The sequence below is a fragment of the Curtobacterium flaccumfaciens genome, from assembly GCF_013359815.1.
Taxonomy (GTDB): Bacteria; Actinomycetota; Actinomycetes; order Actinomycetales; family Microbacteriaceae; genus Curtobacterium; species Curtobacterium flaccumfaciens.
Genome location: NZ_JABMCF010000028.1, coordinates 55,433 through 113,103, shown reverse-complemented (window position 1 = coordinate 113,103; position 57,671 = coordinate 55,433). Strand labels below are relative to the sequence as shown.

General features: G+C 71.6%; 49 protein-coding genes and 3 tRNA genes (1 of these 52 cut by a window edge). 18 read left to right on the top strand and 34 right to left on the bottom strand.

The window, feature by feature from the left end:
- Nucleotides 1–1,034 carry the 5' portion of a phosphotransferase enzyme family protein gene (locus HP445_RS01540; protein ID WP_071405569.1) on the bottom strand. 211 nt of this gene lie to the left of the window's left edge, so the window shows 1,034 of its 1,245 coding nt (coding positions 1–1,034); the start codon lies at nt 1,032–1,034; its stop codon lies beyond the left edge, outside the window.
- Between the two features lie 80 nt (nt 1,035–1,114).
- Here HP445_RS01540 and HP445_RS01535 point away from each other — a divergent pair, with 80 nt between their 5' ends.
- Nucleotides 1,115–2,209 carry an FUSC family protein gene (locus tag HP445_RS01535; protein ID WP_128781316.1) on the top strand — a complete coding sequence of 365 codons (1,095 nt, stop codon included), beginning with the start codon at nt 1,115–1,117 and terminating at the stop codon, nt 2,207–2,209.
- Nucleotides 2,210–2,268: 59 nt separating this feature from the next.
- Here HP445_RS01535 and HP445_RS01530 read toward each other — a convergent pair whose 3' ends face one another.
- A complete protein-coding gene (locus tag HP445_RS01530; RefSeq protein WP_027464726.1) occupies nt 2,269–2,607 on the bottom strand; it encodes a hypothetical protein in 339 nt (112 codons plus the stop codon).
- A gap of 171 nt (nt 2,608–2,778) precedes the next feature.
- On the opposite strand from HP445_RS01530, the gene HP445_RS01525 reads away from it, so the two are divergent.
- On the top strand, nt 2,779–3,456 hold the full coding sequence (locus HP445_RS01525; RefSeq protein ID WP_017885962.1) for a response regulator transcription factor: 678 nt from the start codon (nt 2,779–2,781) through the stop codon (nt 3,454–3,456).
- Nucleotides 3,453–4,964: a sensor histidine kinase gene (locus tag HP445_RS01520; RefSeq protein WP_084741168.1), complete on the top strand. Its 1,512-nt coding sequence runs from the start codon at nt 3,453–3,455 to the stop codon at nt 4,962–4,964. The genes HP445_RS01525 and HP445_RS01520 overlap by 4 nt, the downstream gene beginning before the upstream one ends.
- A 63-nt stretch (nt 4,965–5,027) precedes the next feature.
- Here the strand turns inward: HP445_RS01520 and HP445_RS01515 are convergent, their stop codons facing one another.
- From HP445_RS01515 to rplU, 15 genes are all read right to left on the bottom strand, one after another.
- Complete coding sequence (locus HP445_RS01515; protein ID WP_128781315.1) at nt 5,028–8,438, bottom strand: error-prone DNA polymerase; 3,411 nt, start codon at nt 8,436–8,438, stop codon at nt 5,028–5,030.
- Nucleotides 8,439–8,472: 34 nt separating this feature from the next.
- Nucleotides 8,473–10,101, bottom strand: a complete 1,629-nt coding sequence (locus tag HP445_RS01510) for a DNA polymerase Y family protein (RefSeq protein WP_084741164.1) — start codon at nt 10,099–10,101, stop codon at nt 8,473–8,475.
- Complete coding sequence (locus tag HP445_RS01505; protein ID WP_175330763.1) at nt 10,098–10,967, bottom strand: hypothetical protein; 870 nt, start codon at nt 10,965–10,967, stop codon at nt 10,098–10,100. The genes HP445_RS01510 and HP445_RS01505 overlap by 4 nt, the downstream gene beginning before the upstream one ends.
- A gap of 46 nt (nt 10,968–11,013) precedes the next feature.
- The gene (locus tag HP445_RS01500; RefSeq protein WP_128781314.1) at nt 11,014–12,531 is read right to left on the bottom strand and encodes an anthranilate synthase component I family protein; all 1,518 of its coding nucleotides are present in this window, start codon (nt 12,529–12,531) and stop codon (nt 11,014–11,016) included.
- Nucleotides 12,510–13,433: an aldose 1-epimerase family protein gene (locus HP445_RS01495; RefSeq protein WP_128781313.1), complete on the bottom strand. Its 924-nt coding sequence runs from the start codon at nt 13,431–13,433 to the stop codon at nt 12,510–12,512. Before HP445_RS01495 ends, HP445_RS01500 begins: the two co-directional genes overlap by 22 nt.
- A gap of 79 nt (nt 13,434–13,512) precedes the next feature.
- A tRNA-Ala gene (locus HP445_RS01490) sits at nt 13,513–13,585 on the bottom strand.
- A gap of 108 nt (nt 13,586–13,693) precedes the next feature.
- Nucleotides 13,694–14,068, bottom strand: coding sequence for a ribosome silencing factor (gene rsfS / locus HP445_RS01485; RefSeq protein WP_027464721.1), 375 nt, complete (start codon nt 14,066–14,068; stop codon nt 13,694–13,696).
- Nucleotides 14,069–14,200: 132 nt separating this feature from the next.
- Entirely contained in the window at nt 14,201–15,715 is a 1,515-nt protein-coding gene (locus HP445_RS01480) for a hypothetical protein (RefSeq protein ID WP_128781312.1), read from the bottom strand.
- Nucleotides 15,712–16,311: a nicotinate-nucleotide adenylyltransferase gene (gene nadD / locus HP445_RS01475; RefSeq protein WP_027464719.1), complete on the bottom strand. Its 600-nt coding sequence runs from the start codon at nt 16,309–16,311 to the stop codon at nt 15,712–15,714. Before nadD ends, HP445_RS01480 begins: the two co-directional genes overlap by 4 nt.
- 11 nt (nt 16,312–16,322) lie before the next feature.
- Nucleotides 16,323–16,523 carry a hypothetical protein gene (locus HP445_RS01470; RefSeq protein ID WP_035807661.1) on the bottom strand — a complete coding sequence of 67 codons (201 nt, stop codon included), beginning with the start codon at nt 16,521–16,523 and terminating at the stop codon, nt 16,323–16,325.
- A 40-nt stretch (nt 16,524–16,563) separates the two neighbouring features.
- A complete protein-coding gene (locus HP445_RS01465; RefSeq protein ID WP_128781311.1) occupies nt 16,564–17,829 on the bottom strand; it encodes a glutamate-5-semialdehyde dehydrogenase in 1,266 nt (421 codons plus the stop codon).
- 413 nt (nt 17,830–18,242) lie between these two features.
- A complete protein-coding gene (gene proB / locus HP445_RS01460; protein WP_217499638.1) occupies nt 18,243–19,061 on the bottom strand; it encodes a glutamate 5-kinase in 819 nt (272 codons plus the stop codon).
- A 7-nt stretch (nt 19,062–19,068) separates the two neighbouring features.
- A complete protein-coding gene (obgE, locus tag HP445_RS01455; RefSeq protein WP_111054875.1) occupies nt 19,069–20,646 on the bottom strand; it encodes a GTPase ObgE in 1,578 nt (525 codons plus the stop codon).
- A gap of 104 nt (nt 20,647–20,750) precedes the next feature.
- Entirely contained in the window at nt 20,751–21,002 is a 252-nt protein-coding gene (gene rpmA / locus HP445_RS01450; protein ID WP_017885976.1) for a 50S ribosomal protein L27, read from the bottom strand.
- Between the two features lie 12 nt (nt 21,003–21,014).
- Nucleotides 21,015–21,323, bottom strand: a complete 309-nt coding sequence (gene rplU / locus HP445_RS01445; protein WP_027464715.1) for a 50S ribosomal protein L21 — start codon at nt 21,321–21,323, stop codon at nt 21,015–21,017.
- Nucleotides 21,324–21,502: 179 nt separating this feature from the next.
- On the opposite strand from rplU, the gene HP445_RS01440 reads away from it, so the two are divergent.
- A complete protein-coding gene (locus HP445_RS01440; protein ID WP_128781310.1) occupies nt 21,503–21,775 on the top strand; it encodes a DUF4031 domain-containing protein in 273 nt (90 codons plus the stop codon).
- Nucleotides 21,776–21,991: 216 nt separating this feature from the next.
- Here the strand turns inward: HP445_RS01440 and HP445_RS01435 are convergent, their stop codons facing one another.
- Together HP445_RS01435 and HP445_RS01430 are read right to left on the bottom strand one after the other, a co-directional pair.
- Nucleotides 21,992–22,933, bottom strand: coding sequence for a hypothetical protein (locus tag HP445_RS01435; RefSeq protein ID WP_128781309.1), 942 nt, complete (start codon nt 22,931–22,933; stop codon nt 21,992–21,994).
- Between the two features lies 1 nt (nt 22,934).
- The gene (locus tag HP445_RS01430) at nt 22,935–25,997 is read right to left on the bottom strand and encodes an Rne/Rng family ribonuclease (protein ID WP_128781308.1); all 3,063 of its coding nucleotides are present in this window, start codon (nt 25,995–25,997) and stop codon (nt 22,935–22,937) included.
- A gap of 347 nt (nt 25,998–26,344) precedes the next feature.
- Between HP445_RS01430 and HP445_RS01425 the strand changes: the two genes are divergently transcribed.
- Both HP445_RS01425 and HP445_RS01420 read left to right on the top strand, forming a co-directional pair.
- Nucleotides 26,345–26,947, top strand: coding sequence for a vitamin K epoxide reductase family protein (locus tag HP445_RS01425; RefSeq protein WP_164941242.1), 603 nt, complete (start codon nt 26,345–26,347; stop codon nt 26,945–26,947).
- 31 nt (nt 26,948–26,978) lie between these two features.
- A complete protein-coding gene (locus HP445_RS01420) occupies nt 26,979–27,842 on the top strand; it encodes a DsbA family protein (protein WP_128781307.1) in 864 nt (287 codons plus the stop codon).
- Nucleotides 27,843–27,908: 66 nt separating this feature from the next.
- Here HP445_RS01420 and HP445_RS01415 read toward each other — a convergent pair whose 3' ends face one another.
- From HP445_RS01415 to ileS, 5 genes are read right to left on the bottom strand one after another with little or no spacing between them, the layout of a single operon-like run.
- Nucleotides 27,909–28,757 carry a DsbA family protein gene (locus HP445_RS01415; protein WP_128781306.1) on the bottom strand — a complete coding sequence of 283 codons (849 nt, stop codon included), beginning with the start codon at nt 28,755–28,757 and terminating at the stop codon, nt 27,909–27,911.
- Between the two features lie 14 nt (nt 28,758–28,771).
- Nucleotides 28,772–29,191: a nucleoside-diphosphate kinase gene (gene ndk, locus HP445_RS01410; RefSeq protein ID WP_017885984.1), complete on the bottom strand. Its 420-nt coding sequence runs from the start codon at nt 29,189–29,191 to the stop codon at nt 28,772–28,774.
- Between the two features lie 35 nt (nt 29,192–29,226).
- The gene (locus HP445_RS01405; RefSeq protein WP_128781305.1) at nt 29,227–29,643 is read right to left on the bottom strand and encodes a DUF4233 domain-containing protein; all 417 of its coding nucleotides are present in this window, start codon (nt 29,641–29,643) and stop codon (nt 29,227–29,229) included.
- Nucleotides 29,640–31,133, bottom strand: a complete 1,494-nt coding sequence (locus HP445_RS01400) for a bifunctional folylpolyglutamate synthase/dihydrofolate synthase (protein WP_175330762.1) — start codon at nt 31,131–31,133, stop codon at nt 29,640–29,642. Before HP445_RS01400 ends, HP445_RS01405 begins: the two co-directional genes overlap by 4 nt.
- On the bottom strand, nt 31,130–34,387 hold the full coding sequence (ileS, locus tag HP445_RS01395; protein WP_128781304.1) for an isoleucine--tRNA ligase: 3,258 nt from the start codon (nt 34,385–34,387) through the stop codon (nt 31,130–31,132). The genes HP445_RS01400 and ileS overlap by 4 nt, the downstream gene beginning before the upstream one ends.
- 244 nt (nt 34,388–34,631) lie before the next feature.
- Here ileS and HP445_RS01390 point away from each other — a divergent pair, with 244 nt between their 5' ends.
- Entirely contained in the window at nt 34,632–35,654 is a 1,023-nt protein-coding gene (locus HP445_RS01390; protein WP_128781303.1) for a cation diffusion facilitator family transporter, read from the top strand.
- 359 nt (nt 35,655–36,013) lie between these two features.
- On the opposite strand, the gene HP445_RS01385 is transcribed toward HP445_RS01390, so the two are convergent.
- Nucleotides 36,014–36,613, bottom strand: coding sequence for an acyl-CoA-like ligand-binding transcription factor (locus HP445_RS01385; RefSeq protein WP_111047651.1), 600 nt, complete (start codon nt 36,611–36,613; stop codon nt 36,014–36,016).
- Nucleotides 36,614–36,645: 32 nt separating this feature from the next.
- Between HP445_RS01385 and HP445_RS01380 the strand changes: the two genes are divergently transcribed.
- From HP445_RS01380 to HP445_RS01365, 4 genes are read left to right on the top strand one after another with little or no spacing between them, the layout of a single operon-like run.
- A complete protein-coding gene (locus tag HP445_RS01380; protein ID WP_128781302.1) occupies nt 36,646–38,265 on the top strand; it encodes an ABC transporter substrate-binding protein in 1,620 nt (539 codons plus the stop codon).
- 5 nt (nt 38,266–38,270) lie between these two features.
- On the top strand, nt 38,271–39,266 hold the full coding sequence (locus HP445_RS01375; protein ID WP_128781301.1) for an ABC transporter permease: 996 nt from the start codon (nt 38,271–38,273) through the stop codon (nt 39,264–39,266).
- On the top strand, nt 39,263–40,162 hold the full coding sequence (locus tag HP445_RS01370) for an ABC transporter permease (protein WP_128781300.1): 900 nt from the start codon (nt 39,263–39,265) through the stop codon (nt 40,160–40,162). Before HP445_RS01375 ends, HP445_RS01370 begins: the two co-directional genes overlap by 4 nt.
- Nucleotides 40,159–41,832 (top strand): ABC transporter ATP-binding protein, encoded by a 1,674-nt coding sequence (locus HP445_RS01365; RefSeq protein WP_128781299.1) that lies wholly within the window; start codon nt 40,159–40,161, stop codon nt 41,830–41,832. Before HP445_RS01370 ends, HP445_RS01365 begins: the two co-directional genes overlap by 4 nt.
- A 148-nt stretch (nt 41,833–41,980) precedes the next feature.
- Here the strand turns inward: HP445_RS01365 and proP are convergent, their stop codons facing one another.
- A complete protein-coding gene (proP, locus tag HP445_RS01360; protein ID WP_241660462.1) occupies nt 41,981–43,546 on the bottom strand; it encodes a glycine betaine/L-proline transporter ProP in 1,566 nt (521 codons plus the stop codon).
- A 288-nt stretch (nt 43,547–43,834) separates the two neighbouring features.
- Between proP and valS the strand changes: the two genes are divergently transcribed.
- Both valS and HP445_RS01350 read left to right on the top strand, forming a co-directional pair.
- Nucleotides 43,835–46,429 carry a valine--tRNA ligase gene (gene valS, locus HP445_RS01355; protein ID WP_164941241.1) on the top strand — a complete coding sequence of 865 codons (2,595 nt, stop codon included), beginning with the start codon at nt 43,835–43,837 and terminating at the stop codon, nt 46,427–46,429.
- 65 nt (nt 46,430–46,494) lie between these two features.
- The gene (locus HP445_RS01350) at nt 46,495–46,746 is read left to right on the top strand and encodes a hypothetical protein (protein WP_027464702.1); all 252 of its coding nucleotides are present in this window, start codon (nt 46,495–46,497) and stop codon (nt 46,744–46,746) included.
- A 142-nt stretch (nt 46,747–46,888) separates the two neighbouring features.
- Here the strand turns inward: HP445_RS01350 and HP445_RS01345 are convergent, their stop codons facing one another.
- The gene (locus tag HP445_RS01345) at nt 46,889–47,728 is read right to left on the bottom strand and encodes an alpha/beta fold hydrolase (protein ID WP_071405546.1); all 840 of its coding nucleotides are present in this window, start codon (nt 47,726–47,728) and stop codon (nt 46,889–46,891) included.
- 122 nt (nt 47,729–47,850) lie between these two features.
- Here HP445_RS01345 and HP445_RS01340 point away from each other — a divergent pair, with 122 nt between their 5' ends.
- Entirely contained in the window at nt 47,851–48,432 is a 582-nt protein-coding gene (locus HP445_RS01340) for a TetR/AcrR family transcriptional regulator (RefSeq protein ID WP_128781298.1), read from the top strand.
- A gap of 287 nt (nt 48,433–48,719) precedes the next feature.
- The gene (locus HP445_RS01335; RefSeq protein ID WP_128781297.1) at nt 48,720–50,744 is read left to right on the top strand and encodes a M3 family metallopeptidase; all 2,025 of its coding nucleotides are present in this window, start codon (nt 48,720–48,722) and stop codon (nt 50,742–50,744) included.
- Between the two features lie 114 nt (nt 50,745–50,858).
- On the opposite strand, the gene clpX is transcribed toward HP445_RS01335, so the two are convergent.
- Nucleotides 50,859–52,139, bottom strand: coding sequence for an ATP-dependent Clp protease ATP-binding subunit ClpX (gene clpX / locus HP445_RS01330; protein ID WP_017886000.1), 1,281 nt, complete (start codon nt 52,137–52,139; stop codon nt 50,859–50,861).
- A 236-nt stretch (nt 52,140–52,375) separates the two neighbouring features.
- On the opposite strand from clpX, the gene HP445_RS01325 reads away from it, so the two are divergent.
- Entirely contained in the window at nt 52,376–53,104 is a 729-nt protein-coding gene (locus HP445_RS01325; protein WP_164941240.1) for a YcnI family copper-binding membrane protein, read from the top strand.
- A gap of 50 nt (nt 53,105–53,154) precedes the next feature.
- Nucleotides 53,155–53,763 (top strand): copper resistance CopC family protein, encoded by a 609-nt coding sequence (locus tag HP445_RS01320; protein WP_164941239.1) that lies wholly within the window; start codon nt 53,155–53,157, stop codon nt 53,761–53,763.
- A gap of 63 nt (nt 53,764–53,826) precedes the next feature.
- On the opposite strand, the gene HP445_RS01315 is transcribed toward HP445_RS01320, so the two are convergent.
- The 5 genes from HP445_RS01315 to HP445_RS01295 form a co-directional block, all read right to left on the bottom strand.
- Complete coding sequence (locus HP445_RS01315) at nt 53,827–54,486, bottom strand: ATP-dependent Clp protease proteolytic subunit (protein ID WP_027464696.1); 660 nt, start codon at nt 54,484–54,486, stop codon at nt 53,827–53,829.
- 26 nt (nt 54,487–54,512) lie between these two features.
- Nucleotides 54,513–55,142, bottom strand: coding sequence for an ATP-dependent Clp protease proteolytic subunit (locus HP445_RS01310; RefSeq protein WP_071405541.1), 630 nt, complete (start codon nt 55,140–55,142; stop codon nt 54,513–54,515).
- 167 nt (nt 55,143–55,309) lie between these two features.
- Nucleotides 55,310–56,617: a trigger factor gene (gene tig, locus HP445_RS01305; protein ID WP_027464695.1), complete on the bottom strand. Its 1,308-nt coding sequence runs from the start codon at nt 56,615–56,617 to the stop codon at nt 55,310–55,312.
- Between the two features lie 53 nt (nt 56,618–56,670).
- A tRNA-Pro gene (locus tag HP445_RS01300) sits at nt 56,671–56,747 on the bottom strand.
- Nucleotides 56,748–56,841: 94 nt separating this feature from the next.
- Nucleotides 56,842–57,117 carry a hypothetical protein gene (locus tag HP445_RS01295; RefSeq protein WP_128781294.1) on the bottom strand — a complete coding sequence of 92 codons (276 nt, stop codon included), beginning with the start codon at nt 57,115–57,117 and terminating at the stop codon, nt 56,842–56,844.
- Nucleotides 57,118–57,171: 54 nt separating this feature from the next.
- Here HP445_RS01295 and HP445_RS01290 point away from each other — a divergent pair.
- A tRNA-Gly gene (locus HP445_RS01290) sits at nt 57,172–57,245 on the top strand.
- 23 nt (nt 57,246–57,268) lie between these two features.
- Here the strand turns inward: HP445_RS01290 and HP445_RS01285 are convergent.
- Nucleotides 57,269–57,559 (bottom strand): DUF1905 domain-containing protein, encoded by a 291-nt coding sequence (locus HP445_RS01285; protein WP_128781293.1) that lies wholly within the window; start codon nt 57,557–57,559, stop codon nt 57,269–57,271.
- Nucleotides 57,560–57,671 lie beyond the last annotated feature (112 nt).

Here is a 57,671-nt window from a genome sequence, read left to right as displayed (position 1 = left end):
ACCCAGTCGCGGGCGATCGCGTCGGCGAGGCGCTCGGCGGCGGCGCCGCGCTCGGCGTCGCCTCGGGACCGGTGCCAGAGCCCGGTGACCACAAGGTGGGCGACGACGGCGCCGACGTCACGGACCGGGAAGCCCCAGCCCGCGGTGTCGATGTCGAGCAGGCCGGAGATGCGCCACGGCTCGTCCTCGTCGACGAACACCTGCTCCAGGTGCAGGTCGCCGTGCACGACCTGCTTGGTCGAGCTCGACCAGCCGATGGAGCGGCGGCCGATGGCGTCGTACAGGCGGTCGATCTCCTCGGCGTCACGCGGCAGCGCGGCGATGAGCGTGCGACGGTGCCAGTCGGCGTGGTCCATCGCGTCGGCGCGCGCCTGCTGGGTCATCGGGACGGTGGCGACCCGACCGCTCAGCGCGGCGAGCGACGCCACGAAGCGGGGGTCGTCGGCGATGTCGAGGATGCGGCTGCCGGCGGGCACGCCGCGGATGCGCTCGAGCACGAGCAGGCCGTCGCCACGGCTGGACAGCACACGCGGCACCGGCAGACCGGCCGCGACGAACTGCTCGTGCGACTGCACGATCGGCGCGACCCGGTGCGGACGGACGATCTTCAGGAACAGGGTGCGCTCGGGGGCGTCCACGCGCACGACCGCGCGCTTGCCCGGGCGGTACGCCGCCACGGTGAGCACCGGGTCGGTGACGGGCATGCCGAGCGTGGTCAGCAGCTCGGCGACGGCATCGCGGTAGGTGACCTGCGGCAGCACCGGTAGGCCGGGGTCGTTCGGGTACGCCCACACCGACACCGGGTCGCCCGTCGCCGGGTCGGTGACGATCGCGCTGTTCTGGTCGTGGGTGCCGCCGGTGTCGACGTAGGTCAGGACCGTGGCGCGCTGGCCGTTGCGGTCCACCGTGTCGACCTCGTAGCCGTACAGGTAGCCGTTGCCCGAGGGCTCGACGGAATGCGCCCGCGCGGCCACCACGGAGGTCCCGGAGCCGGCGAAGGCCTGCGGGATGACGCGCTCATGGTTGGGCCACACGACATCAGTCAACCGTGTCGCGCGGGTTTCGTCGCGTTCGTGCACGGCTCGGCGCGCGGCCGGTGGCTACCGTGGTCGGTGTGAACCCGGTCGCGCGTCTCCGCAGCTCCAGTCGCACGCCGTTCCTGCAGGTCGTGAAGACCGCCGTCGCGGTGGTCGCGGCCGTACTCCTCTGCCGCCTGGTCATCCAGGGGCCGTTCCCCACCTTCGCGGCGATCGCTGCACTGCTCGTGGTGCAGCCGAGCATCAACCAGTCGTTCGTGAAGGGGCTCGAGCGGAGCGCGGGCGTCGTGATCGGCGTCGTGCTCGCCACCGGGTTCCACCTGCTGCTCGGCGACGGCGTGTTCGTCGTGCTGCTCGTCATCGTGCTCGCGATCCTCATCGCCTGGGCGCTCCGGCTCACCCCGACCTCCGCCACCCAGGTGGGGATCAGCGGGATGCTCGTGCTCACCGCCGGGGTCGTGACGCCGAACTACTCCGCCGACCGGATCCTCGAGACCGTGATCGGTGCGATCGTCGCCCTGGTCGTGAATGCGCTCATCGTGCCGCCCGTGCTGCTCGAACCGGCGCACCTCGCCGTCGCCCGGCTCGCCCGCGACACCGCGGTGGCGTTCGAGCGGATCGCGATCGGCCTGACCGAGGGGTGGGACCGCGACCGCTGGGACGAGGCGCTCGTCGCGGCCCGCGCACTGCGGCAGCAGCACGCCAAGGCCGAGGCGTCCCTGGGGTCGGCGCGCGAGTCCCTGACGATGAACCCGCGCAGTGGCCGGCACCGGACGATCCTCGACCGCGACGTGGTGACCACCGACCACCTGCGCGTCCTGGTGACCCGGGTCACCGGCATGACCCGGGCGATCCGCGACAACACCGCACCGGACCTGCGCGACGACCCGGTGGTGCACGGCATCGCGACCGAGGTGGCACGGATCGGTGCGGACGTCCGGGCGCTGAGCGCTCGGGTGGAATCGACACGGCTCGACCCGGTGGACGGGGTCGGCGGAGCGGACACCGCTGCCTCCCGGCCGGACGTCGGGCCGTGGGCGGAGGCTTCCGAGCCGGCGCTCACCGCGCCGCTCGAGGTGGTCCGGCCGAACTCCCGGCACTGGGTGCTCATCGGGGCGCTGCTCGAGGACATCCGACGGGTGCGTGGCGAGCTGCTCGGCGAGGACGACTAGCGCCGGCACACCGGCACGTTGCGCTTGCGCGCTGCTGGGCGTCGGCGCGCTGCTGGGCGTCAGCGCGCCGCGCAGGCCGCTTCCGACGCCGTCCGCACGACGTCCGACCAGATCACCGCGGTCGGCACGACGTCGGTCGCGGTCGCACCCGGGATGCCGGCGTCGGCGTACCGGCTGATCTCCGCGACGACGGCCTCGGTGCCGACCTCGCGTGCAGCACGGCTCGCCACGTCCGGTACCGCCGTCCGCAGTTCCGCGACCACGCGGTCGCGCGGTGCGTCCTCCAGCTGCGCGAGCGCACCGATGCCCTTCCACGCGGCGTCCAGTTCGGCGCGCAGGCGCACGATGGCCGGGTGGTCGATCGAGTCGTTCATGATCCCCCAGTGCGGGCGGCGCATCGGGTCGCGCTGTCCGCTGCCGGAGCCTAGCAACGAAGCAAGCGGCGCTCACGTCCCTAGAACGTGGGACAGACCGTTCCGCCTCGTCCTGTGACGAGATTCAGCGAGTCGGACCCGGAGAACGGCCCTCCGCGCCGGTTCGATGCCACGATGGGTCCGAGGAGGTCCACTATGCGGCTGTTGGTGGTCGAGGACGACGACGAGATGCGTGCCCTGATGGAACGCGGACTCGCGGCCGAGGGGTACCGGGTCACGGCCGTCGAGAACGGTGTCGAGGCGCTCATCGCCCTCGGCGAGCAGGCGTTCGACCTGGCGGTCGTGGACGTGATGATGCCCGGCATGTCCGGCTTCGAGCTCGCCCGGCGGATCCGTGAGCGCGAGGACCCCGTGCGGATCCTGCTCGTGACCGCGCGCGATGCCGTCGACGACCGCGTGTTCGGGCTCGACGCGGGCGCGGACGACTACCTCACCAAGCCCTTCGCCTTCGCCGAGCTCACCGCTCGGCTGCGTGCGCTCGGCCGTCGTGAGTCCGCCGGGGCACCCCGAACAATCGAGGTCGGGGACGTCTCCATCGACTCCGAGGCCCGCCGCATCTCGATCAAGGGCCAGCGCGTCGCCGTGAGCCCCACCGAGTTCGCCCTGCTCCGACTGCTCGCCCGGTCCGCCGGCAGTGTCGTCGACCGCCCGAAGATCCTCGAAGAGGTCTGGGACGGTTCGCAGCACGTCGACCCGAACGTGGTCGAGCAGTACATCTCGTACCTCCGCAAGAAGCTCACCGCGCACGAGGCCACCGTCGCCATCGCCACGGTCCGCGGTCGCGGGTACCGCCTGGATCTGCTCGGGGCGTGAGCGGGGCCGACGACGCCCCACGATCGGACCGTCGACGCGGCGGTCCGATCCGGCCGCTGCGTCTGCTGTCGCTGCGTGCCCGGATCACGATCGGCTCGACGGCGATCGCCGCGATCGTCATCCTGCTGCTCGTCCTGGTGATGCGCTTCCAGGTGGTGAGCGTCGTCGCGAGTGCGACCCGCACCCTGCTCGACGCCGATGCCGACCCGTACGTCGCCACGCTCGAGGTCGACAGCGACCCCGACCTCTCGCCGCCGGGCAACGCGCAGCTCGTCGCCGTCGTGTCCCCGTCCGGCGAGATCGTGCTGTCGACGATGCCCGATCGTGTCGAGCAGGCCCTCGGCAGTCTGCGGTCCACCCCCGCCGGCACCTCGATCATCACGGCATCCGGCTCGGAGTACCGCGTCGTGGTGGAGCACCCCGTCAACGAGGCCGGCCGCTGGACCGTCGTCGCCGCCCGCAACTCGCAGGCCGAGGCCATCGTCGTCGACGACCTCACGACGACGCTGTCGCTGACCGGTCTGGCCATCCTGCTCGCCTTCGGCGTTGCGTCCTGGGTGCTCGCGACCACCGCGCTGCGCCCGGTGAACCGGATGCGCCGCGAGGCCGAACGGCTCTCCGTCGCCCCGGAGCGTGCCGAACTGCCGGTGGGCCCCGCCCAGGACGAGCTGGCGTCCCTGGCGACCACGCTCAACGCCTTCCTCGCCCGGACCCGGCAGGCGACCGAGCGCGAACGCCAGATGGTGTCGGACGCCAGCCACGAGCTCCGGACGCCCCTGGCGATCCTGACGACCCAGCTCGACCTCGCCTCGCTCGACGGCAACGACGCCGCCGCCCTCGCCGCCCACATCGAACGCGCCAAGCACAGCGTCGCGCGGTTGTCACGGCTGGCGAACGACCTGCTCGCCCTGTCGCGGATCGAGGAGTCGGAGCGCCGTGAACAGGACGGCGACCGGCGCCCCGAGACCGCCTGGTCGGACCTCGGCGACGAGGTGATGGCCGCGGTCGACCGCGTCCGGCTCATCGCGTCGGCGAAGGACGTCACCGTCGACTTCGACCTCGAGCCGCCCGTCGCCGTCGGCGGTTCCGGCCCGGGCATCGGCGGCGGCACCGTCGAACCGCGGTACCGGATCGACACCGGTGGGATGGCACAGCTCGTCACGAACATCGCGGGCAACGCCGTGGCCGCGCTCCCCCGCGGCGGCGGCATCTTCGTGTCCTGGCGGAGCACCGGCGGCGAGGGCGTGCTGCAGATCACCGACGACGGCCCCGGCGTGCCCGAGTCCTTCATCCCGGTGGCGTTCGACCGCTTCACCCGTCCGGACGAGGCCCGGACGTCCCGCCCCAACCCGGACCCGTCCACCGGTGCCGGCGCCCTGCCCGGCGGCTCGGGACTGGGACTCGCGATCGTGCGTGCGGTGGCGGAACGGGCGGGAGGCACGGCGTCGCTCCGCAACGTGCCCGCCGGTGGGCTCGAGGTCACGATCAGCCTGCCCGAGGTGCGCTGAGGACGACCGCTCACTCGGGCACGCCCGCTCACTCGGGCACGCCCGCTCACCCGAGCAGACCGCTCACTGGAAGTCCCGCGAGCGGGTGCGGACGGACAGCGACAGGTGCTCGATGCGGTCCGCCACCAGGTTGACGACCCCGTCGGGCGAGCGCTCGAGGATGCCCCGGACGATCACCGCCGGGGACTCCCGCGCCACCCGGCGGAAGCGCCCCCAGACCCCGACGCTGCAGATGACGTTGACCAGCCCGGTCTCGTCCTCGACGTTCAGGAACGTGATGCCGGAGGCCGTCGCCGGACGCTGCCGGTGCGTCACGATCCCGCCGACCTCGACCCGTCGTCCGGTCTCGGCGGTCGCGGTGTCCTGCACGCTGAGCACCCGGCGGGCTGCGAGCCGGTCGCGCACGTGCCGGACGGGGTGGTCGTCGGTCGTCATGCCCGTCGACCACATGTCGGCGATGAGCACGTCCCCGCTCGTCATCTGCCCGAACAGCGGCGGCTGCACGAACACCTGCGTGTCCGGCAGCTGGTCGGGGCGCTCGGCGGCCGCCTGGGCAGCCGACCACATCGCACCGCGGCGGTCGATGTCGAACGGGGCGAAGGCGTCGGCGGCGGCGAGGGCCTCGAGCTGCGGCGTGGTGAGCCCGACCCGGCGGGCCAGGTCCGACATGTCGCGGAACGGACCGTTGGCGTCCCGCTCCGCGACGATCTTCTCGGCGCTCTTCCGGCTGAGCGACGCGACCTCGGCGAGCCCGAGCCGCACGGCGAAGGCACCGTCGCGTCGGTGGCTCGCGGTGTCGTCGGGGAGTGCCTTGTCGAAGGGCAGCACCGGTGGCTGCTCGGCGGCCAGGCACGCGTCGGCACCGGCAGGAGCATCCCCGTCCGGTAGCGGTTCGAGCGTGGCGTCGACCCCGGACCGCAGGATGTCCGGTCGCAGCACGCGGACGCCGTGCCGTCGGGCGTCGGCGACCAGGGTCTGCGGTGAGTAGAACCCCATCGGCTGCGCCCGGAGCAGTGCCGCCAGGAACGCCCCCGGGTAGTGCAGCCGCATCCACGCGCTCGCGTAGACGATGAGGGCGAAGCTGATCGAGTGGCTCTCCGCGAAGCCGAAGTTCGCGAACGCCTGGATCTTCGCGTAGATCGCGTCGGCGTCGGCCCCGTGGATGCCGTTGTCCGCCATCCCCGCGTACAGCTTGTCGCGCAGTCGGTCGATCTTCTCGTGCCCGCGCTTCGACCCCATCGCCCGTCGCAGCAGGTCGGCGTCGTCACCGGAGCAGTTGCCGACCGCGATCGCCATCTGCATGAGCTGCTCCTGGAACAGCGGGACCCCGAGGGTGCGTTCGAGCACGGGTTCGAGCGCCGGGTGCATGTAGGTGATCGGTTCCTCGCCCGTGCGCCGGCGGATGTACGGGTGCACCGCGCCGCCCTGGATGGGCCCGGGGCGGACGAGTGCGACCTCGATCACCAGGTCGTAGAACCGCCGCGGGAGCAGTCGGGGCAGGGTGCCCATCTGCGCACGGGACTCCACCTGGAACACCCCGATCGTGTCCGCGCGGCAGAGCTGGTCGTAGACCCCCTGTTCCTCCTTCGGGATGGAGTGCATCTCCCAGCGCTCCCCGCAGTGCTCTGCCGCCAGGTCGAACGAGTACTGCAGCGCCGCGAGCATGCCGAGCCCGAGCATGTCGAACTTCACGAGCCCCATGTAGGCGCAGTCGTCCTTGTCCCACTGCAGCACGGTGCGGCCGTCCATCCGGGCGTGCTCGATCGGCACGACCTCGCCCACCGGACGGTCGGTCAGCACCATGCCGCCGGAGTGGATGCCGAGGTGCCGCGGGAACCCGAGGACGTCGCTCGCGAGCCCGACGACCGCCGGCGGGATGTCGTGGTCCTGGCTCTCGGTCACCGACCCCCACCGCTCGACCTGCTTCGACCAGGCGTCCTGCTGCCCGGGGCTGTGGCCGAGCGCCTTCGCCATGTCGCGCACCGCGCCCTTGGGCCGGTAGGTGATGACGTTCGCGACCTGGGCGGCGTTGTGCCGGCCGTACTTGGCGTACACGTACTGGATCACCTCTTCGCGGCGGTCCGAGTCGAAGTCGACGTCGATGTCGGGTTCCTCGTCACGCATCGCCGACAGGAACCGCTCGAACGGCAGCCCGTACCGGATCGAGTCCACCGCGGTGATCTCGAGCAGGTAGCAGACCGCCGAGTTCGCCGCCGAGCCCCGCCCCTGGCAGAGGATGCCCCGACCGCGGGCGTACTGCACCATGTCGCGCACGATCAGGAAGTACCCCGGGAAGTTCTTCTCCTCGATCACGGACAGCTCACGCTCGATGCGCTCCCGCTTGCGGGGGTCGACGCCGTCGGCGCTGCCGGGGTAGAACCGCCGGGCACCCGTCCACGTGAGCTCGCGGAGCCACGACATCGCGGTGTGCCCGTCCGGGACGTCGAGGTCGGGCAGCCCGGGCTGCACGGTCTTCAGCCGGAACCCGAGCTCGTCGGCGAGCTCCACGGTCCGCTCGATCGCACCGGGGTAGCGCCCGAACCGTCTGGCCATCTCGGCGCCGGAGCGCAGGTGAGCGGTGTCGGCGGCCGGCAACCAGCCGTCGATCTCGTCGAGGCTGCGCCGGGCGCGCACCGCCGCGAGCGCGGTCGCCACCGGGAACCGGTCGGGGGTGGCGTAGTGCACGTTGCCGGTGGCGACCAGGGGCAGCGCGTGCTTCGCGGCGAGGGCGGCCAGTGCGTCGTTGCGGGCGCTGTCGAGCGGGTCGCCGTGGTCGAGCAGCTCCACGACGACGTTGCGGCTGCCGAACCGGTCGAGCAGCACCCGGAGCGCGGTCTCGGCGGCGGACTCGCCACCCTGCTCGAGGGCCTGCCGCACGGATCCCTTCCGGCAGCCGGTGAGGACCCGCCAGTGCCCGTCCGCCCGCGCGGCGAGGTCGTCGAGGTCGTACTGCGGGCTGCCCTTCTCGGACCCGGCGGCCAGGTGTGCGCTCGTCACCGCGCCGGCGAGCCGGTGGTAGCCGTCCTGGCCGTCGGCGAGCAGGAGCAGGTGCGAGCCCTCGGGGTCGGGCACACCGTTCTGCGGTTCGGTCAGCCCCAGGGACAGCTCGGTGCCGAAGACGGTGCCGACCTGCGGGTACGACTCGGCGACCTCGGCCATCCGGGCGGCCCCGTAGAAGCCGTCGTGGTCGGTGAGCGCGAGGGCGTGCAGCCGGAGCCGAGCAGCTTCTTCGAACAGGTGCTCGGGCTGACTGGCGCCGTCGAGGAAGCTGAAGGCCGAGTGCGCGTGCAGTTCGGCGTACGGCACGACGGGTCCACCGTCGGTGTCGAGCGGCGACGGGACGTACGGCTCGCGCTTCCGCGACCACGCGGGGCTGTCGCCGCCGTCGCCGTCGTGCGCCGTGCCCGGGCTCCGCTTGTCGGACAGCGCGCGCTCGAACTGCGACCACGGGATGGGTGGGTTGCTGTAGCCCATCAGGTCACGCTCCTGTCGGTGGTGGTGGTCGGGGTCACGTCGCGATCGCCTCGGCCCACCAGCGGTGGTCCGCCAGCACCAGGTACCAGGCACGCCCCTCGGCGTCGACGAGCTGCAGCCGGTGCAGGCGTCGGCCACCGGACTCCCACCACCGGACGACGAGCGGCCACGGCCCCGCCCAGGCCGTCACGGCGGAGAACCCGCCGCCCCGGTCGCCCTCGGCGCGGAACCGGTCGGGTGCGCCGGACAGCACGCCGCGCTCGTCGACGTCGACGCTCGCACCGCCGACGGCGACGACGTCGACCGGTCGGGGGCGCTCGAGCACGGTGGCGGGTGGCGGGCCGGGCAGCTTGCCGGGCCACGGTCGGTCGCGGACGGTCGCCAGGGCTCGCTCACCGCCGGCGGGCGCGTCGCCCCACGGCACGAGCACCACGCGCTCGGACAGGGTGCGGCCCCCACCGATGCGCGGACTCACCACACCGTCGTGGCCGACCATGCCCTGGATCCGGGCGAGGCCGTGGTGCACGCGCTCGTCCGGGCCGGAGCCCCACAGCCCGCGCTCGTGGTTCGCCATGTCGTCGACGGCGACCGGCTCGAGCACGACCGAGGTGACCGGCGCCTCGAGCCCGCTGGGGTCCACCCCGCCGGCGAGCTGCCACCGCACCCGGTCGACCACGTCGGCGGCGTCGAACCAGCGCGGGTGCGCCCAGGTCCGTTCGAGCAGGATGTCGCGCTCGTCGACGATCCCCACACGGATGGTCGTCGCCACGAGCCCCGCGGCCCGGAGTCGCTCGGCGAAGTCGTCGGCGGAACGCCGGAACGCGAACGCGATCTGGTCGGCACGGTCCAGCGGGGGTTCGAACGACGCCTCGACCCGGAGTTCCGGCGGGATCTCCCGCGCCGCGATCTCGCGGGGGTCGCGGCCCCCGGCCAACCGGTGCAGGAACGCCCCGGCCACGCCGAAGCGGTCCCGCACCTGCTCGTCGCCGAGTGCCGCGAAGTCGCCGAGCGTGGTGATGCCGAGCCGGTCGAGCACCGTCGTGAGGTCGGGGTCGCCGAGCACACCGAGCGGCAGGTGCGCGAGGAAGTCCGCCGATCCCCCGACGGGCACGAGCCGCACCCGTTCGCCGGGACGCACCGGACGGGCCCGGGCGGCCTGGTCCGCCGCGAACGGGGTGTCGGCCACCCCGGCCCGCACCGCGGGGGCGCCGTGGTCGGCGGCGATGCCGGCGAGGGTCGCCGCCGCCGCGCGCTCACCGCCGTAGTACCGGGCCGGCCCGCGGGCGCGGAGCGCGAGGGTGCCCGGCCGCAGCACCTCGACCCCGGGGACAGCCGCCTCGACCGCACGGATGACGGGCTCGAACGCGCGGTGGTCGAGGGCGTCGTCGTAGGGCTGCACGAGGAGCTCGGGGCACCGCGCCTGCGCCTCACGCACGCGGAGCCCCCGCACGACACCCTGCTCACGCGCGGACGCAGAGCTCGCGAACACGAGCCCCTTCGCGGTCAGGGCGAGGGGCTGCTCCGGCGGGGTGCCACCGGCCCGAGCCGCCGCGATGACCGGCCAGTCCGGGCACCAGAGCACGATCGTCCGGGTCGGGGGTGGTTCGGGCAGTGCCGCCCCACGCGTGATCGCGTCGGTCCGGACGCGCCCGGAGGCGATCACGACGCCACCGCCACGGGCCGCAGCACGCGGGTGTCCCCGGAGCCCACCGTCGGCACCGGTGTGGCGGCCCGGACCGCACCGTCGGCCGCGGGCAGGAGCAGCTCGGCGGTCGCCGGACGCACCGCGCCGGCACGCCCGGTCGCGGTCACGGTGGCCCGGCGCTCCGTCAGGTGGCCGTGGCCCTGACCGATGCCGCTCCACGTCGAGGACGTGACCCGCAGCGTGACGTCCGCCCCGGGCCAGGAGCCGAGCGCCACGAGTGCACCACCGCGCTGTCGCAGCCGAGCCGACAGCCGTGCCACGTCGCCCGGCACGACCCGGCCGAGCGGTCGGGTGAGGACGATCTGGGCGACGTCGGCCATCGCCGCCGTCACGGCGAGCCACTGGTCACCCGGATCGGGGACGAGCACGAGCCGTTCGAGGTCGATCCCCGCGGCGGCGGCGGCTTCGATCCCGAAGGACGGCACCCCGACGACCGCACACCACGCCCCGGCTGCCGAGGCCGCCTGCAGCATCGTGATCGCGAGCAGCACCGACTCGGGGACGGCGTAGGTGCCACCGACCCGGATCGCGCCGCCGGGCAGCAGGGGTTCGAGTGCCGGGGCGGTGGGGAGCCCGGCGGTGTCGACCCGGGTGGACTCCATGTCGGCCACCCGGGACCGCAGGGACGTGATGCGGTCGAGCGCGGCCCGGGCATCGCTCAGGTGGTCCGGCCCACGGCGCGCACCGCCACCGCCCGCACCGTTGCCGCCGCGTGCAGCACCGCTCCGCCCGCCCCGGTCCGGGGTGGGCGACCGGAGTGCCGCCGCCGTCTGCATGCCCTCATATTCGAACATGCGTTCGATGATGTCAATCGCGTCCGACATCCGTGGACAGTCCTGGTCGAACACGTGTTCGGATCAGGGCAACAGCTCACCAGCCGGCGACCGCCCCGACCCCGCCGAGCACCGAGCGCGTCTTGGTCTCGACCTCGTCCGCCTCGTCCGCGGGCACCGACGACCAGGTCACCGCTCCCCCTGCTCCGAGGGTCCGGGATCGCACCGCCCCCGACTCGTCGAGCACGGTCACGAGGCTACGGATCGCCACCGACAGGTCGACCGCCCCGCTCGTCGAGAAGTACCCGATCGCGCCCGAGTACACCCCGCGCGGCGCTCCCTCGAGCCGGTCCGCGATCGCCGTGGCACTGCTCTTCGGCGCGCCGGTCATCGACCCCGGCGGGAACGCCGCGTGCACCACGTCGGCCCGCGACGTCCCCGGCGGCAGCACCGCCCCGATCGTCGAGACCAGCTGGTGCACGCTGGCGTACGTCTCGACGGCACACAGCCGCTCGACGTGCACCGACCCGGGCACCGCGGTCCGCAGCAGGTCGTTCCGCAGCAGGTCGACGATCATCACGTTCTCGGCGCGGTCCTTCGGGCTCGCCGCCAGGTCGTCCCGCGCGGCCGCGTCCGCCACCGCGTCGGCGAGCCGCCGCCGCGTGCCCTTGATCGGCTCCGCGAGCACCGCTCCGGCCGCGTCGATCCGCAGGAACCGCTCCGGGGACCGGCTCGCCACGCGCAGCGGGCCGAGCCGCAGGAACGCGCCGAACGGCACCGGGTCGGCCGCCCGCATCCGCAGGTACTCGCCCAGGTGCGGGTCCGTACCGGGGCCGCCACGGGCCTCCAGTCCGACCGCGAAGGCGGTGGTGAGGCAGACCTGGAACGCGTTCCCCTCGCGGATCTCCGCGCGGCACGCGTCGACCGCCCGCTCGTAGGCGGCGCGCGTGACGCGTCCGGTCGCCGTGGACACCCCGGCCGGGAGGCCCGTGGCCGCGTCCACGACGCCGGCCGACGTCGTGGGGGTGGTGAGCTCCTCGAGCCACGCGCGGTTCCGTGCGCTGGCCGCCGGTTCCGCGTCGGCGACGAGCGCGAGCGCCCAGGCGCCACCGGTGTGGTCGACGACGACGGCTCGGTCGACGAACCGCAGGTCGGCGTCGGCGTGCCCGTCGGCGGTGCGGTCCGGGCCGCCGGACTCGCGGCCGAGCTCGTAGCCGAGGAACCCGACCCAGCCCAGCGCGAACCCGCACCCGACGACCGGCTCGGGCAGGCGGGGCGTGCGTCGGAGCAGGTCCGCCAGCACCGCGAAGGCCGGACGCTCCTCGGATCGGGCGGGCCCGAACCACCACTCGGCGGACGCGGCGACCGTCAGGTGCGCGCGACGGTCCTGGTGCCGGAACCGGGCGGCGAACGGCCCGTCCGTCCACGCCAGCACGGAGAAGCGTGCCCGGGGCCGAGCCGTGGCGGGGGCACCGTCGGGCAGGCCGGAGTCGAGCCACACCACGTCCCCGGCGACCTGCGTCGCCAGGGCCGCGAGGTCGGGGGCCGCGTCGAGTCGGCGGACCTCGACGCGGACGCCGGGGTCGGGGGTGCTCAGATCGCGGCGATCGTCCATGCGGCGGCGTGCGAGGCACCGGGCGCGAGCACCACGAGGCCGCGGTCCGCGCCGTCGTTGAAGGCGTCGGGGGCGCACGTCATCGGCTCGACGGCGAGACCGACGCGGTGGTACTCGGGGACGACGTGGTCGGCGGTGTGCACCTGCGCCCAGCCGCACTCCGGCCCGAAGGTCGCACGGACCCCGCGACCGTCCGCCGCCGTGACCGCGATGGTGGCGAGGCCGGCGGCGTCGCGGTCGAAGCCGGTGAAGGCGTGGTCGATGAACCGGTCGCCGATCAGCGTGGGCGTGCGCAGGTCGAACTCGTCGTGCACGGGCACCAGGTCGGTCGGGATGAGCCGGTCCGGCGTCACCTCGAGCACCTGGGCGGCGGGGAGGGTGAGGGTCCAGTCGTCGACGGCGCCGGTACCCGCGACGAGGTACGGGTGCGGGCCGGTCCCCCACGGTGCGTCCTCGGCCCCGGTGTTCGTCCCGGTGATCGTGGTGTGCAGCCCCTCGGCGTCGAGCCGGTACTCCACGGTGACCTCGACGCGGTACGGGTAGCCCTGCTGCGCCTGGACGGTCGTGGCGAGCACCACGCGGTCGTCCGCCTGCTCCTGCACGCGGAAGTCCGTCCACGCGACGAGTCCGTGCAGGGCGTGGTGCCGTGCGGGCTCGGTGAGGGCCAGTTCGTGATCGACGCCGCCGAACGAGTACTCGCCGTCGACGATCCGGTTCGGCCACGGGGCCAGGACGGCACCACGGAAGACCGGGCGGACCTCGTCGGCGTCGAACGGGACGACCAGGTCTCGGCCCTCGTGCCGCAGGGTCCGCAGTGTCGCTCCGACGGTGGCGATGTCGGCCGTGTACCCGGCGGAGGCGATCGTCAGCGGGGACCCGGACAGCGGCGCGTCGTTGCTCATGCGCTCAGCGTATCGGGCCACCGAGTCCCGCCGGGCGTACGAAAAACCCCGCCGTTCCGAGGAACGGCGGGGTTGAGGGTGGATCTGAGGGGACTCGAACCCCTGACCCCCTGCATGCCATGCAGGTGCGCTACCAGCTGCGCCACAGACCCAGATCGTGCTGCTTCCGTACCAACCGGTTCCCCGGAGGCACCATAGAAGCGTACACCATGCGAACGCCGGGCAACGAAATCGAAGCCGTCACCCGGGCGCGTCGCTGATCAGGCGGTGTGGTCCACCGGGAGCTCGAGCGGGATCGTCGGGCAGTCGGCCCAGAGACGCTCGAGCGAGTAGTACTGGCGGTCTTCGTCGTGGAAGACGTGCACGATGATCTCGCCGAAGTCGATGAGGACCCAACGGCCCTCGGTACGGCCTTCGCGGCGGAGCGTCTTGGCACCGAGCTCGAGGAGTCGTTCCTCGACGGCATCGGCGATGGACTGCACGTTGCGCTCGTTCCGACCGGTTGCGAGCAGGAACACGTCCGTGAGCTGCAACGGCCCGGTCACGTCGAGAGCGACGAGGTCCTCGGCCTGCTTGGCGTCGGCCGCGAGTGCTGCGGCCTGCACGAGTTCCAGTGCGCGAGTGGAGGCGGTCACGGATTCCTTCCGGTCGTCGAACCGACGGACAGCCGGTTCGCTTGATGGGTCACGATCATAAGCCACCCCGCCGACAGCGGCCAGGCCAGGGTCGGCGGGGTGGTGGAGAACGGACGTCGAGGACGGCAGCGGTCAGCCGCCGAACGCGTGGGTGGTGAGCAGTGCGGTGATGATGACGCCGGCCGCGGCCAGCCCGACCGCGCCGACCGTCACACCGAGGATCAGCGGCGTGCGCGACTCCTTCGGCTTGGCGGCGGCGAGCACGACCTGACGGGTCGAGGTGTGGCTGGACACCGCGCGGCTGGCCCGCACCGGGCTGGCATCGGTCTCGGGCTGCTCGTCCTGCTGCTCGAGCAGGCGGTCGACCTCGGCGCCGTCGATCGGCCGGTGCGACCCCGTCGACGACAGCGACGCCGGCAGGTCGATCGACCCGGTCAGGATCACCTCGCCCGTCGCGTTGAGGGCACCGGTGGGGTCGGCCAGCGCCGAGTTCGGCAGGATGATCGCGTTCGTGTTCGTCACCGCGACGCGACGGGTGCCGGTCTCGGCGTCGTGCACCTCGGAGTCGTTCGAGTCGTGCGCCTGCTGCGACCAGTGGCCGGCGGGCGGCGCGAAGGCCGTGGTCACCGGCTTCGGCTCGGTCGGACGCTGGAACGCGGCGGGGACCTTCGGGGCCTCGGTCGCGGGCTCGGGCAGCGGCACCTCGTTGGTGTCGTCGTCCTCGGCGTCGAGCGAGAGCGGGAACACCGCGGGGGTCGCTGCTGCGGCGTTCGTCGGGATCGGCACCGGCGTGAGGGCGGGCTGCGACCCGGCAGCGGGAGCGGGAGCGTCGTCGGCAGACCGATCCGGAGCGTCCTCGGACGACTCGTCCGCCGGGGCGACGTCGGTCGTCTCGTCCGCAGGGGCGTCGTTCACCGGCGCATCCGACTCAGGGACGTCGGTCTCCGGCGCACCGGACTCGGGGACGTCGGTCGCGGACGCGTCGGACTCGGTGACGTCGGCGGGCGGCGACCACGTCGACCGGTGACGGCGGGGCTCCTCGGCGTGCGCAGCGGCCTCGTCGAGGGGCTCGAGCGCGTCCGGGGACCCGTCGGCCTCGGTGGCCTGGGCGACGGCGGCCTGGTCGAGGACCGTCGGGGCAGCGGGCTGCTCGTCGTGCGCGGCCTCGGCGTCCGGAGCGCTCTGCGGCGCGGCGGGGTCGATTGTGTCCACCGACCCGAGGACGTCCTCGACGGTGCGGTCGGACGACTGGGGCGTGGGGTTCTGCAGCGGCACCGGCAGGACCGCCTGGCGCTCGGCGGCACGGAGCTGCCGGATCTGCCGACGGGTGAGCCCACCGCTGCCGGGGACGATCTCGGTCGCGGAGGCCGGCGGGAACGGCGGCACACCGGCCGCGGGCGCCGACACCGGGACGGACGGGGCAGAGCCGGGGTCGGTCTGCGCCGATGCCGGCGCGGACGACTGGGCGGGGCCACCGGGGGCCGGGGCGACGTGCGACCCGGGGCGGCGACGGGACTCGGCGGTCTCGGCGGCGGGTGCGGCGACGGTCGGGGGCGGCGTCGCGGGCTGCGAACCGGCCGCGGCGGCACGCTCCCGCTCGCGCGCCTGGCGCCGCGACAGGGGCGGCTGCGCGTCGGACGAACTCATGCAACGCTCCGATACAGATGGTGCTTGGAGATGTACTGGACGACACCGTCGGGAACCAAGTACCAGACGGGGAACCCCCGTCGAACCCGGTCACGGCAATCCGTCGAGGATATGGCCAGTGCAGGGACTTCGAGCAAGCTTACGTCCCGCTCGGGCAATCCGGTGAGGCTCAAGGCGTGTCCCGGACGCGTCACGGCCACGAAGTGCGCGAGGTCCCAGAGACCATCATGGTCTTTCCAGTCGACGATCTGCTGAACGGCGTCTGCGCCCGAGATGAAGACGAGCTGGGCATCCGGTCGCTGTTCGTGCAGGTCCCGCAGGGTGTCGACGGTGTACGTCGGCCCCGGGCGGTCGATGTCCACGCGGCTGACGGTGAACATCGGGTTCGACGCGGTGGCGATCACGGTCATCAGGTACCGGTGCTCGGCGTCGGTGACGTCGGACTTCATGTACGGCTGTCCGGTGGGGACGAAGACGACCTCGTCGAGGTCGAACGCCCGCGCCACCTCGGACGCCGCGACCAGGTGCCCGTGGTGGATGGGGTCGAACGTGCCACCCATCACGCCGATGCGTGGCCGTCCGGTGGTCTCGAGCATCGAGTGGTCGGTCAGATCTTGGTGTGACCGAACTCGTCGACACCCGTCTCGTGGTGGCGGGTGGCCTCGAACTTCTGGGAGTGGCGGTAGGCCACGTCGCGGAAGCTCCAGGTCACGAAGCCGAGGAAGATGAAGAAGAGGGCGCCGACCATCGGGAACACGAACGCGGGCGCCCCGGAGGCGTGCTCAGCAGCTTCTGCGAGGAGGGTCATCGTTCGTGCTCCGTTCGGTCGGGGAAAGACGCCGTTCAGTCTAGCCGCGGATCTGCCCGGACCCGCGCACGATCCACTTCGTGCTCGTGAGCTCCGGCAGGCCCATCGGACCGCGCGCGTGCAGCTTCTGCGTCGAGATGCCGACCTCGGCCCCGAAACCGAACTCACCGCCGTCGGTGAACCGGGTCGAGGCGTTCACCATCACGACCGCCGAGTCGACGGTCGCCAGGAACCGTTCGGCGGTGTCGACGTCGTTCGTGACGATCGACTCCGTGTGGTGCGTCGACCACCGGGCGATGTGCGCCATCGCCGTGTCGACGTCGGGCACGACGCGGATCGACAGGTCGAGGTCCATCGACTCGGTCGCCCAGTCGTCGTCGGTGGCGCGGAGCACTCCGGGCACGATCGCCCGCGTGGCGTCGTCGCCGCGCAGCGTCACACCGGACGCCCGCAGCCGGTCGGCCAGCAGTGGCAGGAGCCGTTCGGCCGCGGCCTCGTGCACCAGGAGGGTCTCGAGGGCGTTGCACACGCTCGGCCGCTGCACCTTGCTGTTCAGGACGATGTCGACCGCACGCTGCTCCGGCGCGGACGCGTCGAGGAACACGTGCACGACGCCCGCACCGGTCTCGATGACGGGCACCTGCGACTCGGTGACGACGGTCTGGATGAGCGCGGCGCTCCCCCGCGGGATCAGCACGTCGACCAGGCCCCGTGCCCGCATGAGCTCGGTGGCACCGGCGCGGCCGAACTCGTCGATGGTCTGCACCAGGTCGCGGGGCAGCCCCACCGACTCGACCGCGTCCTGGATCCGGGCGACGAGCACGGCGTTCGTGTGCTGGGCGGCCGATCCGCCGCGGAGCACGACGGCGTTGCCCGACTTGAGCGCGAGGGAGGCGATGTCGACGGTGACGTTCGGGCGTGCCTCGTAGATGGCCCCGACGACACCGAACGGCACGCGCACCTGGGTGAGCTGGAGTCCGTTCGGCAGCTGCGACCCGCGCACGTGCTCCCCCACGGGGTCGGTCAGCCCGACGACGTGTTCGACCGCGGCGGCGAGGGCCTCGATCCGGACGGGGTCGAGTCGCAACCGGTCGAGCAGCCCGGACGAGAGTCCGCCGTCCTCGCCGGCGACGAGGTCGTCGTGGTTCGCGGCGACGATCTCGTCGGTCGCGGCACGCACTGCCGAGGCGATCGCACCGAGGGCGGCGTCCTTGACGGCGGTCGTCGCGGTCGCGAGCGCCGACGAAGCGGCCCGTGCCGCCACGAGCTTGTCGGTGAGGGTCGGGGCGGGCGCGATGGACGACATGGACCGATTGTAGGTCCGCCCCTCGGTTCGTGACGGGCCTGCCGGACGCTCGCCGTGCCTCCAGGCCAGGTCCGCCGCGCCGACCGGTCACGACACGTCGTCACCCGCCTGCCGAGCGGTCACCGATCGTCGCTCCGCGACGCCCGCGCCGACGGTTCCCGACCGCACGACGGTGTCCCGACGGGGAGCCGTGACCGCCTGGAGGCCCGGCACCGGTCTCGCGCACCCGCACCGGGCCTCCAGGCGGTCGCGTCCACCCCACCGACCGGTCACGACACGTCGTCCTGCGCCACGCGCGCGGTCACAGACCGTCGCTCCGCGACGCCCACACCGACGGTCTCCGACCAGTCGGCGCCGTCCCGACGGGGAGTCGTGACCGCTCGCGGCCACCGGCGGGCGCGGCGCGGACTGCGTCAGGGACGCGGTGCGGCGTGGAACCAGGTACCGAGGTGTTCGCCGGCCAGCGCGCGGTCGACCAGCGCCGTGTCGGTCACGAGCACCGCGGTGCCCGCCTCGGCCGCGAGCCGCGCGGCGGCGACCTTGGTCCCCGCTCCCCCGGTGCCGACACCGGCGGTGCCGATCGAGCCGAAGGTGACCCCGGCGAGCTCGTCGCCGAACGGCACCTCGTCGATGCGGGTCGCGCCGGGCTGCTCCGGGGGCGCCGTGTAGAGCGCCTCGACGTCGGAGAGCAGCACGAGGGCGTCGGCGCCGAGCAGCCGGGCCACCAGGGCTGCGAGCCGGTCGTTGTCGCCGAAGCGGATCTCGTGCGTGGCGACGGTGTCGTTCTCGTTCACGATCGGCAGCACGCGCAGGGCGAGCAACCGGTCGATGGCGCGCTGGGCGTTCACCCGGTGCGTGGGGTTCTGCAGGTCACCGGCGGTGAGCAGGATCTGCGCCGCGACGACACCGTGCCGGTCGAGTTCCTTCTGGTACCGGAACATCAGGACGTTCTGCCCGGTGGCAGCCGCCGCCTGCTGCGTGGCGAGGTCGTCCGGTCGGCCCTCGAGTCCGAGGAACGGGAACCCGGTCGCGATCGCACCGGACGAGACGAGCACGACCTCGGTCCCCCGGCCGTAGGCGGCAGCCAGCGCGTCCACCAGGGGGCCGATCTGGCCGGCGGCGTCACCGCTGACCGAGGACGAGCCGACCTTGACCACGATCCGCCGCGCACGCGGGATGTCCTCGCGCCGTGTGACGGGTCCGAGGTCGGTGCGGGCGGTCGTGTCGGTCATGCCGCGGTCAGTCCTTCTGGTCGCTGGTCTCGACCTGGTCGGCGTCGAACTGGTCGCCGGTGCCGAGCTGGTCGCTGGTCACCACCTCGTCGTCCACCCAGAGCCCGGAGACGCGCTCCTGCTCGAGCTCGGCACGGGCCGCCGCCTTGGCGTCCATCCGCTCGAAGTACTCCTCGCGCCGCTCGTTGCGGGTCGGACGTGACGTCGCACCGATGCGGGCGTCGGTCCCACGGGCGCTCGTGATGAGCTCCGCGGTCGACGTGAGCGTGGGCTCCCAGTCGAAGACCATGCCGCCGTCGCCACCGATGACGACGGTGGAGCCGGCGACGGCTCCGGCCTTGAACAGGCCGTCCTCGACGCCGAGCTTCGCGAGCCGGTCGGCCAGGTAGCCGATCGCCTCTTCGTTGGTGAAGTCGGTCTGCTGGACCCAGCGCTCCGGCTTCGCGCCGCGGACGCGGTAGAAGCGGTGCTCCTCGCCACCCTCGGCGCGCACGGTGAACGGCTTCTCGTTGACCGAACGGGGGCGGAGCACGATGCGCTCCGGCACCGGCTCGGCCGCACGGGCGGCGCGGGCCTGCTCGACGATGTCGGCCAGGGCGAACGTCAGCTCGCGGAGCCCCTTGCGGGACGCCGTGGAGATCGGGAAGACGCGGTAGCCGCGGCCCTCGAGCTCGGCGGTGACGAACTCGGCCAGCTCCTGCGCCTCGGGCACGTCGATCTTGTTCAGGGCGATGAGCTGCGGGCGCTCGAGCAGCGGCACCTGGCCCTCGGGGACCGGGTAGCGCTCGAGTTCGCCGAGGATGACGTCGAGGTCGCTGATCGGGTCACGGCCCGGGTCGAGCGTGGCGCAGTCGATGACGTGGAGCAGCGCCTCGCACCGCTCGACGTGGCGCAGGAACTCGAGCCCCAGGCCCTTGCCCTCGGACGCGCCCTCGATCAGACCGGGGACGTCGGCGACGGTGAAGCGGGTGTCACCGGACTCGACGACACCGAGGTTCGGGGTGAGGGTCGTGAACGGGTAGTCCGCGATCTTCGGCTTGGCGGCGGAGACGGCCGCGATCAGCGAGGACTTGCCGGCGCTCGGGAACCCGACCAGGGCCACGTCGGCGATGGTCTTCAGCTCGAGGCTGATGTCCCCGGCCCAGCCCTCGGTGCCGAGCAGCGCGAAGCCGGGGGCCTTGCGCTTCGTGGTGGAGAGCGCCGCGTTGCCGAGGCCGCCCTGTCCACCGGGGGCCACGACGACGCGCATGCCGGGCTCGGTGAGGTCGGCGATGACCTCGCCGGACTCGTCGTACACCACGGTGCCGACGGGCATCGGGAGCTCGAGGACCTCGCCGCTCACACCGCTGCGGTGGTCACCCATGCCGGGCTGCCCGTTCTTCGACGAGCGGTGCGGGGAACGGTGGTAGCCGAGCAGCGTCGTCACCTGCGGGTCGGCCACGAGCACGATGTCGCCGCCGTCACCGCCGTTGCCGCCGTCGGGCCCGGCGAGGGGCTTGAACTTCTCACGGCGGACCGACACGCAGCCGTTGCCGCCGTGCCCCGCGCTGAGGTGCAGGGTCACGCGGTCGACGAAGGTCGCCATGGGTCCACTCCAGGTGTTTCGTTGTGCCGACGGGATCGTCGGCGGGAAAAGCGAAGGAGGGGCGGGCACTCGGCCCGCCCCTCCAGCTGCAGTCGTTCGAACGACTACGCGTTGACGATGTTGATGACCTTGCGGCCACCCTTGGTGCCGAACTCGACCGAACCGGACGAGAGGGCGAACAGCGTGTCGTCGCCACCGCGGCCGACGTTGGCGCCCGGGTGGAAGTGCGTGCCGCGCTGGCGGACGATGATCTCGCCGGCGTTGACGACCTCGCCACCGAAGCGCTTCACGCCGAGGCGCTGTGCGTTCGAGTCACGACCGTTGCGAGTGGAACTCGCACCCTTCTTGTGTGCCATGAGTTGACTCCCTTACGCGATCTTGGTGATCTTGACGCGGGTCAGCTCAGCGCGGAAACCCTGGCGCTTCTTGTACCCGGTCTTGTTCTTGAACTTCTGGATGATGACCTTGGGACCACGGAGGTCGTCGAGCACCTCGGCGGTGACGGTCACGTTCGCGAGCTCGGAAGCCGCCGACGTGATCTTGTCACCGTCCACGAGGAGCACGGGGGCGAGGTCGATGTTGCCCTTGTCGTCCGCCTTGGCACGGTCGATGGTCAGGATGGTGCCGACCTCGACCTTCTCCTGACGGCCGCCGGCGCGCACTACTGCGTAAACCACGTGGAAATCCTTACGTAACTCTGCTTGAGGGAAGTCTCGGGTGCCCACTTCTGCACGAGCGGCTCCCGGAAGGCCGGGCCCGATCGGCGACGCAGGCAGAACGGCCCGCTGACACCAGGGACCGAGAATACTCGATCACCCTGGGTCCGGTCAAACGGCGACACCCGTACGATTGCACGGTGACCGTGTTGATCGACCCACCGACGTGGCCCGCCCACGACACACTGTGGTCGCACCTCGTCAGTGATGAATCCTACGCGGAACTCCACGCGTTCGCTGCGCGGGCCGGGGTGCCGCGCCGTGCGTTCGACCACGACCACTACGACGTCCCGCTCTCGCGGTACGACGAACTTGTGGCCGCTGGCGCCTCGGCCGTGACCGGTCGCGAGCTCGTGCTGCGGTTGATCCGGAGTGGGCTGCGCGTGGCGCAGCGGGACAAGCGCGGCATCTGACCGCGCGTCCGGACGCCCGGGAGGCGCGGCGTGCGTCCGCCCCGCCCGGCGCCGCACACGGTGCGCCGCCGGCTCGCAGGGCCGCGCGAACGGTGCGAGGTTCCGTGTTCGGTGCGACGTGGAGACGGGCGCACCGAGTACGGAACCCCGCACGGCTCGAAGGGGGCGGCTGTGACGCGGCGGGGCCTCGCGCCGTGCGAGGGGTCGCGAACGGGCTCAGCGGGGCGCTGGACCGCCCCAGGGGTTCGCCGGGGGCTGCTGCTGATCGGAGCGCGGCCCGGCGCCGTACTGCCCGCCGTACTGGCCGTGGGGGTCGGGCTGCACACGCCCCTGCCCGTACGGTGCCGGCGGCTGCTGCGGCTGCTGCTGCTGCTGCTGCTGCTGAGCCTGCGGCTGGATCGTCGAGGGCGGGACCGCGTCGGCGGGTCGGACGGTGCCCGGCATCCCCGGGGTCGTCGGCGCGCCTCGTCCGCGGCGCGGCCGACCGAGCCAGAGCCAGGCCGCCGTCGCGGTCGCCAGGAGCATCACGGTGAACGGCAGACCGTTCTGCAGTGGCCGCGTGAGCACGTCGATGACGAGCTGGGAGCCGCCGGCGGTGGCCGCTCCGAACGAGCCGGTGAAGACCCCGACGAGCATCAGGGCCACCGTGCCAGCGGCGCCCGCGAGGACCACGCGGAGCAGGAGCCTCGGCAGCGGGCTGCGGCGGTCGATCGGCGTCAGGAACGCCAGGGCCAGGAACGCACCGACGTAGTACGGGAACGGTGCCACGAAGACCCCGGTCGTGAAGCTGCCGAGCAGACTCGTGCCGGCGCCGTAGTGCCGGAACGGACTGACCACGAGCGAGGTGCCGAGCAGCCCGAAGAGCCCGGACACGAACTCGACGAGCACCAGGGCCACCACGGCGATGAGCGCACCGGCCGTGTTCGTCACCGAAGCGCCGGGCGCGAAGGCCCGGCGCGGGTCGGCCGGGGCACGGGGCGGCCGCGGCGGGGCGTACGGCGCGCCGGCACCGGGCTGACGCCCGTACTGCGGCACACCGCCCTGCTGCGGCGGCACCGGGCCGCCGGGCTGCTGGGCACCCGGGCCGGGCGGTGCGGGCTGGGACCAGCCCGCACCGTAGTACCCACGCTGCTGCTGCGGGTCGCCCGGGTTCGTCACGTCAGTTCCCCAGGATCACTGCGCCGTCGGAGCCGTCGGCGTCGTCGGTCGACTCCTCCGTCGGCGTGGCGGGAGCGCTGATGCTCGGCGACGAGACCCGGCGGGAGCGCGAGCGCCCCTGTCCGGGCTGCTTCGGCTCCGGGAGCGCCTGGAGCACCGAGTCGAGCAGGGACTCGGCGTCCGGGGCGACCGCGCGGGGCTCGCGCTTGGGCGCCGCGGCGATCGGGATGTCCAGGATCGCCACGGTGTTGTCGGTCGGCGTCACGGTGGCGCTCGAGCTCACGCGACGACGGGCCGGGGCCTTCGTCTTCGGTGCGGCTGCGGGCTCGGTGACGGCCGGAGCAGCACCCTTCGGCGCGCGCGCCTCGGCCTCGACGACCACGGCGGGCTCAGCGGTGACCGACGACCCCGACGCGTCCGACTGCTCGGCAGCGGGTGCCTGCGGTGCATCGGTGGCCCGAGCGTCGGCAGCGGCCTGCTGGTCGCCGCTCTGCTGGTCTCCGGCGCGCTGGTCGCCGCTCTGCTGCTCTGCCCCGCGGCCGCCACGGCCACGGCGACGACGCTTCGAACCGGTCGGCTGCTCGCCACCTGTGCTGTCCGGGCCGGTCGACGCGTCGGCCGACGACGGTGCCGTGGCCTCCGTCGCTGTCACGGCAGCGGCTGCGGCCTCTTGTTCGTCGTGCGAGAGGGTCGAGGCCGCGATACGCGACAGCGCGTTCTTCACGTCGTCGGTGATCTGGTGCGCCTGGCCGGAGGCACCGTTCGACTGCCCGGAGGAACCGGAGTTCCCCTTGCCGCCGTTGCCGTTGTCGGATCGGCCGTTCTCGTTGCCGTTCCCACCACGACCCTTGCGACGCCCCTTGCTCGGGCCCGGGTCGGCGTTGTTGTCGTTGATCTTGGCGTTGACCTCGTCGAGGGACTCGCGCAGGCCGACACCGATCTTCTTGCGGGTCATCTGCACGAGGCCGAGCGAGGTGATCTCGGCGACCTGGTGCTTCGTGCGGTCGCGGCTCAGGCACTCCACCAGGCGGCGGAGCACGAGGTCGCGGTTCTCCTCGAGCACCATGTCGATGAAGTCGACGACGATGATGCCGCCGATGTCGCGCAGGCGGAGCTGGCGGACGAGCTCCTCGGCGGCCTCGAGGTTGTTCTTCGTGACCGTCTCTTCGAGGTTGCCCCCGGAACCGACGAACTTGCCCGTGTTGACGTCGACGACCGTCATGGCCTCGGTGCGGTCGATGACGAGCGAACCACCGGAGGGCAGCCAGACCTTGCGGTCGAGCGCCTTGTCGATCTGCTCGTTGAGGCGGAACTCCTCGAAGGAGTCCGGGCCCTCGTAGCGGACGACGCGGTCCTTGAGGTCCGGGGCCACGGCCGACAGGTACTCGTCGATGGTGCCACCGGCGGCCTCGCCGTCGATGATCAGCTTCGTGAAGTCCTCGTTGAAGACGTCACGCACGATCTTGATGAGCAGGTCCGGCTCGGAGTGCAGCATGACCGGTGCGTGACCACCGGCGACCTTCTTCTGGATGGCCTCCCACTGGCTGGTCAGGCGCTGCACGTCGCGGGTGAGCTGCTCCTCGGTCGCGCCCTCGGCAGCGGTGCGCACGATGACGCCCGCGTGCTCCGGCAGGACCTCCTTCAGGATCTTCTTCAGTCGGGCACGCTCGGTGTCCGGCAGCTTGCGCGAGATCCCGTTCATCGAGCCGTTCGGCACGTAGACCAGGTAGCGACCCGGCAGCGAGATCTGGCTGGTGAGGCGGGCACCCTTGTGGCCGACCGGGTCCTTCGTGACCTGCACGAGGACCTTGTCGCCCGGCTTGAGTGCTGCTTCGATGCGGCGACCGTGGTTGCCGGTCTCGACGGAGTTCCAGTCGACCTCACCGGCGTAGAGCACGGCGTTCCGGCCACGACCGATGTCGACGAACGCCGCCTCCATCGAGGGCAGGACGTTCTGCACCTTGCCGAGGTAGACGTTGCCGATGAGCGACACGTTCTCGGACTTGGTGATGTAGTGCTCGGCGAGGATGCCGTCCTCGAGCACGCCGATCTCGATCGTCGACGAGCTGGAGCGGACGATCATCTGGCGGTCGACGCTCTCGCGGCGGGCGAGGAACTCGTCCTCGCTGACCACCTGGCGGCGGCGTCCGGCGTCGCGGCCGTCACGACGGCGCTGCTTCTTCGCCTCGAGCCGGGTCGAGCCCTTGATGCGCTGCGGCTCGGTGATGAGCTCCGGCTCGCGGCGGCGCGGCTCCTGGTGGTCGCGCGGCTCGCGGGCCTCGCGGTCGGCGCTCGAACCACGGCGACGCGAGCGACGGCGCGAGCCGCCCTGGTCGTCGCGGTCGTCGCGGTCGCGGTCGCGGTCGAAGCGGTCCTCGCGGTCGTAGCGGTCGTCCTCGTCGCGGTCACGGTCGCGGTCGCGGTCGCGGTCACGCTCGAACCGGGGCGCGCGCTGCGGCAGCTCCGGCAGCACCGGCGCGTGGAAGATCAGGCTGAGCGTGCTCGTGGCCTTCGGCACGAACGGCTCGTCGGCGGGTGCGGCGTCGCCGCTCACCTCGGCCGTCGGTGCGGCGTCGGCCGGACGGGAGGCGCGGTCCGCGTCCGCCCCGTCGGTCGCGGTGGCCGACCGGTCGCCCGTCACGACCGGCAGGTCACCGGTCAGCGTGCTCACGTCGTGCGGCTCGGCACCGCTGTCGGCGACCGCCTCGACCGCGACGGAGACCGCCCCGGTGCCGGTCGGCTCGACGGGCGACGCCGGCGATGCCGGGGAGTCGGGCGAGTCCGGCGAACCGGGAGAGTCCGGCGAACCGGCCGACGCGACGCTGGCCGCGGGACGGGCGTCAGCGCCGCCCGTCAGCGCGAGGGTCTCGTCGGCGTGGGGTGCCTGCTCGGCGCCCCTCCCCACGAGCTCGGCCGCCACGTCGCTTCGCGACGCGTCGGAACCGGCTCGCGTGGGCCCAGCCTCCTGGCCGGACGACCGGGCGCGGCGACCGCCGAACAGGCGGCTCCGGCGCTTCGGCGCGTTCTCGTCGTTGGTCGTGTTGTCGTTGTTCTGCTCCACCATGGACTGGTGCACTCCTCGGCCCCACTCGCACCCTTTCGGGTGGCGGGAATTCTGTGTCGTGGCGGGCGGCGTCGACGCCCCCGCGCTCGCTGTCTCGTGATCGGTCCGCGTCAACTTCTCGTTGCGTCCGCGCCCGTTCCGGTCCGGGCACCCGGCCCGTTCCGGCTCGGCATCGGAGTGACGCTGCCCGACCACAGTGCGCTCTCACCGCACCGGATCGTCCGGGTTCGGCCCGGTGGGGCGTCACTCGGAAAGCTCTCTTCGGTGTGCGGTTGGCCGCACGACCTCCAGGCATTATCGCATGCCGCACCCGGAAAGCACCGGAACCCGCATGCGATGATGACCGCGTGACCGCGTCTGCACCTGCCCCCCGTCGTCCGATCGCGATGGCGGTCTTCCTGCTCGTCACCGGGATCGTCGGCCTGTTCGGCTCGTTCCGGCTCGTCCTCGACGAGTTCACGAAGTACGAGAACCCGAAGGCCGTCCTGAGCTGTGACGTGAACCCGTTCATCAACTGCTCCGACGTGATGGCCAGCTGGCAGGGGCACCTGTTCGGGTTCCCGAACCCGCTGCTCGGCGTCATGGGGTTCGTCGCCCCGATCGCGGTCGCGGTGCTGCTGCTCGCCGGGTTCCGGAACGGTTCGCGCTGGTTCTGGATCGTCTTCAACGCCGGTGTCTTCCTGGCGTGGGTGTTCGTGACCTGGCTGTTCACGCAGACCGTGTTCGTCATCGGCGCGCTGTGCCCGTGGTGCATGCTCGTCTGGTCGATGACGATCCCGATGTTCTGGGTGTTCACGATCTGGAACGCCGCCCAGGGTCGCTTCGGCGCCGGGGCACAGCGTGTCGGGCGGTCGCTCCTGCCCTTCAGCTGGGCGTTCGTGCTGGCGAACTACCTGGTCATCATCGTCACGATCATCATCAAGTTCCCCGCGGTCCTCACCAGCTTCTGAGCCGTCCCCGCTGCCCCTACGCTCGGGATCGATGAGCGAGCACGAGAGCAGCAGGGCGCGCCGCGACGCCGCACTGGAACGCGCGCGAGCGGCACGGGCGGCAGAGCAGTCTCGACGCCGGCGCCTCCGCACACTCGGCATCAGCGGGATCATCGTCGGTGGCCTCGCGGTGGTCACGGTGGTCGTCCTGGTCATCGCGAACTCCGTGCAGCCCGCCGGGCCGGGTCCGCGGAACGCGGTGAGCGACGGTGTCCTGCTCACCGGGGTGCACGGCAGGATCGTGCCCGTCGAGACGCGAGCGGTGCCCGACGGCGGGACCCCGACGCCGACCGCGCAGGACGGCTCGAAGGCCGCCATCACGATCTACGCGGACTACATGTGCCCGTACTGCAACCAGTTCGAGACGGCCCAGATGCCCCGGATCCGACAGTGGGTCGAGGACGGAACCGCCACCCTCGAGCTGCATCCGCTCGGGCTGCTCGACCGCGTGTCGCTCGGATCGCGGTACTCGACCCGCTCCGCTGCGGCTGCCGCGTGCGTCGCGGACCACGACCCGGACGCGTTCCTGGCCTTCAACAGCTCGCTCTACGACCACCAGCCCTCGGAGAGCACGCGCGGACTGACGAACGACGAGCTGGCGTCCCTCGCGCACGAAGCCGGGGCGACGGACCCGGCCGTGACACCGTGCATCACCCGGCAGGACTTCGCCGCGTGGGTCGCCGACGCCACGAACCGGGCGATGAACGACCCGGTGCCGAACTCGTCGCTCGACGGGATCACGAGCACGCCGACGATCATCGTCGACGGCGAGCAGTACAACGCGGACGGTGCAGCGTCCCTCGCCGACGTCGACGCGTTCGCGGCCTTCGTCCGGCAGCACGGCGGGACGTCCTAGCCCCCCTCACGACGAACGGCCCCCGCTCCCGGATGGGAGCGAGGGCCGTCAGTCGTTCGGGGAGTGCTACTTCGCCGCGGCGTCGATCGCGGTGATGACGGTGCTCAGGTCGTCCAGGCGCGTGCCGTCGACGACGATCGTCGGCGTGCCGAAGCCCTGCGTGCCCGCGAGCGCCTCGTTCGTGGTGACGGCCTGCGTCGACTTCGTCACCCAGCCCTTGAACTGCTCGGACGACAGGCACTGGGACAGGTCCGAACCGGTCGCGCCGCCCGCCTTGACGAGCTTCGCGATCTCGGAGTTGGTCAGGCCCTTGGTGCCCTCGGCCGGCTGGTTCTCGAAGAACTGCGTCTGCACGTCGAGGAACTTGTCCGGCGCGTAGTTCGCCACGCACATGGCGGCGTTCGCGGCGCGGCTGGCGTAGCGGGAGCCCGCGTAGCTGCGGTCGAGGATCGACACCGGCTGGATCGCCAGGGTCGCGTCGCCCGACTTCACCTTGTCGAGGATCTGGTCGGAGTAGGCCGCCTCGAACTGCTTGCAGACCGGGCAGGCCCAGTCGACGTACTCGGTGACCGTCACGGCACCGTCGCTGTTCGCCGTCGGGACCGGCGAGGCCGAGCCCGTCGGGGAGACGGCCGGCGTGGCCACCGGGGTGACCTTGCCGTCCTGGCCGGTGAACTGGATCGCGCCGGTGGCCATGTTCTTCGGCCCGGCTGCCGACACCACGGGCGCGTTGTTCACGTTCACCACGACGATCGCGATGATCGCGGCGATCGCCACGATGCCCAGGCCGATGCCGCCCTGCAGGAACCACTTGTTGCGGCGCTTGCGGCGCTTCTCGGCGTCGGCGCGCTGGCGTGCGACCTCTCGGGCGTGCTGACGCCGCTCGTTCTTGGTGGGTCGGTCGTTGTTCGTCACGTCGTCCCCGTCGCTCAGGCGAACCAGAGCGCGAGCTCGCGCGCGGCCGACTCGGGGCTGTCCGAACCGTGGACCAGGTTCTGCTGCACCTTGAGGCCCCAGTCGCGGCCCAGGTCACCACGGATGGTGCCGGGCGCGGCCGAGGTCGGGTCGGTGGTGCCGGCGAGCGAGCGGAAGCCCGCGATCGCACCGTTGCCGGCGACGCGCACGGCGACGACCGGACCGGACTGCATGAACTCGACGAGCGGCTCGAAGAACGGCTTGCCCTGGTGCTCCTCGTAGTGCGCGTCGAGCAGGTCACGCGGCGCGGTGAGCATCTTCAGGTCGACGAGCTCGTAGCCCTTCGCCTCGATCCGGCGGAGGATCTCACCGGTCAGCTGGCGGGCGACGCCGTCGGGCTTGACGAGGACGAGGGTCTCTTCGAAGTCGGACACGCAGTACTCCCTGTGTTCGGGGTCGAATGTGGTGGTCAGTCCTCGCCCATGGCCGCTCGGCGCGCGGCGTTCTGACCGTCCAGTTGACCGCCCTTGACGAAGCAGAAGACCCACAGCGCCAGGAACACCACGGCGACCGCGAACATGAACGGTTCGATGAACCCGGTGGCGAGGATGGCCGCCTGCAGCAGCCACCCGAACCATACACCGGCCCGGTTGCCCATCAGACGTGAGGCAGCTGCGAGGACGATGATCGCGCCGATGCCCCCGCCGAAGGCCGCTGCGGGCGGCAGCGTGCCCTTGCCGAAGACGACGAGCATGGGGAAGAAGAACATGATCGCCTCGAGCACGAGCGTGATCGAGAGCAGGCTCTCCTGCGCCCCGCGTTCGCGGCGCGGTTTCCGGGTGCGCGGTGCGCGGCCCGGCCGGGAGGCCCGTGGTGCGTCCGTCACTTCGCCTCGCCTTCGCGGTGCACGAGGTCCATGACCGCGCCCACCATCACGATGGAGCCCGCGACGAGCACGAGGGCGTCCTCGGCGTCCGCCTCGTCGGCCAGGCTGCGCGCTTCCTGCAGTGCGGACGCCAGGGACGGCTCGACGACGACGCGGTCCTCGCCGACCTCGTCGACGACGACCCGGGCGAACTCGTCCGCGTCGAGCGCACGCTCCCCTGGCGGCTGCGTCACGACGAACGTGGCGACGGTGTCCTTGAGCGCACGGACGAACCCGCGGGCGTCCTTGTCGCCGAGGATCCCGACGACGCCGACGACGTGCTCGGACGGGAACGCGACCGGCAGCGCCTCGGCCAGGGCCTTCGCACCGTGCGGGTTGTGCGCGGCGTCGACGACGACGGTCGGGTCGGTCGCGATGGGCTGCAGGCGACCGGGGCTGGTCGTGCCGGCGATGCCCTCGGACAGGACGTCCTCGTCGAGGGCCTGGGCCCCGCGGCCGAGGAACGACTCGACCGCCGCGATCGCCACGGCGGCGTTCTCGGCCTGGTGCCGACCGAACAGCGGCAGGAACAGGTCGTCGTAGCGGCCAGCGATGCCCTGCACGGTGATGAGCTGTCCGCCCACGGCCGGGGTGACGTCGACGACACTGAATCCCGTGCCCTCGACGGCCAGGGTGGACTCGGTGAGCTCGGCGGCGCGCTCGAGTTCGGCGAGGGCCTCGGGGACCTGCCGGCTCGACACCACGGCGGACGACGGCTTGACGATGCCCGACTTGGTGCGGGCGATCTCGGCCACGGTGGCACCGAGCTGCTTCGCGTGGTCGATGGCGATCGGCGTGAACACCGACACCTGGCTCTGCACGACGTTGGTGGAGTCCCACTCGCCGCCCATGCCGACCTCGATCACGGCGACGTCCACCGGGGCCTCGGCGAAGCACGCCAGGGCGAGCACGGTGAGCGCCTCGAAGAAGGTCAGCGGGAGTTCGCCCTTGTCGGCGAGCTCGCGGTCGGTGATCTCGAGCACCGGGGCGATGTCGTCCCAGTTCTCGACGAACCGGTCGGCCGCGATCGGCTGGCCGTCGACCACGATGCGCTCCCGGATCGACACCAGGTGCGGGCTCGTCATCAGGCCGGTGCGCAGACCGTGGGCCCGGACGATGCTCTCGATGGTGCGCGCGGTCGACGTCTTGCCGTTCGTGCCCGTCACGTGGATCACCGGGTACGCCAGGTGCGGGTCGCCGAGCAGCTCGACGGCGCGGCGCGTGGCGGTCAGCCGGCGCTCGGGGGCCTGTTCGCCGATGCGGGCGTACAGGGCGGCCTCGACGCGGCGGACCTCGTCGTCGTCGCCGCCGTAGGGCACGGCGTCGGCCGGAGCGTCGCCGGAGGGGCCGACCGGGATCCGGATGCCGTCCGCACTGCGCCCGTCGAACTCGTCGTGTCCGACGAACTCCTCGTTCGCCTCGTGGTCGTCGTACTGGTCGTGGTCACTCATGCGCGTGCTACCTCCACGGATACCTTCGCACCGTCACCGACGTCGGTGGTGGTGTCGTCCGCCCCGAGGGGCACGATCTCGACGCTCGTCGCCAGGGTCTCCCCCGCGATGAGCTCCTGGTGCGCGCGGACCGCGCCGTCGGCCGTGTCGTCCACCCGGAGGGTCAGGGCGATGCGGTCGCTGACGTCGAGGTCGGCGTCGCGGCGGGCCTGCTGGACGGCGCGGACGACGTCACGGGCGAGCCCCTCGGCCTCGAGCTCGGGCGTCGTCACGGTGTCGAGCACGACGAAGCCGCCCTCGTCGAGGAACGCCACGGCCACCGAGGCGTCGGCCACGGTGAGGTCGAGCGAGTACTCGCCCTCGATCAGGTCGACGCCACCGACGGTCACGCCGGAGTCGGTCGCGGTCCAGTCGCCCTTCTTGGCGGCCGGGATCACCTGCTGCACCTGCTTGCCGATGCGGGGGCCGGCGACGCGGGCGTTGACGGTGAGCTTCCGCTCGATGCCGTACTGCGCCAGCGACTCCTCGGCCTGGGCCTCGAGCACCACGCGCTTGACGTTGAGCTCGTCGCGCAGGATGTCGGCGAACGGTTCGACCGCGGCCGGGTCCGGCACCACCAGGGTCAGCGTGGCCAGGGGCAGGCGGACGCGCTTGCCGGTGGCCTTGCGGAGCGCCAGACCCTTCGAGGCGACGTCGCGCACGCGGTCCATCGCGTCGACGAGGGCGTCGTCGGCGGGGAACTCGTCGGGGTCCGGGAAGTCCGTCAGGTGGACGCTGCGTCCGCCGGTCAGGCCCTTCCAGATCTCCTCGGTGACGAGCGGCGCGAGCGGGGCGGCGACCCGGGTCAGGGTCTCGAGCACGGTGTACAGCGTGTCGAACGCCGCACGGGTCTCGGCGCCGGCGTCCGCGTCGGCCCCGGTCCAGAACTTGTCGCGCGAGCGGCGGACGTACCAGTTCGTGAGCACGTCGGCGAAGTCGCGGACGGCCTGGGCCGCGAGTGGGGTGTCGAGCGCGTCGAGGTGCGTCCGGACGTCGGTGACGAGGACCCGGGTCTTCGCGAGCAGGTACCGGTCGAGCACGTCGGTCGAGTCGGTCCGGCGCTGGGCCCGGTACCCGTCCGGACCCGAGGCGTTCGCGTACAGGGTGAAGAAGTAGTACGTCGACCACAGCGGCAGCATGAACTCGCGGACGCCCTGGCGGATGCCCTCTTCGGTGACGACGAGGTTGCCGCCGCGGATCACCGACGAGGACATGAGGAACCAGCGCATGGCGTCGGCACCGTCGCGGTCGAAGACCTCGGAGACGTCCGGGTAGTTCCGGAGCGACTTCGACATCTTCTGGCCGTCCGAGCCGAGGACGATGCCGTGGCTGATGACGTTCTGGAACGCCGGCCGGTCGAACAGCGCGGTGGAGAGCACGTGCATGACGTAGAACCAGCCGCGCGTCTGCCCGATGTACTCGACGATGAAGTCGGCCGGGCTGTGCGACTCGAACCACTCCCGGTTCTCGAACGGGTAGTGCACCTGGGCGTACGGCATCGACCCGGAGTCGAACCACACGTCGAACACGTCGGTGATCCGGCGCATCGTCGAGTTGCCCGTCGGGTCGTCGGGGTTCGGCCGCGTCAGGTCGTCGATGAACGGCCGGTGCAGGTCCACTTCGCCCTCGGCGTTCACCGGCAGCCGACCGAAGTCGCGCTCGATGTCGGCGAGCGAGCCGTACACGTCGGTGCGCGGGTACTCGGGGTCATCGGACTGCCACACCGGGATCGGCGTGCCGAAGTAGCGGTTGCGCGAGACCGACCAGTCGATGGCGTTGCCGACCCACTTGCCGAACTGGCCGTCCTTGACGTTGTCCGGCACCCAGTTGATGTCCTGGTTGAGCTGGCCCATGCGGTCGCGGAGCTCGGTGACGCGGACGAACCACGACGAGACGGCCTTGTAGATGAGGGGCTTCCGGCACCGCCAGCAGTGCGGGTAGCTGTGCTCGTAGGACGCCTGGCGGAGCAGTCGCCCGGCGTCGCGGACGGCCTTGGTCAGCGGCTTGTTCGCGTCCGACCAGAGCATGCCGGCGACCTCGCCGAACTGCGACGTGAAGACGCCGCCCTCGTCGAGGGACAGCACGACGGGGATGCCGGCGGCGGCGCAGACCTCCTGGTCGTCGGCACCGTAGGCCGGGGCCTGGTGCACGATGCCGGTGCCCTCACCGGTCTCGACGTACTCGGCGACCAGTACTCGCCAAGCGTTCTCGTACCCTTCCTGGTCGGCTAGGAAGTCGAACAGCCGCTCGTACTCGACACCGTCGAGCTCGGCGCCCGTCAGCGTGCGCGCGACGGCGGCGAGCGCCTCGTCACCCGAGGCGTAGCCGAGCTCCTTCGCGTGCGCGGCCACGGTGTCGGACGCGAGCAGGTAGGAGACGGAACCGGCGTCGGCACCGTCAGCCGCGCCTCCAGGCCCTGCCGGGACGACCGCGTACGCGATCTCCGGACCGACCGCGAGCGCGGCGTTCGTCGGGAGGGTCCAGGGGGTCGTCGTCCAGGCGAGCGCCCGCACACCGGTCAGGTCGAGCGCGGAAGCGCGGTCGCCGTGCAGCGGGAACGAGACGGTGACGGACTGGTCCTGGCGCATCTTGTAGACGTCGTCGTCCATGCGCAGCTCGTGGTTGGACAGCGGCGTCTGGTCGTTCCAGCAGTACGGCAGGACCCGGAAGCCCTCGTACGCCAGGCCCTTGTCCCAGAGCTGCTTCCACGCCCAGACCACGCTCTCCATGAAGGTGACGTCGAGGGTCTTGTAGTCGTCCTCGAAGTCGACCCAGCGCGCCTGGCGGGTGACGTACTCCTGCCACTCGTCGGTGTACTGCAGCACGGACTTCTTGGCGGCGGCGTTGAAGACGTCGATGCCCATGGCGTCGATCTCGTGCTTCTCGGTGATGCCGAGCTGCCGCATCGCCTCGAGCTCGGCGGGCAGGCCGTGGGTGTCCCAGCCGAAGCGGCGGTGCACCTGCTTGCCGCGCATGGTCTGGTAGCGCGGGAAGACGTCCTTGGCGTAGCCGGTCAGGAGGTGCCCGTAGTGCGGCAGGCCGTTGGCGAAGGGCGGGCCGTCGTAGAAGGTCCACTCCGGGCAGCCCTGTCGCGCGTCGATGGACGCCTGGAACGTGTCGTCGCGCTTCCAGAAGGCGAGGATGCCCCGCTCGACGGCGGGGAAGCTCGGCGAGGGGACGACGCCATCGGCATCGGCGTTCAACGGGTACGGCACCGGGACTCCTTGTGGGTTCGCTCGATCTCCACGAGGACGGAAACAGGTTCCGCGGTACCACCTCGTTTGCCGCCCAACGTGCGCTGTGCGACCACTCTGTGTCGGGGATGGTGACGGTCCCGAACCCGCCCGGTTCTACTGACGGAGGCGCTGGTGCGCTCCGTGTTCTTCCGGAAGCTCCCCGGTGATGGCCGGATCGACGCTCGTGGAACACGACTTTACCGGACGGGAGCATGCTTGAGTGATGCCCGCAGAAGAACGCCCCGAGTCACTCGTCACCGTCCTGATCGCGTTCGGGGCGAACCTGCTCGTCGCGATCGCGAAGACCGTCGCCTCGCTCGTCTCGGGTTCGGCCTCGATGGTGGCCGAGGCGGCGCACTCCTGGGCGGACACCGGCAACGAGGTATTCCTGCTCGTCGCGGAACGACGGGGCGGCAAGAAGCGGGACACCGCGCACCCGCTCGGGTACGGACGCGAGACGTACATCTGGTCGATGTTCGCCGCGTTCGGCCTGTTCACGGCCGGCGCGATCGTGTCGATCTACCACGGCATCTCGGAGTTCGGGGACACCGGGCCGGCCGAGGACGTCGTCCTCAACTACGTCGTGCTCGGGGTCGCGTTCCTGCTCGAGGGCACGAGCTTCCTGCAGGCGTACCGACAGGCGCACGGCGCCGCGACGAAGCGCAAGGTCCCGGTCCTGCGGCACGTGCTGCAGTCGTCGAACCCGACGCTCCGTGCGGTGTTCGCCGAGGACGCGGCGGCGCTGATCGGCCTGGTCGTGGCGTTCCTCGGGGTGTTCCTGCACCAGGTCACCGGGCTGGCGGTCTTCGACGCGCTCGGCTCCATCGCGATCGGTGTGCTGCTCGGGGTCGTGGCGATCGTCCTGATCGACCGCAACCGCCGGTTCCTGCTCGGCGAGAGCACGTCCCCGGAGCTCGAGAACGCGGTGCTCGTCGAGCTGCTGGGCCGGTCGCAGGTCGAGCGGGTCACCTACCTGCACCTGGAGTTCGTGGGGCCGTCGCGGGTGTACCTCGTCGCGGCCGTCGACCTGACGGGCAACGAGACCGAGGAGCACGTGGCGGTGCGGTTGCGCGACGTGGAGCAGTCGCTCGAGGACAGCCCGTACATCGAGGAGGCCGTCCTCACCCTGAGCTACCCGGGCGACGAGTCGCTGGTGCCGACCGACGGCGACGTGCCCGAGGTCGTGCGCGACGGGACGGCTTCGGACGTGGCGTCCGGTGGGGCGGGGACCCTGCGCACGGAGTGAGCGTCGACTGGGCGCGCGGGTGGCCGGGTGGCCGGGTGGCCGGGTTCGTGTCGCAAGACGCCGGCGTGTCCGTCTGACGCCGCCCCGGGCTCGAGACGCCGCCTCATTCGGCGGCGTCTCGCCTGCGAGGCGGCGTCATGCGAAGACGACGGCGTGTTCTGTGGGCGACCGAGCGGCGGACGGGAGGCGCGGTGCCAGGCCGCCACGAGCCTCCAGACCGACCGTCGGTCACGACCACCGCCCCGCGCGCGGCGCGGGGGACGCCCGCGTACCAGCAAGACGCCGCCACGGGCTCGAGACGCCGCCGGTTTCAGCGGCGTCTCGCCGTCGAGGCGGCGTCGCGCGAAGACGCCGGCGTGTCAGCGGGCGTCGAGGCCCGCGACCACCGGGGTGAGCGCCGCCGCGACGTACTCGACGAGCGCACGGCGGCCGACCCCGTCGGTGACCCACACCCCGAACGCCGCGGCGGCGGCACCGAGCATCGCGCCGGACACCGTCTGCGGCCAGAGCGAGCGCTGCTGCTCCCCCGTGCGGCCCGCGACGAAGGCGGCGACGGCCTCGTGCTGCGCCGTCACCCGGACCGCGACGCCCGCCACCAGCTCGGGCCCGATGCCCATCACCTCGGCCTGCGCGACGGCCCACGGCACCCGCTCGGGGTCGTGGGCACGGGCAGCGGCGAGGAGCGCCTGCTCGACGGCCCGGACGACGCTCGGCTCGGTCGACGCGGCGAGGTACCCGGGCAGCCCGGCGACGGCGGCGTCGAGTTCGAGCCACATCACGTCGGCCTTCGCCGGGAAGTAGTTGAAGAACGTCGCACGGCTGACCCCGGCGCGCGCGGCGATCTGGTCGACCGTGGTGCGTCCGTACCCCTGCTCGAGGAAGAGCTCGGCGGCGGCGTCCGCGAGGACCTCGGCGCTCGAGCGTCGGGGTCGGCCACCGCGGCGGATCGGTTCGTCCATGGGCCCCAGTAAACCGCTAGACTCGGTCAGCCATGATCTTGGACTCAGTACAGAAAACCATCACCGCCGTCGCGGGCGCCTCGGCGGTCCTGCTCGTCCTCGCTGCCTGCAGCGGACCGGGCACGAGCACCGGGAGCAGCACCCCGGTCGCGGGCGGCACGCTCACCTACGCCTCCGGCGACGCCGAACCGACCTGCCTCGACCCGCACGTCGGCGGCAACTACCCGCAGGCACTCCTGGCGACGCAGTACATCGAGGAGCTCGTCGGACTCGAGGACGGCAAGCCCACGCCGGAACTCGCGACGAAGTGGAGCACGAGCGACGACGGGAAGACCCTGACGTTCACCCTGCGTGACGACGTCTCCTTCACCGACGGCACCCCGTTCGACGCCGCCGCGGTCGTGGCGAACCTCGAGCACGTGCAGGACCCGGCCACCGCCTCGAGCACCGGGTACCTGGCGCTGCAGTCCATCACGAAGGCGACCGCCACCGACGAGCACACCGTCACGCTGACGCTGAGCCGACCGGACAGCGCGCTGCTCGAGTCCTTCTCGCAGCCCTGGGTGGGCATGGAGTCCCCGAAGGCGCTCGAACGGAAGCAGGCAACGAACTGCGAGTCCCCGGTCGGCACCGGACCCTTCGAGGTCACCGGTTGGAAGCACGGCGACCGCGTCACCCTGACGAAGAACACCGACTACTGGGGTGCGACGAAGCCGCGCCTGTCCGGCATCACGTGGCGGTTCCTGCCGGACTCGACCTCGCGCTACGCCGCACTGCAGTCCGGCCAGGTCGACGTGATCGACAACGCCCAGCCCGACCAGCTCAAGGCCGCGTCGGCGAAGGGCGCCATCCGCGACCTCGACGCCCCGCGCCCCGGCGCCTCGAACCGGCTCGAGCTGAACTCCGGGCACGGGGTCTTCCGTGACGAAGCAGTGCGCCAGGCCTTCATCGCCGGTGCCGAGATCGACCCCGGCCTGCAGTCGCTGTTCCTCGGCACCGCGAAGCGCTCGTACTCGGTGCTCTCGAGCGCGGAGCCGCTCGCGTACTCCGAGAAGAGCCGGTTCGACTACTCCCCCACCAAGGCGAAGCAGCTCCTCGACGACGCCGGGTGGAAGGTCGGGTCCGACGGCATCCGCGAGAAGGACGGCCAGCAGCTCACCGTGACGTTCCCCGTCTCGACGAACCAGTCGGTGCCGGCCGAGCGCAGCCTGTTCCAGCAGATCCAGGCGTCCGAGAAGGCCGTCGGGTTCAAGGTCGTGCTCGACGAACTCGACCTGTCCAGCTGGTACGCCGCCCTCGCCGCGAACGAGTACGACGTCGTCAGCGCCCCGTACACGAAGGTCGGCCCCGACGTCCTGCGCATCCTGTACGACAGCGCGAGCATCGAACCGGCACCGTCGGGCTACTTCGCGAACCTCGCCCAGCTCGACGACCCCGCCGTCGACCGGCTGCTCGAGCAGGCCGCCCGCACCTCGGACGCCGACGAGCGCGCCGACCTGTACGAGCAGGCGCAGAAGGCGATCCTGGCGAGCGACACCGTGCTCCCCCTGTACGACCAGCAGAACCACTTCCTGGTGCGCTCGTCCGTGCACGGCATCCGGGCCACCCCGGTCTCGACGCCGTGGTTCGGCACCGCCTGGATCGACCGCTGACACGGATGCGATGGGTCTGGTGGGCCGTCCGGCGGCTCGCCGGGGGCATCGGCGTGCTCTGGGCCGTCGCGACGATCGTCTTCGTCGCGATCCGGCTCATCCCCGGTGACCCGGCGCTCGCGATCCTCGGCGGACCGGGCTCGCAGGCCTCGTCCGAGGCCGTCGCCCAGGTCCGCCACGAGTACGGCCTCGACCAGCCGGTCCTGGTGCAGTACGCGGTGTTCCTCGGACGCCTGGCGACCGGCCAGCTCGGCGACTCGTACGCCTTCCGCACCCCGGTCGCGACGCTCCTCGCCCAGCAGCTGCCCGTCACGCTGACGCTCGCGGTCGCCGGCCTCGTCGTCGCCTGGGTGCTGGCGATCGTCGCCGCCTGGGCCTCGACGCAACGCGGCCGGATCGCCGCCGGGCTCACCAGCGCCCTGAGCGTCACCGCGAGCGTGATGCCGCACTTCTGGCTCGGCAGCGTGCTCATCGTCGTGTTCGCCACGTCCCTGGGGTGGGTGCCGGCGGTCAGTGACGGCACCGCGCGCGGCTGGGTGCTCCCGGTGCTGACCGTGGCCGTGCCGGTCGCCGGGTACCTGGCCGAGACCGTGCGCGACGGCGTGGTCGACGCGCAGCGCTCCGCCTTCGCACTCGCCGCCCGGGGTCGGGGCGAGACCCGCCTCGGCCTGTTCGGACGGCACCTGCTCCGGCACGCCGCCCTGCCCGGGATCGCGCTGTCCGCGTGGGCCTTCGGGTCGCTCGTCTCCGGGGCCGTGGTCGTCGAGTCCGTGTTCGCCCTGCCCGGCATCGGCCGCGCCCTGGTCACCGCGGTCACCCAGCGGGACATGCCGCTCGTCGCCGGCATCGCGATGGTGTCGGCGGCCGCGTACGTGGTCGTGCTGGCCGTGGCCGACCTCGTCGAACGTGCCGTCGACCCGCGCAGCACCGCACGGAACGCGGCCCTGCGCCCCGGCGGTGCGCGACGCCGTGAGCCCGGCCGTCCGGCGGGCGCGCGGTGAGCGGGATCGCCGACCCGGGCCTCCAGACCGGAACGCCCGGCCACCAGACCGCCGTCGGCACCGAGCGCGTCCGTGGGGGGACGCTCGGCGCCGGCGGCATCGCCGCGGGGGTGGTCGTCCTGGTCGCCGTCGTGGCGGCGGTGTGGCCCGCCCTGCTCGGCGGCGGGGACCCACTCGCGGTGCACCCCGAAGATGCCCTGGCCGCCCCGAGCGGCGCGCACCCGTTCGGCACCGACGAGTCCGGACGCGACGTCTTGGCGCGGGTGGTCGCGGGGACCCGGGCATCGCTCGTCGTCGGCGTCGCCGCGACCCTGATCGGCGGCGGCGTGGGCGTCCTGCTCGGCGTCGTCGCCGGGCTCGGTGCCGGGGCCGGACGACTCGGACGCCTGCTCGACGCCGTCATCGGCCGCGTCACCGAGGTCGCGTTCGCCCTGCCGCTGCTGCTCGTCGCCCTGGTCGTCATCGCCGTGACCGGTCCGGGTCCGGTGCCGGCGGTGCTCGCCGTCGGGTTCGCGACCGCTCCCGGGTACGCCCGGATCGTGCGCGGCCTGGTCCGGGCCGCCCGGAGTTCGCAGGTGGTCGAGACGGCGGTGCTGCTCGGCCGCTCCCCCGCCCGCACCGTGGTCCGGCACGTGCTGCCGACGGCGCTCTGGCCCGTCGTCGCCGTCGCCACGCTCGGGGTCGGGCAGGCGGTCGTGTGGGCCTCGGCGCTGAGCTACCTCGGCGTCGGCACGCCCCCGCCCGCGCCGGAGTGGGGCGCGATGCTCGCCGACGGTCGCACCTACCTGCAGACCGCACCGTGGATGAGCACCTTCCCCGGACTCGCGATCGTGGTGCTCGCGACCGCCGTCACCGTGCTCGGCCGGGCGATCCGACGGACCGGGGCCGCGCGGTGAGCGCCGTCCTCGACGTCCGCGGGCTCACCGTCGCCATCGGCGGCACCCCGATCGTGCACGGAGTCGACCTGCGCGTCGACGCCGGCGAGTGCGTCGCCCTGGTCGGGGCGTCCGGCTCCGGCAAGACCGTCACCGCCCGCGCCGTGCTCGGCCTGTCCGCGCCCGGCGCCGCCGTGCACGCCGACGTGTTCACGGTCGACGGCGTCGACGTCGGCGGGTACACGGACCGGCGGTGGCGCCGGCTGCGGGGATCACGGGTCGGCTACGTCGGCCAGGAGGCCCTGGGCGCGTTGGACCCGCTTCGCCCCGTCGGGCGCGAGGTCGCCGACAGCCTCCGCCTGCACACCGAGATGCGTGCGGCCGAGCGCGTGGACGCCGTGCGCGACGCCCTGGCCGCGGTGGGCCTCGACCCGGACATCGCGACCGACGGCCGGCTCGCCGGGACCCTGTCGGGCGGGATGCGACAGCGGGCCCTCATCGCCGCAGCGACCGTCGGGTCCCCCGCGCTGCTGGTCGCCGACGAACCGACGACGGCGCTCGACGCCGAGGTCGCCGTCACCGTGATGGAACAGCTGCGTGGCGCGCAGACCCGGGGTGCCGGACTGCTCGTCATCACGCACGACCTGGGGCTCGTCGCGGGGTGGGCGGACCGGGTCGCCGTCGTGCACGAGGGCCGGATCGTCGAGCAGGGCGCGGTCGCCGAGGTCTTCGCGGCGCCGCAGCACCCCGCGACCCGGGCGCTGGTGCGCGCGGCCGGTGCTGCCGCGGCGGCGCCCGCTGTGGTTCGGTGCGAGGTTCCGGATACCGTGCGAGGCGTCGAGGCTCGCACGGGAGCCGGATCCTCGCACGGTTCGGAACCGACCTCGCACGGTGCGAGGGACGTGCTCGCGGCGCAGGGGCTCTCGCGCGGCTACGGCGGGATGCTCGCGGTGGACGACGTGTCGTTCAGGCTCGAACGCGGCCGGGTGCTCGGGGTGATCGGCGCCTCGGGCTCGGGCAAGACGACGCTGGCGCGGATGCTCCTCGGGCTCGAGACACTCGACGCCGGTACGGTCACGCTCGACGACGAACCCTGGGCTCCACTGCCCGAACGCGAGCGACGCACCCGACGGCACCGGGTCGCGGCCGTCGTGCAGGACCCCGGCGCGACGTTCGACGAACGGTGGAACGTGGAGCGGGTCCTCGCCGACGCGTTCTCACGCGGAGACGAGCGGCGGGCACGCGGTGCGCTCGGCGACCGGGCCGACGCGGCACTGCGGCAGGTCGACCTCGACCCCGTGCTGCGGTCCCGCTCCCCCCGCACCCTGTCCGGCGGGCAACGACAGCGGCTCGCGATCGCCCGTGCGCTGGCGACCGACCCCGAGGTGATCGTGCTCGACGAGCCGGTGACCGCCCTCGACGCCACGGTGCAGGACGCCGTGCTGCGGCTGCTCGAACGGCTCCGCGACGAGACCGGCGTGGCGATGGTGTTCGTGTCGCACGACCTCCGGGCGGTCCGGCGGATGGCCGACGACGTCCTCGTGGTGCACCGCGGCGCGGTCGTCGAGCACGGCCCCGCCGCCGAGGTCTTCGCGCGCCCGGCGCACCCGGTGACCGCGCGGCTGCTGCACGCCGCGGAGCGGCTGGCAGCGGGCCCAGCCGCGGGGACCGCAGCCGACCTCACGGACTGAGCGACAGTCCACGCGCGCTCCTGCCCGTGGACTGTCGCTGCGCGCGTGCCGTCACCGACGGCCCTGGTACGGCCAGGAGGCCCGGTGCGCGTCCGTGACGGACGTGCACCGGGCCTCCTGGCCGGGTTGCCGCGGGGCGGCCCCGTGGTCAGGAACCGGAGGGTTCCTTCTGAGCGGCGTCGGTCGAGATGATCGGGATCTCGCTCGTCGAGAAGTCCTTCGCCCAGTCGGACTGCGCGAGCTCCGACGTCGGGTCGTTGTAGTCCTCGATGACGCCGGCGATCTCGTCCTCGGAGCCGACCGTCGGGCCGGAGCCCATGAGCGGGCTCGCGGCGGTCTCCTTGGTGAAGTACACCGCGACCAGGCCGATCACGGCGGCGAGCATCAGGTAGAACGCGGGGATGTCCTCGGCCCAGCCGTACCCGGCGTCCTTCGCGGCGTTGATGAGCGCAGCGGTCGCGAGCGGGGTGGTCCCGCCGAAGAGCGACACCGACACGTTGAACGCGATCGCCAGGGCGCCGTAGCGGATGATCGTCGGGAACAGCGCGGGCAGCGTCGACGGCATGGTCGAGGTGAACGTGACCAGGACGACGCCGAGGATCAGCAGGCCGGCGAAGACGCCGACACCGGTGCCGGTCTGGACCAGCTTGAGGGCCGGCCAGGACAGCAGGATGAAGCCGATGCAGCCGGCGGCGAGCACCGGACGGCGCCCGAACTTGTCGGACAGCCGACCACCGAAGGTGATGACGACCATCATGAGCAGCATCACGATGACGATGAGGATCAGGCCGAACGTGGCGTTCTGGCCGAGGTTCTGCTCGAGGTAGGTCGGCATGTACGACAGCAGCATGTAGTCGGTCACGTTGAAGACCAGGACCAGGCCGATGCAGATGATGAGCGAGCGCCAGTTCTCGGCGAAGAGCTTGAGGAACGGGGTCTTCTGGCCCTCGCGCTCGGCGGCCTGCTCCTGCTGCTTCTGGAACGCCGGGGTCTCCTCGAGCTTGAGGCGCAGGTAGAGGCCGATCAGGCCGAGGGGGCCCGCGATGATGAACGGGATGCGCCAGCCCCAGCTGAGCAGGGCGTCCTCGGACAGGCCGAACTGCAGGCCGGTGACGATCGAGGCGCCGAGCACGTAGCCGGCGAGGGTGCCGAACTCGAGCCACGAGCCCATGAAGCCGCGGCGCTTGTCGGGCGAGTACTCGGCGATGAAGGTCGCGGCGCCGCCGTACTCACCACCGGTCGAGAAGCCCTGCACGAAGCGGGCGACGAGCAGCAGGACCGGGGCCCAGAAGCCGATCGTGTCGTACGACGGGATCAGGCCGATCATGAGCGTGCCGGCGGCCATCAGGATCATCGTCAGCGCGAGGACCTTCTGGCGGCCGATCTTGTCGCCGATCGGGCCGAACACGGCACCGCCGATCGGGCGCACGATGAACGCTGCGGCGAAGAAGCCGAACGTGGCGACGATGTTCGCGGCCGGGTCGCCCTGCGGCAGGAACACCTGCGAGATGGTGACCGTCAGGTACGCGAAGATGCCGAAGTCGAACCACTCCATGGCGTTGCCGAGCGCGGCAGCCGCGACGGCACGCTTGAGCAGCGACTCCTCGACGACGGTGACGTCGTCCTTCGTCAGATCGCGACGAGCGCGCTTCGCGGCGCCCTTCGTGCGCAACGGCCGATCGCCGTGCGGGTGGGGTGCGTTGTTCGGTGCCAAGTCGTTCCTCCGGGGTGCGGTGCTTCCTTCGGGCGTCCGGCGGACGGCGACGTTGCAGCTCCTGCGAACCCTGCGCTCGCCGGACAAACCCAGGAAGACTAGCAGGCTCCGGGCGTGTCCGACAGTTCGGTGTGCTAGGCGCTGCTCGGTGATGGCCGCGTCCGACCGGTTCGTCCGCCTGCGTACGCGTGCACGGCCGCTACGATTGGGGCACCGCGCGTCAGGCGCGGAACACTCAGGCACCTCATCACGGACTCGGTGCCGCACACACGTACGGAAGGCACACCCATGACCAAGCCCATGCCCGAGAAGCCCAGCGTCGACGGACTGGAGCAGGTCTGGGGGCCGGTCTGGGAGCAGGACGGCACCTACCGCTTCGACCGCGACGCCGCCGGTCACCGCGACGCCGTCTGGTCGATCGACACCCCGCCGCCCACCGCCTCCGGCTCGCTGCACATCGGGCACGTGTTCTCGTACACGCACACCGACCTCAAGGCCCGGTTCGAGCGCATGCGCGGCAAGCACGTCTTCTACCCGATGGGCTGGGACGACAACGGTCTGCCCACCGAGCGCCGTGTGCAGAACTACTACGGCGTCCGCTGCGACCCGACGCTGCCGTACGACCCCGAGTTCACGCCGCCGTTCGAGGGCGGGGACGGCAAGTCCTCGAAGGCCGCCGACCAGCTGCCCGTGTCGCGCCGCAACTTCATCGAGCTGTGCGAGCGCCTGACCGTGCAGGACGAGCAGCAGTTCGAGGAGCTCTTCCGCACGCTCGGGCTGTCGGTCGACTGGACCCAGTCGTACCGCACCATCGACGACACCTCGCGGGCCAGCGCCCAGCGCGCGTTCCTGCGCAACCTCGAGCGCGGCGAGGCCTACCAGGCCGACGCCCCGACCCTGTGGGACGTCACGTTCCGCACCGCGGTCGCGCAGGCCGAGCTCGAGGACAAGGAGATGCCCGGCGCGTACCACGGCATCGCCTTCCACCGCACCGACGGCGGCGACGACGTCGTCATCCAGACCACCCGCCCCGAGCTCCTGCCGGCCTGCGTCGCCCTGGTCGCGCACCCGGACGACGAGCGGTTCCAGGACCTCTTCGGCACCACGGTCCGCTCCCCCCTGTTCGACGTCGAGGTCCCGGTGCTCGCACACCACCTGGCGCAGAAGGACAAGGGTGCCGGCATCGCGATGGTCTGCACCTTCGGTGACACCACCGACGTCGTGTGGTGGCGCGAGCTGCAGCTGCCGAACCGCGCGATCATCGGCTTCGACGGCCGCGTGCGTTCGGACGAGCCCGCCTGGATCGAGTCCGCGACGGGCCGGGAGCTCTACGCCGAGATGGCCGGCAAGACCGTGTTCTCGGCCAAGAAGGTCGTCGTCGACGCGCTGACGGAGTCCGGCGAGCTGACCGGTGACGTCAAGACCATCCAGCACCCGGTGAAGTTCTTCGAGAAGGGCGACAAGCCCCTCGAGATCGTGTCGACCCGCCAGTGGTACATCGTCAACGGTGCGCGCGACGAGCAGCTGAAGAGCACGCTCCGCCAGCGCGGCGAGGAGATCGCGTTCCACCCGGACTTCATGCGGGTGCGCTACGACAACTGGGTCGGTGGCCTGTCCGGCGACTGGCTCATCTCGCGCCAGCGCTTCTTCGGCGTGCCGCTGCCCGTCTGGTACCCGCTCGACGCCGACGGCAACCCGGTGTTCGACCAGCCGATCGTCCCGACCGAGGCGCAGCTGCCCGTCGACCCGGCCTCCGAGCCCGCCCCCGGCTTCACCGAGGACCAGCGCGGCGTGGCTGGCGGGTTCCAGGGCGAACTCGACGTCATGGACACCTGGGCCACCTCGTCGCTCACCCCGCAGCTCGCGGGCAAGTGGGAGACCGACCCGGCGCTCTACGACCTGGTGTACCCGTACGACGTCCGCCCGCAGGCGCAGGACATCATCCGCACCTGGCTGTTCACGACCGTGCTCCGCAGCCAGCTCGAGGCCGACGTGGTGCCGTGGAAGCACGCCTCCATCTCCGGCTTCATCGTGGACCCCGACCGCAAGAAGATGTCGAAGTCGAAGGGCAACGTCGTCACGCCGCTGTCCATCCTCGAGCAGCACGGCGCCGACGCGGTCCGCTACTGGGCGGCCTCCTCCAAGCTCGGCACGGACGCAGCCTTCGACCCGCAGAACCCGAAGCAGATCAAGGTCGGCCGTCGTCTGGCGATCAAGGTGCTCAACGCGGCGAAGTTCGTCTACGGCTTCCCGCTGCCCGAGGGCGCCACGAGCGTCACCGAGGCGCTCGACGTCGACATGCTCGCCGAGCTCGGTGCCGTCGTCGAGCAGGCCACCGCGGCGTTCGACGGGTTCGACCACGCGCGTGCCCTCGAGATCACCGAGCGCTTCTTCTGGACGTTCTGCGACGACTACCTCGAGCTCGTGAAGGAGCGTGCCTACGGCACCGCGTCCGACGCGACGCACGAGACGCAGGCGAGCGCGGTCCTGGCGCTGCGCGGCGCGATCGACGTGCTGCTCCGCCTGCTGGCACCGTTCCTCCCGTACGCGACGGAGGAGGTGTGGGCCTGGACCCACGACACCAGCGTGCACCGGGCCTCCTGGCCGACCGCGGCCGACCTGCCGACCGACGCGGCCCCCACCGGGCTGCTCGCGGCCGTCGGACAGGCGCTCATCGGGATCCGCGGCGCGAAGACGGCGGCGAAGGCCTCGCAGAAGACGCCTGTGACGCGTGCGGTCGTCGCGGCACCCGCCGAGACGCGGGTGCTCATCGAGCGCGCGGCGGTCGACCTGGCGGCCGTCGGCCGCATCGAGAACCTGTCGTTCGTCGACGGCGACGAGCTCGCCGTCACCGAGATCGAGCTCGCGGAGCAGCAGGCGTAACGTCGCCTGTCCGGGCCGGGTCGCCTTGGTGACCCGGCCCGTCAACCACCGGACTGGAGGCACGGATGCAGTTGGGCACACGCTGGAACGTGGGTGGGGAGCCGCCTGCGCGACTACCCGAGACGATGGTCGTCGCCGTGCGCGGGGTCGAGGACGAGCTGGCGGCGGAGTCCGTCGACACGGCGACGTGGGGCTGGACCCTGACGTTCCTCGAGGGCAAGCCGATCGTCGAGCTCGACGACGGCACCTCGATCCACCTCGACGCGCTCGGGCACGCCCAGGTGACGAACCCCGACGACGCGGGCGAAGAGGACTAGCGCGCGGCGCGCTGCGCGGCGCGCGCTGCTCGCTGCGCGGCGCTTGGAGTGCAGAAATGGTCGGGTCCCCGGTGGGAACCCGACCATTCGTGCTCACGATGCGGGCACCCCGCCGGGGAGCGCCCGCGTGATCGCCGAGGGATCAGGACTCGGCGAGCCAGGTGCGCAGGACCTCGTTCACCTCGGCGGTGTGCGTGGTGAGCAGGCCGTGCGGGGCGCCCTCGATCTCGACGTACTTCGCCGCGGGCAGCGCCTGGGTGAAGCGTCGGCCGGTGGCGTCGATCGGGAGGATGTTGTCCGACGTGCCGTGCACGATCAGGGCGGGGACGGTGACCTTCGGGATGTCCTGACGGAAGTCGGTCGGCCAGGTCAGGGGTGCTGCGGCGGACGCGATCGAGCCGGAGCCTGCCGCGACGTTCCAGGCGTTGCGGACCTGCTCCTCGGAGATGCGGGTGCCGAGGTTCTCCGACAGGTTGAAAAAGTCCTGGTAGAAGTTCGTGAAGTACGCGTAACGGTCCTTCGCCACGTCGGCGGCGATGCCCTCGAAGAACGACATCGGGCCGGCGCCGTCGGGGTTGTCGTCGGTGATGGCGAGGAACGGCTCGAGCGAGGCGAGGAACGCGACCTTCGCGATCCGGTCCTCACCGTGGCGGCCGATGTAGCGGGCGATCTCGCCGGTGCCCATCGAGAAGCCGACGAGGATCACGTCGCGCAGGTCGAGGGTCGTCAGGACCGTGTGCAGGTCGTCGGCGAAGGTGTCGTAGTCGTAGCCGGTGGACGGCTGCGAGGACTGGCCGAAGCCGCGGCGGTCGTACGTGATGACGCGGTAGCCGGCCTCGAGGAGCATCGGGACCTGCCCCTCCCACGAGTTGCCGTCGAGGGGGAAGCCGTGGATCAGCACGATCGGCTGCCCCTGGCCCTTGTCCTCGTAGTGGAGTTCGATGTCGACGCTGTTCTCGGTTCCGACGGTGATGGCACCCATGATCGTTCCTTCCCTGAGTATCCCGGAGAACGATCGTTCTCCGCCGATGTGGACTACAGTAGAGAACGCCCGTTCCCAGCGCAACTCGAGAGCGGTGAACACTCAGGGAACGGGGTACACACATGGCCACCAGCACCGTCGAGCCGGACGTCCGAGCACACATCGTCGAGGTCGCGGACCAGCTGTTCTACACGCGCGGGATCCAGTCCGTGGGGATGGACGAGATCCGCACGGGCGCCGGGGTCTCCCTCAAGAAGCTGTACGCGGCGTTCCCCGGCAAGGAGCAGCTCATCGCCGCGGTGCTCGCCGGCCGCCACGACATGTGGGAGCAGGGCGTGCACGGCGCGGTCGAGGCTGCGGCCAGCCCGCGCGACAAGCTCCTGGCGGTCTACGACTTCCTGGAGTCGTGGTTCGGCGACGACACGTTCCGCGGCTGCGGGTTCATCAACGCCTTCGGCGAGCTCGGCGCGACCTCGCCCGCCGTCGCCGAGATCGCGCGCGAGCACAAGGACTCGTTCCAGCAGTTCGTGCAGCGGCTCACCACCGAGGTCGTCGCCGACCCCGAGCACGCCGAGGAACTCGCCGCGCAGCTCGCACTGCTCGCCGAGGGCGCGCAGACCACCGCGGCCATCGCCGGCACCACGGCGCCGGCCGCGCACGCGCGTCGTGCCGCGGTGACCCTGATCGACGCCGCGATGCGCTGACACGCGACCGCGATGCGGACTGGGCCCACGCCGCCGGTTCCAGTGCGACGCGCCAGCGGCGCGACGGCCGTGCCGGTGGGGGGAGGAGCGTGGCGGCGCCGCCACGGGCCTCCCGTCCGTCCGCTGGTCGCGCCGGGCGCGGGGACGCCTGCCGGGCCGTTCCGGGCGTACCTGGTCGTTCCGGGCGTACCTGGTCGGTTCTTTCGACCAGGTATGCCCGATTCCGCTTCCCAGTCCGGGTGCCATGGGAAGGAACGGACTCCAGCACCCGTGCATAGGGTGGGCAGATGGCAACCCCGTTCGACGTCCCGAGCACCCTCCCCTACGCCCTGCCGCCCTTCGGCGACGTGCGACTCGAGCACTACCGACCGGCGTTCGAGGCCGGCATGGCCGAGCAGCGCGCCGAGGTCGAGGCCATCGCCACCGACCCGCACGCCCCGACGGTCGAGAACACCCTGGTCGCACTCGAGCGATCCGGGCAGCTGCTGACCCGCGTCAGCCACGTGTTCTTCACGCTGTCGTCGGCCGACTCGACCCCGGAGCTGCACGACCTCGAAGCCGAGGTCTCCCCGCTCCTCGCCGCCCACCGTGACGCGATCACGCTCGACTCCCGCCTGTACGCCCGCGTGCAGGAGGTGCTCGACGGCGCCGAGGCCGCCGGGCTGACCGGTGAGGCGCTGCGCCTGGTCGAGCGGACCCACGCCGAGATGACCCTGGCGGGCGCGGGCCTCGACGACGCGGGCAAGGAGCGTCTGACCGCGATCAACCAGGAGCTCTCGACCCTCACGACGACCTTCGAGCGGAACCTGCTCGAGGACACCAACGACTCCGCCGTGCACGTGACGAGTGAGGACGAGCTCGAGGGGCTCGACGACGGGGCGAAGTCCGCCGCGGCCGCCGCTGCCGCCGACCGGGGCCTGGACGGCTGGCTCGTCACGCTGCCGCTCTACACCGGACACCCGTGGCTGTCCTCGCTGGCGAACCGCGACCTGCGCGAGCGGATCATGCGCGCCTCGCTCGCCCGCGGTCGTCGCGGCAACCAGTACGACAACCGCGAGGTGCTGCTGCGCATCGTCCGGCTGCGGGCCGAGCGCGCCGAGCTGCTCGGGTTCCCGAACCACGCCGCCGTGGTCACCGCCGACGAGACCGCGAAGACCCCCGAGGCCGTCGACGGGCTGCTGTCCTCGCTCGTCGGCGCCGCGGCAAGGAACGCCGACGACGAACGTGCGGTCCGATCGCGCACGGTCGGGTTCGACATCGAGTCGTGGGACTGGGCGTACGCCACCGAGATCCTGCGTGGCGAGCAGTTCGCCGCGGACAGCACCGCGCTCCGCCCGTACTTCGAGGCCGACCGGGTCCTGCACGACGGGGTCTTCCACGCCGCCGGTGTCCTGTACGGCTTGAGCTTCACCGAACGCCCGGACCTGCACGGCTACAACGACGAGGTCCGGGTCTTCGAGGTCACCGGCGACGACGGCGAGCCCGTGGGGCTGTACCTGCTCGACCTCTACACGCGCGACGGCAAGCGCGGCGGCGCGTGGATGAACCCGGTCGTCGAGCAGTCCGAGCTGCTCGGCACCCTGCCCGTCGTGGTCAACAACCTCAACGTCGCGAAGCCGTCCGCCGGCTCCCCCACCCTGCTCATCCAGGACGAGGTCGAGACGCTCTTCCACGAGTTCGGCCACGCCCTGCACGGCCTCATCGCCCGCACCACCTACCCGCGGTTCTCCGGCACGAACGTCGAGCGGGACTTCGTCGAGTTCCCGAGCCAGGTGAACGAGATGTGGCTGTCGTGGCCGTCCGTGCTGGCGAACTACGCGAAGCACCACGAGACCGGAGCACCCCTGCCGCCCGAACTCGTCCTGGGGCTCAGCGAGTCCGAGGGGTTCAACGAGGGCTTCGGCACGACCGAGTACCTCGCCGCAGCGCTGCTCGACCAGGCGTGGCACCGGCTGTCGGCAGCCGACGCCGCGGCGGTGACGTCCGTCGAGGACTTCGAGCGGGACGCCCTGGCCGCCGCCGGCATCGCGGTCGAGGCCGTGCCGCCGCGCTACTCGTCGACGTACTTCGCACACACGTTCTCGGGCGGGTACGACGCCGGGTACTACGGGTACATCTGGTCCGAGGTGCTCGACGCCGACACGGTGGAGTGGTTCCGCGACAACGGCGGGTTGGACCGAGCGGCCGGCAAGCGGTTCGCCGAGCGTCTGCTCGGGGTCGGCGGGGCGAAGGACCCGCTCGAGGCGTACCGGGACTTCCGCGGCCGCGACGCCGAGGTCGGCCCGCTGCTGCGGCGCCGCGGGCTCGAGTAGGCGCGCCGGCGCGCGCCGCCGCGCACCGCACCGCGCGCTGGCGCACCGCACCACGAAACGGACACAGCACCACGGAATCCCGTGGTGCTGTGTCCGTTCGCTGGTTCCGGAGGGCTACGCCGACTTCTCGACGCGCTTGGCCCGGGGACGCGGCACGATCGTCGGCGCCGCGTTCTCGAGCACGGACTCGCGAGTGATCACCACTCGGGCGACGTCGTCGTCGGACGGGACGTCGAACATCACCGGGCCGAGGACCTCTTCGAGGATCGCCCGGAGCCCGCGGGCACCCGTCTGGCGCAGCACCGCGAGGTCCGCGATGGCCTCGAGCGCACCCTGGTCGAACTCGAGCTCGACGCCGTCGATCTGGAACATCCGCTGGTACTGCTTGACCAGCGCGTTCTTCGGCTCGGTCAGGATCTGCATGAGCGCCGCCTGGTCGAGCTGCGACACCGTGGTGACGACGGGCAGACGACCGATGAACTCGGGGATCAGACCGAACTTGTGCAGGTCTTCCGGCAGCACCTCGGAGTACAGGTCCTGGTGATCCGTCGCGCTGTGCAGGGGCGCCCCGAAGCCGATCCCGCGCTTGCCGACGCGCGAGGACACGATGTCCTCGAGCCCGGCGAACGCACCAGCAACGATGAACAGCACGTTCGTCGTGTCGATCTGGATGAACTCCTGGTGCGGGTGCTTGCGGCCGCCCTGCGGCGGGACCGAGGCGACCGTGCCCTCGAGGATCTTGAGCAGCGCCTGCTGCACGCCTTCACCGGAGACGTCGCGGGTGATCGACGGGTTCTCGGCCTTGCGGGCGATCTTGTCGACCTCGTCGATGTAGATGATGCCGGTCTCGGCACGCTTCACGTCGTAGTCGGCGGCCTGGATGAGCTTGAGGAGGATGTTCTCGACGTCCTCGCCGACGTAGCCGGCCTCGGTCAGGGCAGTGGCGTCCGCGACGGCGAACGGCACGTTGAGGCGCTTGGCCAGGGTCTGCGCCAGGTACGTCTTGCCGCAGCCGGTCGGGCCGATGAGCAGGATGTTCGACTTGGCGATCTCGATGTCGTCGCGGTCTTCGGCGGCGGTGATCTGGCCCTGCGCGCGGATGCGCTTGTAGTGGTTGTAGACGGCCACGGCGAGGGCGCGCTTCGCCGGGTCCTGCCCGATGACGTACTCCTGCAGGAAGTCGAAGATCTCCCGCGGCTTGGGCAGTTCGAAGTCCCCGCTCGAGGTGTCCTCGCCGGCTTCGGCCAGACGTTCCTCGATGATCTCGTTGCAGAGCTCGACGCACTCGTCGCAGATGTAGACGCCCGGTCCGGCGATGAGCTGCTGGACCTGCTTCTGGCTCTTGCCGCAGAACGAGCACTTGAGGAGATCGCCGCTCTCTCCGATGCGTGCCATTCCCGTGCCTCCCTGATTGGACATGCCGGCCGCGCTGTCGCACCACCGCTGGTGCACCGCTGCTGGTGGGCACCTCGTCGTGGACACGAGCCTAACCGCAACCGGTGACACCGACCGTGATGCCCCTCCGGAATCCGCCCGCGCGTTCGCCCAGGGCGTGCGAGCCTGCTACGGTGATCCGGACTTCTCTACATCTTGTAGAACAGCAGGTGCAGAACCACCCCGGAAGGAACCCCATGCAGAAGCGTCTCGCCGCCGGCGGCGCCGTCACCCTCGGTGTCGCAGCCGTCATCGTCCTCGGCAGCGCCACGGCGGCCAGCGCACACGTGTCCGCCACGGCCACGTCGACCGCAGCGAACTCGTACACCACGGCGACCTTCTCGGTCCCGCACGGCTGCGACGGCTCCCCCACGACGAAGATCCAGTTCCAGGTGCCGGAGTCCGTCATCGAGGTCACGCCCACCGTGAACCCGAACTGGACGATCACGAAAGCGACCGAGCCCTACACTGACCCGTCGGCCTCGGCATCCGACGAAGACCACGCCGAGACGGCCGCCGAGCGCGTCACCAGGGTCACGTACACCGCGAAGACCCCCCTGCCCGCCGACGAGCGCGACACCTTCGCGCTCTCGTTCTCGCTGCCGGACGGCAAGGCCGGTGACCTGGTCGAGTTCCCCGCGATCCAGACCTGCGAGAAGGGCAGCGTCGAGTGGAACCAGGAGCAGCAGGCCGGCGAAGCCGAGCCCGAGCACCCGGCCCCCTCGATCACGCTGACCGCCGCCGAGGCGACGGACGACGACGGTGACCCCATCGCCGCGACCCCGTCGGCCGAGGCCGCCGGCACGACCGCGTCGAGCGACCCCGACCTGGTCGGCCGCTTCCTCGGCCTCGGCGGCCTGGTGCTCGGCGCCGTCGCACTGGTCGTCGCCGTCGCCGGCACGCGTCGTCGGAGCTCCGCCAAGTGACGCAGCGCGGCTCGCGTCGGTCCCGGCCTCGGTCCTCTGCCTGGAGGCTCGTGGCCGGGTCCGCCGCGGCCGTCGCGATCGCCGGTGGCGCGGTCCTCGGGCTCGCCGGTCCGGCCAGCGCGCACAACTACCTGATCTCGTCCGACCCGGAGGTCGGCGGCACCCTGACCGAGCTGCCGAAGACGTTCGACATCACGACGAACGACAAGCTGCTCGACATCGGCGACTCGGGGTCGGGCTTCGCGTTCCGCATCGTCGGCCCCGACGGCAGGTACTACGAGGACGGCTGCGTCGACGTCGCGGGGCCGTCGATGACCACGACCGCCGCACTCGGCGACTCCGGCAAGTACACCGTCGAGTGGCAGATCGTCTCCGCCGACGGGCACACCGTGTCCGACGAGTACCCCTTCACGTGGAAGGCACCGTCGGGCTTCACCCCGGCCTCGGGTGCGGCGAAGCCCCCGACCTGCGCCACCGCCGGTGACGACGCTGCTGGTTCGGACACCACCACCGGCACCGCCTCGGGGTCGAGCGACTCGGCGGCGTCCGACGCGATCTGGATCGGCGCCGGTGGCGTCGTGCTGGTCGGCGTGGTCGTCGCGGTGCTGCTGCTCCTGCGCCGCAGGCCGGCCCCGGAGTCCGACGACTCCGACGACTAGCCGCAACGCAACGACGAAGGCCCCGCACCGTTCGGTGCGGGGCCTTCGTCGTTCCTGCTGGTGCTACTTGACGAGCGCCGGCAGGTTCTTGCGGCTGGTGAGGACCTGGTCGATCAGGCCGTACTCCACGGCTTCCTGCGCGGACATGATCTTGTCGCGCTCGATGTCGTGGTTGATCTCCTCCGGCGTCTTGTTGGAGTGCTTCGACAGCGTCTCCTCGAGCCAGGTGCGCATGCGGAGGATCTCCGCCGCCTGGATCTCGATGTCGGACGCCTGACCGCCACCCTGCTGGGTCGCGGGCTGGTGGATCAGCACACGGGCGTTCGGCAGCGCGAGGCGCTTGCCGGGGGTGCCACCGGCGAGCAGCACCGACGCTGCCGAGGCAGCCTGACCGAGGCAGACCGTCTGGATCTGCGGACGGATGTACTGCATCGTGTCGTAGATCGCCGTCATCGCGGTGAACGAGCCACCGGGCGAGTTGATGTACATCACGATGTCGCGGTCGGGGTCCATCGACTCGAGCACGAGCAGCTGGGCCATGACGTCGTCAGCCGACGCGTCGTCGACCTGCACGCCGAGGAACACGATGCGGTCCTCGAACAGCTTGGCGTACGGGTCCTGGCGCTTGTAGCCGTAGGCGGTGCGCTCTTCGAAGCTCGGCAGGATGTACCGATTGGACGGAGCCGGGACGTTCTGCGCGCCACCGAGCATGGGGAGATGCATTCTCGTTTCCTTTTCTTCGGTGGTGATCAGGACTGGGCGTCGGGCTCGGCTGCGCTGGTGGGCGTCTCGCCGTCGCCGACGGTGCCACCACCGCCGATGACCTCGGCGCTCGAGGCGCGGAGGTGGTCGACGAAGCCGTACTCGAGCGCTTCCTGCGCCGTGAACCAGTTGTCGCGGTCGTTGTCCTTGAGGACCTGCTCGACCGACTTGCCGGTCTGCTCGGCCGTGAGCTCCGCCATGCGCTGCTTCATGTCGAGGATGACCTTGGCCTGCGTCTGGATGTCGGCAGCGGTGCCGCCGAAGCCACCGGACGGCTGGTGGAGCAGCACGCGCGCGTTCGGCGTGATGTAGCGCTTGCCGGGCGTGCCGGAGGACAGCAGGAACTGTCCCATCGACGCGGCGAGGCCGATGCCCACGGTGACGATGTCGTTCGGGACGAACTGCATCGTGTCGTAGATCGCCATGCCGGCGGTGATCGAACCACCGGGCGAGTTGATGTAGAGGTAGATGTCCTTCTCAGGGTCCTCGGCGGCGAGCAGCAGCAGCTTGGCTGCGATCTCGTTCGAGTTGTCGTCGCGGACCTCGGAGCCGAGCCACACGATCCGGTCTCTCAGAAGGCGGTCAAAAACACTGGGGTTCAGTGTTGCTTCGGCCATGGAAAAGCTCCCGTTCAGTTGTCGCTTGTTGTCGAACTTATCGGGTGCAACGCACCAGTTCTCGTCTGTTCGCCGACAGCAATGCGGTGGTGCGGAAATACGGACGGGAGGCGCGGTGCCAGCTGGCACCGCGCCTCCCGTCTGTCGTACTGGTGGCGTCGAGATCGTTACTCGGCGTCCCCTGCCGGCTCCTGCGCGACGCCCGCCGTGAAGGCGGACAGGTCGACGGCGTCGCCGTTGGTGTCCTTGACGGTCACCTTGGACAGGACGGTCGCGACCGCCTTCGAGCGGGCGACCTCGCCGACCATGCCGGGGATCTGGCCGTTCTGGTCGATGACCTTGATGAACTCGGCCGGCTCCATGCCGTACTGCGCGGCGGCCTGGATGAGGTACTGGGTCAGTTCCTCCTGCGAGACCTGGATCTCTTCCTTCTCGGCGATCGCGTCGAGGAGGATCTGCGAGCGGAAGGCGGTCTCGCTGGACTCGGAGACCTCCTTGCGGTGCTCCTCGTCCTCGAGGCGGTTCTCCTGCTCGAGGTGACGGTGCACCTCGTCGGCGATGAGCTGCTCCGAGATCGGGATGTTGACGTCCTCGGTGAGCTTCTCGACGAGCTTGTCGCGAGCCGCGGCGCCCTGACCGAAGGTCTTGGACTTCGCGATCTGCTCCTTCAGGTCGGCCTTGAGCTCGTCGATGGTGTCGAACTGGCTGGCGATCTGGGCGAACTCGTCGTCGGCCTCGGGGAGCTCGCGCTCCTTGACGGCGGTGACGGTGACGGCGATCTGAGCGGTCTCGCCCTCGCGGTCGCCACCGACGAGCTTCGACTCGAAGGTCGTCGACTCACCGGCGGTCAGGGACTCGAGCGCCTCGTCGATGCCCTCGAGCAGGTCGCCGGAGCCGATCTCGTAGGAGACGCCGGTGGCCGAGTCGACCTCGTCGTCGCCGATGCTGGCGGTGAGGTCGATCTGCGCGAAGTCGCCGGTCTTCGCCGGACGGTCGACCGTCACGAGCGTGCCGAAGCGGGTGCGGAGGTTCTGCAGTTCCTCTTCGATCTCGTCGTCCGACACCTCGACGGCGTCGACGGTGAGCTCGTACGAGGAGTAGTCCGGCAGGTCGAACTCGGGGCGGACGTCGACCTCGAAGGTGAGGACGAGGTCGCCGGTGAAGTCCGCGACGTTCGGCAGCTCGGCGACGTCGGCCTCGGCACGGCCGAGGATGCGCAGCTCCTGCTCTTCGACCGCCTGGCGGTAGAAGTTGTCGATGGCGTCACCGACGGCGTGGTTCAGGACCTCGCCGCGGCCGACGCGCTGGTCGACGATCGCCGGCGGGACCTTGCCCTTGCGGAAGCCGGGGATGTTGATCTGCTCGGCGATGTGCTTGTAGGCGTGGTCGATGCTCGGCTTGAGATCGTCCGGCGTCACGTTCACGGTGAGCTTGACGCGGGTGTCGCTCACCTTGTCGACGGTGCTGGTGGCCAAGGGATGTTCTCCTGTTGGTTGACGTTCGTGTGGTCGGTGGTGCTCGGAGGACCTGGTCGGGGCGACAGGATTTGAACCTGCGACCTCCCGCTCCCAAAGCGGGCGCTCTACCAAGCTGAGCTACGCCCCGTTGCTTCGTGCCAGGGATCAGCCGCGCACGCCGAGGGGCGCATGCGACCCCGGTGAGTCTAGCGGTCCGACGGCGCGCTGTTCCCGGGGGTTGCTCAGTCGTCCTCCGCGGCGCGTCGCAGACCCCGCCGCCACCGGATCCCGACGGCCACCTGGACCCCGAGGGCAGCCACCGCGAGCAACAGTCCGACGACGATCCGCCAGACGTGCAGCAGTGCGTGCGCGGGTTGCGACTGCGGGTCACCGAACAGGTCGGGACGCAGGGACAGCACCGCGGCGGCGAGGACCACCAGCACGTACGAGACCACCCGCGACCAGCGGATCGTGCGCTCGGCACCGTCGTCCGGCTTCGGGATGACGCGCGTCGGCATGTCGGTGCTCGTTCGTCCGCTACGATGGTCTGGCTGCGCCTGGTGCGCAGGCGCGGGGATGTAGCTCAATGGTAGAGCCCCAGTCTTCCAAACTGGCTACGCGGGTTCGATTCCCGTCATCCCCTCCACAGAACCCCTCGGCGCACGCGCGTCAGGGGTCGGCGAACTCCAGGGTGATCTCCGGGGAGTCGCCGAGTTCCACCCGGGCACGCTTCCGCTCCGCCGCACGCAACGGCACGAGGTACCCGCCGTCCTTCGGGAACAGCGACGTCGTCCACGTCACCGCGCCGATCGTCACGCGTGCCGGGATCACACCCCACCCGTAGGTGAGCACCGGCGCGAGGTCGGCGATGACCTCGGCGGCGTCCGGCGGCACGACGGCGAAGAAGAACGGTGACGGGCCGCGCCACTCGATCACCTCGCCGCGGAACTCGAGCTCCATGCCGCGATCGTACGGCCGCGGCGTCGAGCGCGCCGGGCCGGGATTCGTCTTCGGCGGATGACGGTTCCGGTTCACGATCGCCGGGTTCTGCGAACCGGAACCGTCACGGGCG

Excerpts from the sequence above, each read along its gene's own strand:
- clpX (WP_017886000.1), bottom strand. The coding sequence starts at position 52,139 with ATGGCACGCATCGGAGAGAGCGGCGATCTCCTCAAGTGCTCGTTCTGC.
- HP445_RS01505 (WP_175330763.1), bottom strand. The coding sequence starts at position 10,967 with ATGTCGGACGCGATTGACATCATCGAACGCATGTTCGAATATGAGGGC.
- HP445_RS01465 (WP_128781311.1), bottom strand. The coding sequence starts at position 17,829 with ATGTCGTCCATCGCGCCCGCCCCGACCCTCACCGACAAGCTCGTGGCG.
- HP445_RS01345 (WP_071405546.1), bottom strand. The coding sequence starts at position 47,728 with ATGGGTGCCATCACCGTCGGAACCGAGAACAGCGTCGACATCGAACTC.
- HP445_RS01500 (WP_128781314.1), bottom strand. The coding sequence starts at position 12,531 with ATGGACGATCGCCGCGATCTGAGCACCCCCGACCCCGGCGTCCGCGTC.
- HP445_RS01430 (WP_128781308.1), bottom strand. The coding sequence starts at position 25,997 with ATGGTGGAGCAGAACAACGACAACACGACCAACGACGAGAACGCGCCG.
- rpmA (WP_017885976.1), bottom strand. The coding sequence starts at position 21,002 with ATGGCACACAAGAAGGGTGCGAGTTCCACTCGCAACGGTCGTGACTCG.
- HP445_RS01480 (WP_128781312.1), bottom strand. The coding sequence starts at position 15,715 with ATGAGTTCGTCCGACGCGCAGCCGCCCCTGTCGCGGCGCCAGGCGCGC.
- HP445_RS01350 (WP_027464702.1), top strand. The coding sequence starts at position 46,495 with ATGCAGTTGGGCACACGCTGGAACGTGGGTGGGGAGCCGCCTGCGCGA.
- HP445_RS01315 (WP_027464696.1), bottom strand. The coding sequence starts at position 54,486 with ATGCATCTCCCCATGCTCGGTGGCGCGCAGAACGTCCCGGCTCCGTCC.
- HP445_RS01375 (WP_128781301.1), top strand. The coding sequence starts at position 38,271 with ATGCGATGGGTCTGGTGGGCCGTCCGGCGGCTCGCCGGGGGCATCGGC.
- HP445_RS01400 (WP_175330762.1), bottom strand. The coding sequence starts at position 31,133 with ATGAGTGACCACGACCAGTACGACGACCACGAGGCGAACGAGGAGTTC.
- nadD (WP_027464719.1), bottom strand. The coding sequence starts at position 16,311 with ATGCTCGAGACCACCGGACGGCCACGCATCGGCGTGATGGGTGGCACG.
- HP445_RS01420 (WP_128781307.1), top strand. The coding sequence starts at position 26,979 with ATGAGCGAGCACGAGAGCAGCAGGGCGCGCCGCGACGCCGCACTGGAA.
- HP445_RS01380 (WP_128781302.1), top strand. The coding sequence starts at position 36,646 with ATGATCTTGGACTCAGTACAGAAAACCATCACCGCCGTCGCGGGCGCC.
- HP445_RS01295 (WP_128781294.1), bottom strand. The coding sequence starts at position 57,117 with ATGCCGACGCGCGTCATCCCGAAGCCGGACGACGGTGCCGAGCGCACG.
- HP445_RS01340 (WP_128781298.1), top strand. The coding sequence starts at position 47,851 with ATGGCCACCAGCACCGTCGAGCCGGACGTCCGAGCACACATCGTCGAG.
- valS (WP_164941241.1), top strand. The coding sequence starts at position 43,835 with ATGACCAAGCCCATGCCCGAGAAGCCCAGCGTCGACGGACTGGAGCAG.
- HP445_RS01515 (WP_128781315.1), bottom strand. The coding sequence starts at position 8,438 with ATGGGCTACAGCAACCCACCCATCCCGTGGTCGCAGTTCGAGCGCGCG.
- HP445_RS01495 (WP_128781313.1), bottom strand. The coding sequence starts at position 13,433 with ATGAGCAACGACGCGCCGCTGTCCGGGTCCCCGCTGACGATCGCCTCC.
- HP445_RS01385 (WP_111047651.1), bottom strand. The coding sequence starts at position 36,613 with ATGGACGAACCGATCCGCCGCGGTGGCCGACCCCGACGCTCGAGCGCC.
- HP445_RS01310 (WP_071405541.1), bottom strand. The coding sequence starts at position 55,142 with ATGGCCGAAGCAACACTGAACCCCAGTGTTTTTGACCGCCTTCTGAGA.
- HP445_RS01470 (WP_035807661.1), bottom strand. The coding sequence starts at position 16,523 with ATGACCCTCCTCGCAGAAGCTGCTGAGCACGCCTCCGGGGCGCCCGCG.
- HP445_RS01285 (WP_128781293.1), bottom strand. The coding sequence starts at position 57,559 with ATGGAGCTCGAGTTCCGCGGCGAGGTGATCGAGTGGCGCGGCCCGTCA.
- HP445_RS01525 (WP_017885962.1), top strand. The coding sequence starts at position 2,779 with ATGCGGCTGTTGGTGGTCGAGGACGACGACGAGATGCGTGCCCTGATG.
- HP445_RS01325 (WP_164941240.1), top strand. The coding sequence starts at position 52,376 with ATGCAGAAGCGTCTCGCCGCCGGCGGCGCCGTCACCCTCGGTGTCGCA.
- proB (WP_217499638.1), bottom strand. The coding sequence starts at position 19,061 with ATGACCGACACGACCGCCCGCACCGACCTCGGACCCGTCACACGGCGC.
- obgE (WP_111054875.1), bottom strand. The coding sequence starts at position 20,646 with ATGGCGACCTTCGTCGACCGCGTGACCCTGCACCTCAGCGCGGGGCAC.
- HP445_RS01530 (WP_027464726.1), bottom strand. The coding sequence starts at position 2,607 with ATGCGCCGCCCGCACTGGGGGATCATGAACGACTCGATCGACCACCCG.
- HP445_RS01390 (WP_128781303.1), top strand. The coding sequence starts at position 34,632 with ATGCCCGCAGAAGAACGCCCCGAGTCACTCGTCACCGTCCTGATCGCG.
- HP445_RS01335 (WP_128781297.1), top strand. The coding sequence starts at position 48,720 with ATGGCAACCCCGTTCGACGTCCCGAGCACCCTCCCCTACGCCCTGCCG.